Origin of the sequence: Salinivibrio sp. IB574 (assembly GCF_001996205.1) — a bacterium.
GTDB classification, from domain to species: Bacteria; Pseudomonadota; Gammaproteobacteria; order Enterobacterales; family Vibrionaceae; genus Salinivibrio; species Salinivibrio proteolyticus.
In genome coordinates this window covers 1-57671 of record NZ_MUFN01000023.1, presented here as the reverse complement: position 1 = coordinate 57671, position 57671 = coordinate 1, and the positions used below count along the sequence as shown (strand labels likewise).

Genomic DNA, 57671 nt, shown 5'->3' with positions numbered 1-57671 from the left:
TAGTTCACATCGCGATTAATGATCTCATCTCTCGCAATGTCAGTTTCAACCTGTGCTGTGTAACCGTTGATAACTATAATAATCTATTGCCTTATCTTGATGAAGATACACGCGAAACTTACATTAATACCATTGTCGAACGTGTTCTAGAGGCCTTGGATGTTGAGCTGATTTATCAGATTGATACGGAATCAGATAGACCTTATCAACGACTAGGGTGCCTCAAAGAAGGGGTATTTGCGTTCTTAATTGAGGATGCAGATTTAGAGACATGTAACCATATTTTAGAGTCCGTCATTGAGGGACTTAACGGTGAACTTGCCATCGGGTCTTTTATTACCCACATCAATGCGCGAATCGGCGTGTGTCATTATCCGTCTGATGGATCGCACCCTAGCCTGTTGATAAACCGCGCCATGCAAGCACTGCAACAACATCGTTCCGTGCTCGGGGGATATACCCACTTTAACAACCACGAACACAAGTATCACGAGCTTCATGTTTCGTTAGTGGCAGATCTGCGTGAGGCAATTGAAAACGATGGGCTGGAACTCTATCACCAACCTCAAATTGACTTACGAACAGGATCCATTCATGGTTCTGAAGTGCTCGCACGCTGGATGCATCCACGCTTTGGACAGATTTCCCCCGATGTTTTTGTGCGTATGGCTGAGGATGTGGGTATTATCAACAACTTGACCCTATGGGTGATTCGACGTGCTTTCCAACAGCAGCAACAGTTAATTGCTAGCGGTCACTGTCGACGCCTGTCCATTAATATCAGTGCGTCCGATATATACATCCCGAACTTAGCGGCGCGAGTGGTTGATCTGGCAAGCCAATACGATGTACCGACGAATCTGGTTTCTCTTGAACTGACCGAATCGGTGATGGTTGAAGACTACGATTGGCTGAAGCGTTTGATCAGTGAGCTGTCAGCAAGTGGTATTGAGGTGTCGATTGATGACTACGGTACCGGCTATTCATCGCTGTATTTTCTCTCACAGCTGCCATTTACTGAGTTGAAAATTGACCGTAGCTTTGTACGCAATTTACCCCAAAGTGGTCGCCATCAAAGCATTGTACGTGCGACGACGGATATGGCACGCTCACTTGGGGTCATGGTGGTTGCTGAAGGGGTGGAGTGTGAAGAAGCGGAAGCGCTATTGCGACGCTATGGCGTTGACGTTGGCCAAGGCTTTTACTACTCGCGCCCCTTACCGTTCAATCAGTATCAGGCGTATGTTCAGCGTATGGACAATGTCCAACCTGTTACGATTTTACGGCAAGGTCGCTTAAGCTCATCCGGCTAACCCCATATAACGGGAAAAGTTGTACTCTTCTATTTTCTTGATGCCCTTCCTAGAAGGGCAGATAAATGGCACCCAGACAGCAGGCCTGACTAGCACCGGTGACAGCGGGCACATTGCCCGGCTGGTTATAGAGGGTTTGGCGGGCTAACCATGCAAACGCGATGGCTTCCATGTCGTCGCAACTGATCCCCACATCATCTGAACGCGCAATATGCCACTGAGGCAGCGCCGCCTGCAGTGCTGCCATCAACGCTTGGTTGTGTGCGCCGCCACCACAGATAAACACGCGACCTTGCTCATGAGGCTGTATCGCCATGGCAATGCTTTGTGCCGTCAGTTCAAGTAGTGTGGCTTGCACCTGTGACGGGGAGAGAGAAAACGCCAGTAAGTGGCGATCCAGCCAGTCAAGGTTGAAGTATTCTCGCCCAGTGCTTTTTGGCGCAGGGCGTGAAAAGTAAGGATCAGAGAGCAAACGCTGCAGCAATGGCTGGTAGGCGGAGCAGCTGGCTGCCCATGCGCCATCTTTATCATACGCCTGATGCTTGTGACGCTGTATCCACGCATCCATCAGCATATTCCCCGGCCCCGTGTCGTAACCGTATAAGGGTTGGTCGGGACATATCATGGAGACATTGGCAATACCGCCAATATTGACCACTGCGGTCGGTTGCTTGGCATCGGAAAATAAATCGTTATGGAATGCGGGCACGAGTGGCGCGCCTTGGCCGCCAAACGCCATATCTTTGCGGCGAAAGTCGGCAACCGTGGTAATGCCTGTTCGCGCTGCGATCACATTGGCATCACCCAGTTGCATGGTAAACGGATAATCACCACTGGGTTGGTGATACACGGTCTGTCCGTGACAACCGATTGCAGCAACATGCTTGGGGCGCAAGCTTGCGATTTCCAGCAAGGTGTTGATGGCATGGGCATAGCACTCGCCGAGACGGCGATCTAACTGCCCAATCGCAGTGATCGCTATAGGGTGGCCGCGACTTAAACTAATCACGGTTGCTTTAATATCTTGCGGCATGGGCTCACTGTGGCGCGCAATGGGCTCAACGTGCCCAGCTTGTGTAAAGCGTACTGCCACGACATCAATGTTATCTAAACTGGTGCCAGACATCACACCGATGTATATATCTGCTGCGGGTTGAGGCATGTGTGTTCCTTATCAATGCACAAATTGCGCAACCACTGGGCGTTATTAACACCCTGCGCGGACAGATGAGGGGACCCCTAATAGGGAGCTGTTTAGTTGAATACCCCTTCCATGGCACGAGTATAAACAGATTGCGAATCTAGGCAAAGTGCTTGATTATTCTGTTGTGATAATGGCTGCCAGCGTGGCATACGCACAGCATTAATACGTCATAAGGTTTTCAGTTGCCAAGCAAGTCACGTACTCATAAGGCCTTGGCACCAGTATAACGTGCCGGCGTGGCAGTCGGCTGACAACGGGATGAAGGAGATATGATGGGGCCAGTATGGTTGGATGTTCACGCAGAGCGTATCGACAATGAAGAAAAAGAGATCTTAGCTCATCCCAGTGTGGGCGGTGTCATCCTGTTTGCACGCAATTATCATGACAGTGAGCAACTGCAGGCGCTCACTGCAGAGATCCGTGCAGCAGCGGGGCGGGATATTCTAATTGGTGTCGATCAAGAAGGGGGGCGTGTACAGCGTTTTAAAGCGCCGTTCACACGTATTCCAGCGGCACAGTCTTATGGGGCTCTCAAGGCGGATGCTAGTGTTGCCGAGCAAGCCGGCTGGTTGATGGCCGCCGAGCTTATCGCGCATGGGATTGATTTAAGCTTTGCACCAGTGTTGGACTTAGGATTTGCTTGCGCAGCGATTAAAGATCGAGCTTTTGGTGACAATCCCGCGGAGGCTATTCGTTATGCACGCGCCTTCACCCAAGGCATGCGCGCGGTGGGTATGGCAAGTACGGGCAAGCATTTTCCGGGTCACGGAGGGGTACAGGAAGACTCTCATCTGGTGACGCCGCATGATCCGCGTGAGATGTTGCACTCGTCGGATTTCGCCATCTTCAAAGCGTTCATCGAGGAAGGCTTACTGGATGCCATGATGCCGGCTCATGTGGTGTATCCGCATCATGATGCGCAGCCTGCCAGTGCGTCCGCGTTCTGGTTGACCCAGATCTTGCGCCAGCAGCTGGGCTTTAAAGGACTGGTTTTCTCTGATGATCTCAGTATGGGTGGGGCACATGTATTAGGCGATGCACCGGCTCGTGCACGCGCAGCCTTGGAAGCAGGCTGTGATATGGTGTTGGTCTGTAATGACCGAGATAGCGCGGTTGCCGTTCTCGATACCTTGCCCATCACAGATGTCCCCGCGGCCAGTCAATTGCGTGTAGAAAAAACGATTGATTGGACAGATTTGCAGCTTGATACGCGTTGGAAGTCTGCCAGAACTCAGGTCACTGCTCATCAGGCCAAATGGGAGGCGGCAACAGCGTAATACATATTACTCAGTACGCCATTGATAGCCTTTGTGGCTTGCTGTACACAAAAGGGCAACGCCGGAAGACGTTGCCCTTTTACTTATATTCTATTTAGCTGTGCGTGTGCTATCTCGCTATGTGCCTGAACCCGTTTTGTTGCCGTTGGGCGGTGTGGCCACCGTGTCATGCAATCTGATTGGGGGCTAGCGACTGTTTGTCAACGGTCATCTCCGAAAAAGCCATCATCGTGTTGTTGACGGCGCGACTTGTTCTGTTGACGTTTCTTACCTTTTTTACCGCGTGGTGCCTCGTCATCAAAATAGTCGTGGTGTCGGGACTTGAACTTCTCTTTGTGTTGAGAGCCATGTTTTAACCATTGATCCCACTGTGCCATGGTGGTGCTTTCCTAACGCTAATGTATTTACGTGGCTGTGTTTGCAGCCGGATATTCAGGCAACGCGCGCGTCACCCTTAAAGGTTAAGATAGCCCAAAAATTCACCGCCGACTAGTGAAATTATCATTGCAAACGTGTTTTTTTTACTCAGGGACAAGCTGGCCAGTAGAGCTTTGTAACTCGTTGATTAAATGTGACTTATCGCTGCTGTCTAACCAGACAAGATAAAGCTGATGAACCAATGCTGGGCTGGTGCCTACCAGATGCAGTTGTCCACGGTCGATGTATGGCTGAATAGCCAGAGACGGTAGAAATGCAACGCCGCCGTGAGTGAGTAAATAATTAAGCGCAAGGTGACACGATTGGGTATGGAGGACGGGTGGACGTTGCAATGCCTCAATACGACTTTGCTCGACAGCAAAGCGGGTTCCCCAATCCAAATAGACGATCGCTAAGTCTTGGATATCTGCCATGGTCACATCGGGCAGGTGGCTGACCAATTGTAATTGATAATCGCCGAGGTGATGGGAGTGCAATCCTTCGAGTTTGGGTAATTCAGATGTCAGACCGGCATCAATGCGCTTTTCAATCAATTGACGCGCCAGCATTTGTCGAGGCGTGGCTTCAGCGCGGATCACCCAATCAGGTTGATTGGCACATATACGATTAATCCAGTCACTGACCCCTTCTAGTTCCCAAAGCGTTGGGGAGGCTCCAATAGTGAGCTGCTCGTTGGCGGCTTGCGTCAAGGTGACATCTTGCTGAGCACGTTGCCATGTTTGTAGTAAGGTTTCCGCATAAGGCAGCATGCGTTCTCCGGCACTTGTGAGCCGAACATTCCCGCGTTGACGAATGAATAAAGGGGCACCGAGTTGGGTTTCGAGCTGACGAATCCGAAAACTGACTGCCGATTGCGTCAAATAGAGGTTATCGGCCGCGTGGCCAAAATGACGTGTTTTACTGACCTCGATAAAGGTACGAAGAAGTTGAATATCCAAATAAAACACCCTGTAAAGAAACCACAGTCTTATTTAGGCAACAAAAAGTGATACGCGTCAAGTCACACCGCGTGATTTATCAAGGGAATGGAAAGGAAGCCGCGGTTAAAGGAGCAGATCAGCCAATGTTAGCGGCCGGTCGGTCAAACCAAGGTGCTGAGCCGGTGTTTGGTGCTGCTTGTCTTGCCAACACAAGTTGTGCCACGCGCGGTAAATATCAAGCAGGGGAAGCAGGCCGCCGGGACGTAAGCGTCGACGAGGCTCATTGACTAACAGCGCAAATTGCTGATGAAAATGTTGCTGATATTTCTTCAATGCATCGCAGCTAGCATGGGTTAACCAGTACGCTTCTTTGCCTTTTGCTTGGCCATGATCGCAAATGGCTTTTGTGCCTTCACCACTGCGCGTAAACGCCCAGCGATCGCGCCACCAACTGAGTAATACGATATCGATTTTCTCAGGCTCTGCGCCGGGTTGCCAGTATGCGTCCTGTTCAACGTATACGTGACTGACGCGTTTATCCCGAATGTCAGCTTCAAAGACTGATAAGCAGGCAGAGCGAAGCAAAGGCTCTTGCGGTGAAAACACCACAATGTTTTGCCAATGCGCCAATAAGGGCTTGAGATTTAGGTAGTGTGCATAGGTTGTGTACTGTGGACGTATCAAGGTGCCACGGTTGGGATAGATAAAATGCAGTGGTTGGGTATACGGGTCTTCTACATTCGAGCGAGCGAAAACCGCGCGATATTTTGCATCCACGCGACCGAGTAATCCCTCGGGCGTCGCGAGTGTTTCGCTTCGGTCGACATCAGGCGCACTGGCGATAAATCGACAATGATCTTGATAGGGATCGTGCTGAGCATTGACCTCTGGGTGATCGTACGAATGATAATTCACGTCTTGTAGCAACACATAACCGCTATGTGCTTCCCCCGTGGCGAGCCATTGCACGCCATTTTGACTGTGTGGCTGCAAAGGTGCGTGTACGCTAGCAAGGTGGCCTTGGGTGGTTTCGCCTAAAAAGCGCGTATCATAAGCCGCAAGTTTTTGCCGACAGCGAGCGGCAATATGGTTGAGATGATCGTAAAAGGTCTTGGGGTTCAGCGTTAGACGGCGGCAAATCTCTCGCACCGTGTGGCCTGTGAACAGGTAGGCCAACAACTTTTGCTGTAACTCACTTTTTTTATTCACCCCCGACCAGCGATCGACGAAGGTGCTTTGACACCCTTTACAGCGATAGCGCTGTTTATCACCGCTGTAGCCAAATGCATGGTAGCAGGCTCGGTGGGTGAGTACGGGTTTGCCCAGATGTTCGCAATCTGGGTTGGTGCAGGCGCATAAACCATCGGCATGCAGTTGTCGCTGAGTGATCAGCTCTGCATGCACTTGGTGGTTGTTGAGCAATGGAGGAAACGCACCACACTCACGGCATACCAAGGTTGGGCGTGCCGGATTGGTGTGCTGAACCAAGTAATGCTGCTCATCAGTGGACCCAAAATTTGGGCAAGTGAGCGTTTTACAAAAGTTCAGCTGCAAGTCACCGGCAGCTGGGGGCAGTTTGCCGCTAGACACGTTTCCTCCGATCAACACTTACAGGTTGATCGCTGTTTCAAGCGATACAGTCATCATTTCGTTAAATGATTTCTGACGCTCGTCTGAGCTCAAGGCTTCACCACGGATGATGTGGTCAGACACAGTCAAAATGGTCAGTGCGCGCGCGCCCAGCTCAGCGGCCACACCGTAGATACCTGCCGCTTCCATATCAACTGCAAGGATGCCAAGCTTGTCCATGGTGTTGAACAGATCCGCTTCAGGGCTGTAGAACAAGTCTGCAGAGAATACGTTACCCACACGAACAGAAACGTTTTGTTTGCGCGCTTCACCTACTGCCGTTTCCAGCAGATGGAAGTCAGAGATCGCAGCAAAATCGTGGTTCGCGAAACGCGTGCGGTTCACTTTAGAGTCGGTTGATGCACCTTGTGCAACAATTACATCCATCAGTTTTACATCGTCTTTCACAGCGCCACAGCTACCAACGCGAATGATATTCTTCACGCCGTAGTCTTTGATCAGCTCATGCACGTAGATTGAGCAAGATGGAATACCCATACCGTGGCCCATCACTGACACTTTTTTCCCTTTATAGGTGCCGGTGTAGCCAAACATGTTACGTACGTCAGTGACACGCTCTGCGTTTTCCAAGAAGTTCTCGGCAATGTATTGCGCACGAAGTGGATCACCTGGCATCAGGACGGTTTCAGCAAAGGCGCCATCTGCGGCATTGATATGTGGGGTAGCCATAATGTGCTCCAATTATCTTAAGTTAAGAGAAAAAGCGTTCGATCACGGCCTGATAGGCCATGCCGCCAAGGTAGATACCAACAATGCCCATGATCCCCGATAGTACTGGGGGAGCAGGCAGTGGTAACTTGATCGCGCTGAAGAAAAAGCCAACGATGGCACCAGCGACGACCGCAAGTAAAATCTCGTTCATTGTAACCCTCAAACAACTTATTAGATGCAGTCAAACTCATGTCGGTGCCGATTTTGCGACAGTTCTAACTGTCTTTATTGTCTTTGCTCTGGCGCCGGATGAGATGGACTCAGTGTATGTAACAACGCCCTAGTAACGCGCGATCCCGATCACAACTATCTGCATATTACCGCGAATACCCCCTAATGGTTACCAAATATGTTGATAGTGTCGATGCAATCGCTTGCTTTTTGGTCATTCAGAGCATGACGTGTGATCACGTGGGCCTTTTTGATGGTGTGTGAGGGNGATCAAGGTAGGCATCAGCCGTCACTGAGTCACTTTTGCTGTTGATCGCTGCTCGGATAGCAAACACAGATTTATGTCTCTTATCTTGCGCAATATCAATACAATTATAAATATGAACGATTCTCACTTCTATTCGTGACTTCGTTTTTTAATTGCGCTAGCATGCTGCCATCAACCTTGATGAGGAACTAGCGATGCGAGCTTTTCGTTCAATTTTTCAACTTGTTATCTTAACGACATCTTTACTATTTGGTAGCCAAGTCGCGGCAAAAACCATTGAGCATGCGATGGGTACAATCGAGATAGATGGTGTGCCACAACGTGTGGTCGTGTTGGGCCAAGGTAGCTTAGACGTGTTAGATCGTATTGGTGTTGAGCCTGTGGGTGTGGTCAAGTCACTGATGCCCGACTATCTTGCGGACAAGTACCAAGATGAAAAGTACGTCGCCGTGGGTACGGTAAAAGAGCCGGACTATGAGGCTATTTTCATGGCCAAGCCGGACCTGATTATTGCTGAAGCACGTATGGCCTCCCTGATGAAAGAGTTGGAAGAAATCGCCCCGACGATTATGTTCCAAGCAGACTACAACCAATACTGGCAGAGCGTGCAGAAAAACTGGCGTATGCTAGGTCAAGTCTTCGACAAACAAGACAAAGTGGAAGCAATCATCGCAAAGATGGATGCCAAAATTGCTAGCACACGTAACAAAGCCGCTGCGGATAACTTTAATGCGTTGATGGTGATGAGCAACGGTAGCAAAGTGGCAATGTTCGGCGAGAAAAGCCGCTTTGGTATGGTGTTTGATGAGCTCGGCCTAAAACCTGCGAAAAGCGACGATGTCGAGGTCGCCGGCTCTCATGGCAACTTGATTTCTTTCGAGTATATTGCCGATGCCAACCCAGATGTACTTCTTGTGCTAGATCGTGAGCAAGCCATCGGGGAAGGTGTGGGTAAAGCGAAAGCGCGCTTTGATAATCCACTGGTTAACAAAACGCCAGCCCATCAGAACAACCGTATTAGCTATCTAGACCCAACGGCGTGGTACATCACCATGGCGGGTATGACAGCGATGGATAAGATGATCGACGATGTAAATCGCGTTCTTTAACCGCCAAATAACTGGCTAATATTGACCCGGGCATTCCCCGGGTCTTTGTGATTGTAAGCGTCTCAACGGTAGTTGTGTTGTGAAATACCTTTCTATACCCGTACTCGTGATTCTCGCGCTGTTATCGATTTCGATAGGGGTGGCGCACGTATCGATTGAAAATCTACTCGCAGGCGATGCGCAAGCGTGGACCATTTTTACCACCAGTCGAATTCCGCGATTATTGGCCATCTGTTTGGCGGGTGCCGGCCTCAGTGTTGCCGGCTTAATCATGCAGCAGATTTGTCAAAACCGATTTGCCTCACCTGATACTACTGGCACCATTGATTGTGCGCTACTGGGTTATGTGTTGACGCTGGTGGTCTTTGCCGGCGCGAGCCAGTGGTTGGACTTGGCCATGATTGTCGGGACCGCCATGGCGGGCACATGGTTATTCGTTCGTTTTCTTCAGCGCCTCAAATTCAAAAACACGGTGCTGGTACCGCTGATAGGCATCATGTACGGCAACGTGGTGTCTTCGCTCACTCAGTTTCTTGCTTACAAATACGACCTGATTCAGACCTTGCAGGCATGGACGGTCGCCAACTTTTCGTCCGTGCTGTCGGGTAACTACGAAATCTTGTTTGTCGCTGTGCCTGTTTGTGCCATTGCTTACGCCTATGCCAGTCAATTCAGCGCCGCCAGTATTGGCGAAAGCTTTGCTAAAAATATTGGCTTGGACTACCAAAAAGTGGTGCTGTTCGGCGTGATGGTCGTGGCGCTTTTGTCTTCGGCCGTGGTGATGATCGTAGGGGTGATTCCTTTCTTGGGCCTGATTGTTCCCAACGTGGTGTCCTTATTTATGGGCGATAACATTAAACGCAATCTGCCATGGACTGCATTCTGGGGCGTTGTGCTGGTGTTGAGCTGTGACATTTTAGGTCGAGTGTTGATTTTCCCTTACGAAGTGCCGATCGCAATGATCATTTCCATTCTTGGGGGCGCGGTCTTTATTTATTTAGTCATGAGGGATAAAGCCAATGCGTGATGTGGTTAAACTCTCTCTTGTCTTCCTCGGTACGTTGGCCGTCGCTGGATACTTTCTGGGTCATGGCCTTACTGCGGATAACTATGCCTATTTTCTCTCGCGTCGAACCCCGAAAGTATTGGCGATCGCCCTCGCAGCAGTGGCTATTTCGGCGTCATCGTTAGTGTTCCAAACCATTACCAATAATCGCATTCTTACACCGTCGATTCTTGGCTTCGATAGCTTGTACATGTTGTTGCAAACAACCTTGCTGGTGGTATTTGGCGCATCCAGCGTATTGCTGATTAATCCGTATTTAAATTTTGTGGTATGCGTGATCTTAATGACGATTAGCGCCACGGTTTTATTTACGCTGTATTTTCGACGCCGACGCGCGAACATTTACACCTTACTCTTGATTGGTATCGTGCTGGGGAGTGTGTTTGGCAGCATCAGTCAGTTTTTTACCTTGCTGGTCGACCCGAGTGAGTTTGCGGTGCTGCAAGATGCGATGTTCGCAAGCTTTAACAATGCGAACCGTGATTTGGTGTACATGAGTGTTCCGGTGCTCGCATTGTGCTTGCTCGCACTTTATCGCTATGCCAATCAATTGGATGTGTGCTGGCTAGGAGAAGACAACGCGATTAGTCTTGGCGTCGATATTCGCCGTCTGACCCTTAAAGTGATGATGATTATCGCGGTGATGATTGCAGTATCAACGGCGCTTGTCGGCCCAGTGCTGTTCTTTGGCTTGATTGTGGTTAGCCTCGCGCGACAAATGTTCATCAGCTATCAGCACCGTTTCTTGATTATCGCTACCAGTATTTTGGCCGTGTTCTTGTTGCTAACCGGTCAGTTTGTTGTTGAGCAGTGGTTTGGCTTTGAAACCACTGTCAGTGTCATTATCAACTTTGTTGGCGGGAGTTACTTCCTGTACCTGCTGACTAAAAATAAGTTTTAACCATTATGATTGAACTGATCGAACTCTCTAAATCCTATGGGCAAACCAAGGTAGTTGACCAAGCCAGCGTGCTGTTTCCACCGGGAAAAGTGACTGCAATCATAGGGCCCAATGGCGCAGGAAAAAGTACCTTGTTATCGATGGCCAGTCGACTGACTGACAGTGATGCGGGGCAGGTTTTAATTGGTGAGAAGCCGTTGGCCGAGTGGAGCAGTGAAGCATTGGCGAAACGTCTTGCGGTGTTGCGCCAGTCCAATAATATCAATATGCGCTTTCGCATTCGTGAATTGGTCGCGTTTGGTCGTTTTCCTCACTCAAAAGGCCGTTTAAGTGACGACGATAATCGGATCATTGATGATGCCATCGCGCAGCTTGGTTTGGAGGAGCTCCAAGACCGCTTTATCGATGAGCTGAGTGGGGGCCAGCGCCAGATGGCCTTCATTGCGATGGTCGTAGCGCAAAATACCGACTACATCTTTTTGGATGAGCCGTTAAATAACCTCGATATTCGCCACTCTGTGGCCATTATGCAGACGGTGCGTGACTTGGCGCACCGCCATAATAAAGCCGTGGTGGTGGTGATGCATGACATTAACTTTAGCGCATGTTACGCCGACAATATGGTTGCGATGAAAAACGGTGAAGTGGTTGCCAGTGGCTCGGTGAACGAGGTGGTAACGAAGCCGGTGATGGAAAGCATTTATGAGATTGAATTTGATGTGAAAGACATCAATGGTCAACGTATTTGCCTTTATTACGGCGCTCCGACACCGGCGTTGGCGCTGGCTCAGTAAACGGTCTCCAGTCACGAACGCGACTGGAGACTACCGTGTGACTAGTGCGATTTTGCGGTACTCGGTGTGTTGTGGCGGGTTGGTGCACGAGTCAGCCACCAACTGGCCAGTGAGCCGAGTGTCACCATCGCCACGCCTTGCCAGAAGGTGAGCGTTAGTTCCGTCGACAAAAGAATGGCGGACAAAAATGTCGATAAAACCGGGATGAAATAAGACAAGGTCGCCAAAAACACCAAGTTGCCCTTAAGGATGCCAAGGTTCCATAACCCGTAACCGCCCCCCATTGCCGCACCGGCCAATAGGACATAACCGATGTCTGACCAAGAAGCGGAAAGTACTGGCGCGTCGGAGAGCGCGAAACCGATCCAGAGTGTGATGGCGGTGGCGATAAAGAACCAAGTGATACCATTTTTTCCCTGCGCACTCATGCGAGTCAGATTACAGTATATGGCCCAAATGATGGCACCACTGAACGCCAGTGTGTAACTCAATGGATTAGAGTGAATATTGGCGACTAAATGTTGCCAAGAAACCCCCTGTTTGCCACCGACGGTCCAAACGACGCCTAAAAAGGCGACCATCAAGGCTGGGTAAAGCCAAAGACTGACTTTTTGACGCGTGATGAGCACGGAAAAAAACACGGTTAGACATGGCCACAAATAGTTAATCACGCCCATTTCGATCGCTTGTGTCCGCGTATTGGCCCACGCCAACGACAACGAAAGGCATAACTCGTAGACCACGAATAACACGCCGCCAACAATCAAGTAGCGACGCGGAAAGTCACTGAGTTTAGGTGTCCCGACAAAAAGTACTAAGCAGAGCGCTGCGATAGAGTAAATGGCAGCAGCGCCACCCAAAGGGCCAAGCAGTTCGGTCACGTGGCGAATCAGGGCGACATTGCTGCTCCACAGCAGGATCGCTCCACACCCCGCAAGCGTGTATTGATTCATAACAGGCAGTCCAAGCAAAAAAGCTTAAATTGCCTATCTTTTCGGCATCACGCAACCCCATCAAACATCTTTTTGTTTCTTCAATGCTTTTTTGGCAAGTAATGTATCGAGTGGCGTGGGGTGATCGATTAAGAATCCCTGAACATAATCGATGCCAATATCTTTGACCAAAGCGAGTTTCTCTTCGTCAGAGACCCATTCAGCCACGGTTTTATACTGCATGGTATTACAGATATTGACGATGGATTCGATAATCACGCGATCTATTTTATTTTCCTTATCAGCCAAGTTTGCCACAAATTGACCATCAACTTTGACCACATCGACATTAAACAGTTTGAGATAGTGGAAGGAGCATAGTCCTGAGCCGAAATCGTCAAGCGCCACATGGGCGCCATAGGCACGTAGCTCGTCAACGAAAGAAATGGCGGAGTTAAGGTGGCTGATCAGTGCTGATTCCGTGATCTCAAAACATAGCCTATCGGTGGGGAAGACAGACTCGGCGACCAATTGTTTGAGTCGGGCCTGGAAGTTGGGGTCACTGATCGAATGGGCGGACAGGTTAATATTGAATCTTAGCCCAGAGTACGCCAACTCTTGTGCGCGAGTAGTCAGGACATAGTTCGCCACCCACTCATCAATATCGCGGATATGACCAAAAGCTTCTGCGGCGGGAATAAACTCCCCGGGGCTCACAATGCTGCCATCGGTGTCCACCATACGGACCAATAACTCGTACCAGTGTTCGACTGTCGGTCCTTCAACCGGAGCAACTTGCTGACCATAAAGTGTGAATCGGTCTTCGGCCAACGCTCGGGTGATTTTACCGACCATTTGCATATCATTATGCCGTCCTTGTGCCGAGCCTGAAATATCATCGTATTCCACGATCTGACCGCGGCCTGTGGATTTGGCTGAATACATCGCCACATCCGCGCGACTCATCAAATCGGAAAGGGAAAGTGCATTATCGGTGACATTAACAAGTCCAACACTGGCACTGATAGAGAAAATACGCTCCCCATACGGGAAGGATAATTGTTCTAAGCGATGGATAAGCGTTTTGATCGTGCGTTTAGCATCATGCAGATTGCAATTGGTCAGCAGTACCGCAAACTCATCCCCGCCAAGGCGTGCGACCGCATCGTCACTGCGAATGTTATCGGCTAAGGCTTGGGAGACTTGGCACAATACTTCATCCCCGGCGTGGTGACCCACCGAGTCGTTAATGATCTTAAATAAATCGAGATCGATAAACGCTAATACGGAGGGTATATCCAGCTCTCGCGCTTGCACGAGGTGCTGTTCCATGAAGGCTTCAAATGCCCGTCTATTGGGCAGTTGTGTCAAAGGATCGTGGTTGGCATTGTAATCGAGCTGTGCCATTAAGGCGTGCTGCTCTGATACATCTCTCAATACCACCACATAACCACGATGCGATTGTTTCTCGTTATCGCCTAACAAAGGAGAGATGGCGACAGAAACATACACTTGTTTGGTGTCATTGAGCACGAGCCGGTAGGCATCTTGAATATGGGTTTCGAAATGCGTGTTGAGCTGTTGTTCACTGAGGTACGACAAGCGAACTGGCTCTCCATGATGGAAAAGATAAAAAACATCATCGACCGATTGGCCTATCGGGGCCTGCTCACGATAATTGGCAAGTTTTAGGGCGGTATTATTGAGATAGACCAAATGGCCTTTCTCATCCAAGGTGATCACGCCATCATTAATAGAATTCATCACCACATTGAGTTGTTCACGCTCGGTGGCAAGCGTCGCGTTCAGTTCATTAATTTCGGTATTATCCCAATTGGCACCAATCATGCGGATGGGTTGGCCGTTATCATCAAATTGCGTCGTCGCTAAGGCACGCAAATACCTCGTGTGCCCTTGCCGATCGATGATACGAAATTGCGTATCAAGCTGTGCCATATTGGCTAAGGCTTGCGTGAGTTCGTCCTGAACGCGTGGAAAGTCGTCACCATGAATATGTTGTTGCCAGGTGGCAAGTGTTTCGTAACCGGCGCCTGTCGCTATGTCATAGAGCTGATACATCTGTGAATCCCACTCGAGGCGGTCTTCTTGCACGTGATATTCCCAAATCCCGATGTTAGCCGCTTGTGTGGCGGCTTCTAGCCGGCGTCGTAGCGTATCGTTTTGCACATTTGCTAAGTACTGCTCGGTAATATCAATCGCAGTACTGAGCACAGTTTGGGCGTCATCGTCTTGGCGAGCGGAAGATTGGCGAAGGTAGCGATACTCACCTGATGCGTTTTGAAAACGGAATACTTCAATGACACGTTCAGTATGGCCATCAACAAGCAGTTTCATGGCTTGTTCAAGCGCAGGGCGGTCTTCAGGATGAATCCGTGCGAGCCAAGCTTGATAGGTGCGAATCTTCTTGGCTTGAATGCCGAGTAAGGGCGCAGACCAATCAGAAAAGATCAGTAAACCTGTTTGGGTGTTTAATTCGAATACCGCGAGCTTGTTGATATCAAGTGCAAACCGCCAGCGTGCGAGCCAGCGCTTTTGTTCACGCTGTGCCGCTTTCAGTTGGTTGATATCTTCGACTTGGCTGATCAGATGGGTAACATGTCCGGCGTGTTTATCACGTACTGCAGTAACAGAGAGCCGTCCCCAAACAACATAACCATCGCTGCGGACAAAGCGTTTTTCCATCCGCTTATTGTCAATTTTTCCAATGATCAAGTCGTCTAAATAGGCTTTCAACTCATCCTGATCTTCCTCTCGAGTAAAGCGAGAAACATGGACGCCGCGCAGCTTAGGCTGTCGGTAGCCCCAAAAGGTCGCAAGGCTTTGGTTGATATCTTGGATATAGCCGCGAGAGTCGAGTATCGCCATCCCAATCAATGAATTGTGCATAGCCTGAGTCAATAAGGAGTGTTGCTGGGTGTGTTGGCGTTGATGCTGGCGATAGCTATAAGCCAGTTGGGTCATACATACGCCAATGACTAGCGTGGTCGCTGCTGTGGCTAACATAGGCACTGAGGCTGTTTCAGTGCTTTCTAAATGAAAGGTCAAGACATCCATTGCGCTAAGCACATCAAAGCTCAATACCGCCAAAGCAATCGTACTCAGGCCAATCAAGCGGCTCTGTAAGGTGGCGGCGAGGCAAAAGAGCCCAGTCAATGCGATAAATGGATAAGGGATAGCGTAGAGCACCGCAGTAATCAGCGCGAATAAGGCCACACAGCTGGCTAATAAATAGCTGGGAGATGTGTGAACAATCAGCGCGTTTTGTCGTTTAGAGTGGCGCTCGGCATTGATCACTAATAAGAGTGGAAAGAGGGCAACAAAGCCGATAAATTCACTCAAGTACCAGCGCCCCAATGCGTAGTCGACATGCATCGCGTCGTGAAAGGAGAGTACGCTGGCACCTAAACCCGCACCGAGCAATGGTGACAGCACGATAGTGGGGCCGATACCGCGAATAAACGGCCACATCCCTTCCAAGGCATTACCAAAGCGCACCCGCATGGTGCGGTAAAGAAAACACCCCAGTAAGGCAGTCGAGCCGTTAACCAAGGCCAGACTGACACTGAGTGACGAGGGGATATCCATTAAGGTATCGGCATAATAGATGCCAACGATAAAGCCAAGCAGGCCAATCGGCCATGCATAGCGAGGAAAGCAAGTGAGCGCAAAAGCACCAGCTGCGGAGGCGTACCAGATGATGGCGAATTGCTCGCTGTCGGGGAGGACGGCAAGTGAAAACCACACGAGGGTAAAGCCAGTGACTGCAAGCGCCAAAAATGCATGAGTGGAATGGCGTACTCGCCGACTAAAAATCATGAGTCTCTCGTTAATAACAACAACCTATGGTCAGCTTAGCCCACTTTTACGTGATTAAGATGGGAACACAAGGTTTTTCGAACTGTAGTGAGGACTCTGCGATTTTGGCCTATACGGCTTTGGTCTAAATTTGATCTCATTCACCGACTTTGCCAAAAAAGCATGTAATTAGTATGAAATTGTGTACAAAAATAAAGCAAGGCAGAGTGGCGATGTGTTAGTCATTTCAATACAAGCATAGCCACAGATGGCAAGTGACTTAACAGGGATAGGTGACGAATGACAAACAAGGAAACAGTTCCGCTGATAAAGATGATCGTCCCGATGGCAATGATAACGGTGATCATTGCGTTTGGACTCTGGCTCACAGCGCCAATCTCCACCGCAATGATGCTCGTTGCCTTGGGGTTACAAACATTGCTCAGCATGCTGGTGGTTTGGTTAGAAAGACGGCATGGCCAAAAGGCAACGGATGAGGAGAATGAGCCTGAAACGCATGCCTTACCGGTGGAAACCGTCGGACGTTTAGCCAATCGTGCCACGACCAATGCGATGGCAGCGGCGGAAGTGTCGCACTCGGTTGATATTCTCAATACCCGCCTTGCAGAGCAGTACGCGGCTGTGGTGGAAATTACTGATACAGCACAGCATATCGAGCAAACCTTAGCACAAAATTGCCAAGCGCAAACCGATGCGGTGGAACAAGTTAGCGCAATGCGTGAGCAAAGCTTGCAGGGATACCATCAGTTGAGCGCGTCGATTGATGAAATGCGCCAAATCAACCAAAAAACAGCGACCACACTCACTCGCATTCAAGCGTTAGATGCCAACGTGAATAAGGTCAGTGATGTCGCCAACGTTATTGATGCAATTGCAGAGCAGACCAATCTGTTGGCGCTCAACGCAGCCATCGAAGCCGCACGTGCCGGCGAGCAGGGGCGAGGCTTTGCTGTGGTCGCCGATGAGGTCCGCCAACTTGCGCAACGAACCTCTGAAAGTACTACAGAAGTGGCGAGTATCATTCGTCAGATCATGACAGAATCTGGTGAAGTGATGGAGTATATTCAAGCGCTCTCGACAGATGTGGATACCGGAACCAGTAATGTCGAAAAGGTGGGTCAGCTATTACAGCAGCTTTCTAGCAGCGCCGATGCTGTAGAAGGGGCGGTGAAACAAATTGCTGAGGGGTCGAACACTAACAGTGCTAGCTTAGAGCAAATCTCTGCATCACTCACGCAAGTGCGAAGCGGATTGGAGAGTAGTGATCAGCAAGTGAGTGCATTGACCAAAGAAGCGGAGAGCTTGATGGATACTGCCGAAATGACCAATGCAGTATTTGCAGAATTATCGGATGCCAGCCCTCACCAGCGTTTCTTTGCTGCCGCCTGTGCATGTCGTGATCGTATTCAAGAAGCCTTTGAGGAGGCGGTTAGCAGTGGCACGATTAGCCAATCCGATCTGTTCGACCGTCAGTATCAACCCATTGCCAATACGGATCCGCAAAAATATACCACGCGTTTTGATGCCTTTTGTGATCGCCTCTTACCCCCCATTCAAGAGCCGATTTTAGAGCAAGATGACCACATTGTTTATGTGATTGCGAATGATACCAATGGCTATGTACCCACACATAATCAGCGATTTTGTCAGCCTCTTACCGGTGATTATGCGCAAGATATCGCCGGTAACCGTACAAAACGCTTATTTGACGACCGAACAGGTAGGCGTTGTGGGCAACATACTGATACCATGCTGTTGCAGACCTATAAACGTGACACAGGTGAAGTGATGCATGACTTGTCGGTTCCTCTTTTTGTCGGTGGTCGACACTGGGGAGCGGTAAGAATGGGGTATCATCCGCCTGTGTCTGCGGATTAAGCGAAAAGGAGTAGCAATGAATCCAGTTGCGATTGTAACCGGGGCAAGTGGCGGCATCGGCCGAGAGACCGCAAAGTTGTTAGCACAGCGTGGCTATGCCATCTGTATTAACTATCTAAGCAACAGTGAATCCGCATTTGAGTTGGTTGATGAACTCCAAGCCATTGGTGTAAACGCAATTGCGGTTCAAGCCGATGTCTCGACCGAGGAAGGCGTAACACGTTTGTTCAGCGAAGCGGATAACCGCTTAGGTAATGTCACAGCGCTGGTCAATAACGCGGGTATTATGCAGCCTCAGTCTTCGGTCAGTGGGATGGATGCGGCGCGTATCAACGCGATGTTTCAGGCCAACGTGACCAGTGCGTTTTTGTGTTGCCGTGAAGCCGTCTTGCGTATGTCGCAATCGCGTGGCGGACGTGGCGGGGCGATTGTTAATGTATCGTCTGCTGCGGTAAAAACTGGCTCGCCAAACGAGTATGTTGATTACGCGGCGACGAAAGCTGCACTCGATACGTTAACCATTGGCTTGGCGAAAGAGGTTGGACGCGAAGGTATTCGTGTTAATGCTGTGCGCCCGGGCCCGATTGATACCAACATGCATGCCGCCGGCGGTGAGCCTGATCGCGTCGCCCGCGTCGCTGATAATATTCCTTTGGGACGAGGTGGCTCAACATTGGAAGTCGCCGAGATGATCGCTTGGCTGTTGTCGGACAGCGCTTCGTACTCGACCGGCAGCCTCTTTGATGTTGCAGGCGGGATGTAGTCACGTTTTTCTAATCATTTGTCGGCGAGCGTGGCTGTCTGCTGTCTATGTTTAATAGAGAGGAGTTCGCCGATGATCGAGAGTTTGATACCCAGTTTGGCGACATGGTCGCCGCTGGGTTTATTTTTTCTTATTATTGCCACGTCATACTTACTAGAAGACGCTGCTATCGCGTTGGCGGCATATATTGCGGTACAGAGCTTGCTGCCTTGGCCGTCTGCGTTATTGGCAATCTTTATTGGCATTGCCAGCGGTGATATGGCTTTGTACTTATTGGGCCTTTATGCGCGGCGGTATCGAGGTTTACGGGCTCGCTTACTGACGCAAAAAGGGGTAAGAAGAGCGCGCCATGCACTCCGCCGTCAACTGTTCCTCAACTTATTCCTAATCCGCTTTATCCCAGGTTTACGGACCGTCGCTTATAGCCTTAGTGGTTTCCTCTCCATTTCGGTAGTGATATTTGCCCTCGCGGTTGGTGTGGCGACAGCGTGCTGGACCGGATTGATCTTCTGGGGAGCGTTTGAGATTGAGCATAATCCTTGGTTGGCAGAGCGGCAGCTGACTGGCTGGGCGTTTTTAGGCGCAGTCGTTGGACTGGTGCTGGTGAACCGATTTTTACGCCGCAGAGCATTGCCAAAATTAACAAAGAGGCAGTATGACCAAGCCTAAATCGGTACTGACCGGACAAACGGGTATGCCAGATTATCCTGTTGTACGTACCTCGGGGTGGTTTGAATTCTTACCCGCTTGGGCGTTTTATACCCCTGTCGTCGCGCAATCTATCGTACTTGCTGCCTACTACCGCAGTGTGACTGTCCCTCTATTGGCCAACCCTGGCATTTTTTTATCTGGCATGGTGGGGGAGGCGAAATCAGATATTTTTGCACTCGCAGGGGACGTGGCGCACCAATATATCGCCCCTTATGTGTGTTGGCAGAAACCTGAAGGTGTGGATTCAACAAGTCTGTCGTTACTGCAGCAGAAGCTAGCGCAACAAGCGATTAGTTTTCCATTGGTTGCTAAACCGGATAAAGGATGTCGAGGAGCCGGTGTGCAATACATCGATAGTGAGCGCAAACTGCATCGTTACATTGAAGCGTTCCCGACCCACCGTAAGATTATTTTTCAAGCGCTTGCCCCTTACCCTGCCGAGGCGGGGATCTTTTATCTGCGATATCCCGGTGAAGCGACCGGTGAGATTATCTCTCTGGGGCTAAAGTATTTGCCATCAGTAATAGGCGATGGGGTGTCTACGCTAAAAACGCTGATTGAACAGCATGCTGATATTGGTACACGTGCCCACTTATACCATGCTCGTCATCAACACCGACTCGATACGGTGATCGCAAAGGGAGAGCGGGTGACCTTGGCATTTTCTGGTAGCCACTGTCGAGGTGCGCTATTTAAACAGGGAGCACACTATGTGACACCTGAACTGCGGGCAAAGATGGATGAGATTGCCAACGACATTGATGGTTTTTACTTTGGCCGTTTTGATATCAAGTTTCGCGACATTTCGTCGCTAATGAAAGGAGAGACGTTGTGCATCGTGGAAATCAATGGTGCCAGTAGCGAGCCCGCACATATCTGGGACAGTGACAGCAGTTATTGCGAAGCAGTACGTGCCTTGATGAGCCAGTATCGCCACCTTTACCGGATTGGCGCGGTGTGGCGGCGGCAAGGTTACACACCGCCCTCGTTACGGGTACTACTGAACGCTTGGCGTGAAGAACGACAATGGATGACGCGCTATCCACAAACTGATTAAACGGCATGACTTCTGCTAGATATGGATGGGATCAGGACAGCGCAGGATGACAGATCCCACTGACTGTCAAACTGTACTAAGGTAATGAGTATGCATTGTTCTCTTAACGAAGAAGATCGCGCCGTGATTCGCGGCAATTTAGACGTGATTGGCCAAGCGCTGAAGCTCCTCGAAAGCCTCTCTGATACCACGTACAGCCAAAAGAAGGCCGATGGCTTTACTAGCACCATCGGTCAGCATATGCGTCATGCGCTTGATGTGTATGTGGCACTGAAGCAAGGGGAAGCCAGTGGTGATATCGATGCCGATAGGCGTCGGCGTGGGCATCTGGTTGARCACGACCGGCAGATGGCACGCAAAGAGTGGCAATGGCTTGCCGAGTGGTTACAGTCTCTCTCTCATCAACAACTGCATCGCCCCGTGCATATTTCTACCCAAGTGACCTTATATGCCACCAATACGGTGTGCCTTTCTACCACAGTGATGCGCGAGCTTATTGTGGTAGCCAGTCATGCCACGCATCATTTTGCTATGATCCGCAGTGCTGCCTATGAACTTGGTGAAGTTTTGGATGAACATATAGGTGTCGCGGCCGCGACCGCAAGTTACGAGCGAGATCAGCTTCGATGTGCACGTTAACTTGGCAGGCTTCACAGGATGGGATAGACCTGTTCTTCAATCGTGATGAAGCGCGAGGCCGCAGTCGTGCGCTACCGCCCAAGACCTATCAATTGGATCAGACTCAGGTATTGATGCCTATCGACCCGGACGGTATGGGGACATGGATTGCAGCCAACGAGTTTGGCGTGATTGTCTGTCTACTGAATGATTACCAGCATGCCCAAACGGTTGCGCCACGATTAAGCCGAGGGCAGTTGGTCAAAGCGTTAGCGGTTTGCACCGATCTGGATGACATGGCGAACGCGTTGCCAATCGATGCGTTGCGCGATTTTGCTCCCTTTTTGCTACTCGGTTTTGCAGTCGATGGCCTATCAGATAAGACACACGGCTCGGAGGTTGTTCCTCGGGCTTGGCGATGGAACGGTCAGACGTTGCGGTGTGTTGACTGTCAGCCGCCAGTGGTTTCCTCTGCGATTGATATTGATACCACCACAAACATGCGAACCCACTATTTGAGGCAAATGGGCGGCACAGTGCCGACCCAACAGCAACTGTTGGCGTATCACCGCAGCCATTTGCCCGAGCGTGGTAGTGCGTCAGTGTGCATGCACAGGGAGGGTGCCAGCACAGTGAGTTTGACGCATGTACACATCGGCGCCGATGGTATCACCATGTATTACTATGACGGAGCGCCATGTCTAGTTGAGACACCGCAAGCGGCGTACCTACCGCTTGCGAGAAACTGTGATTTAAAATCCAATACTGGTACCGACGGTCACTGAACTGGTTTCAGCATCACCGCGGTCGGCATAGGTCAGTTCAAAGGCTAGCCCTGGCCCAGTAGTGGTATTGAGTTTGACCCCAACCGTTCCTGTCGCTCCCCAGCCAATGTCTTTTTCACTGCCAAACTCCGTGCGGTAGTAGTTGGCACCACCACGCAAATAGAAGCTACCCATTTCACCTGGTACGGTGAACTGGAGGCTAAGAGGAATGTATGATGTCTTTAGTGTTTTCTCTATTCCATTACTGTCTTCAAAATCTGCGGTGGTTTGACCGTATCCGGTATACAAGCTGCTGTACTCCGTTAGTCTGAGCGTGCCGTTCGCTTCCCACGTATGGCCGGTCTCAGTCTGTCCTGCATATTTTACACTCGTCGTACTGGCACTCGCACCGATGCTCAGCGGAGAGGTTTGAGCGGTTGCGCTGGTTGCGATCAGCGCGCTTGTGCATAGCACGGCAAGCGGCATCAGTTTTTTCATCGTCAGATCCTTTTAACAGGTTGCAAGCCTAAGCCTGATTGTCACCATTATAAGAAGCTAACGGCAATCGTATCGAAACCTTGAATGAATTTTGTGCGCTAGGTGAGGACGAACGTAAAGTTTCCCATCAAGCGATTTTATCCATCCGCAAGCAGTGCTATTGTATGGCCCCTTGTGTACGGGCATGGCTATCATGCGTATTTGTTTATCAAAGGGTCCGAGAAATGAAATTTGCTGTTCTTGATCAAGCGCTATACGACCACCTTTATCGTGATATCGAAGCGTTTCGTAACACGTTTGATCTTCCTTGTAACGATGCTGCGTCATTGGACGAGAAAGCGGACGATCTGCACACGGCGTTAGCGGTGGAAGAAATGACAGAGCTCGCGGAAGCGGACTCATTGGTTGAACAGGTAGATGCCATTGTTGATAGCGTGTATGTACTGATGGGCCGTGCAGTACAGATGGGCTCACGCGGATACCGTGACCAGTTAGAGGTGAGCTACCTCATTGATATATTATTGCAAATCGCTAATCGTCTCGGTATTGACTTTGTGACCTGTTGGGATGAAGTGCACAGCAGCAACATGAGTAAAGTCTGCCGTAACGAAGGTGAATTTGCAGATACCCAAGCATTTTATGCCAACAAAGGCATTGATGTGGTCGCCAGCCCTAAGGCCGATGGCATTATTGCCAAGTGTGCCAAAGATGTCACGGTCGAAGGTAAATTAATCCGTGAAGGTAAGGTCATGAAGTCGGTTTACTACCGTCCTGCCGATCTCGCAAAATGTGTGATGGCAGAACTGGCCTAAACTCTATTAAGCTCATCGTTATTACGCCACCGCTTTGTCGGTGGCGTTTTTGTATTTAGCCTGTTGTGTATCCTTGATATGAATAGAGCATTGACTCTGCTCTGATACGTGGCCGTTTTGGTTTGTCATCAAAAATTAGCAAAGATGTCTGCTTTTCTAGCGTAAAATGCGTCTTATTCCCTTCGTGACTTTTGCTACATCCGCTGATTTGGGTCTAAATTGAAAACTTGCGACTGACATAAAATCTTTCAGTCCGTTTAGTGCAATCACTCAATGCAGGGTGAGCACTAAACCAATCTTGCAACACAAAGGTAGGGAGAACACTGTGACCAATCTATTCTCACTTGAAGGTAAAGTCGGCATTGTTGCTGGGCTTGCCAATGAGAACAGTATCGCGTTTGGCTGTGCAAAAGCATTGCAGCAAGCCGGCGCAGAAGTGCTGGTGAGCTATGGTACATCGAAAGCGGAGCGTTTCGTTGAGCCTTTGCGCGGCGAGATGGGGGATCCGGAGTTGATGCTTTGTGACGTTCAAGACGATGCCCAACTCGATGCCTTATTTGAGCGCGCTAAACAAAAATGGGGGCGGATAGATTTTGTGGTTCACTCTATCGCCTTCGCACCGCTCGAGGACTTACATGGTCGTGTGGTGGATTGCTCGCGCGATGGCTTTTCACTGGCGATGGATATTTCTTGTCACTCATTTATTCGGATGGCAAAGCGTGCGGAGCCTTTGATGCCAGAAGGCGGCGCACTCTTTAATATGTCCTACTATGGGGCCGATAAGGCGGTGGATAACTACAACATGATGGGGCCGGTAAAAGCTGCCTTAGAGTCTGCTACCCGCTATTTGGCGGCTGAGTTGGGGCCGCAGGGTATACGTGTCCACGCCATTTCACCGGGGCCGATTCGTACCCGTGCAGCATCTGGACTTAAAGAATTCGAGGCCTTAGCCGTCGACGGTGAAACGCGATCACCATTGCGTCGTTTAGCCACGGTGCAAGATGTAGGGAGTGCGGTGGTTTACCTTGCCTCAGATGCGGGACGTGCTTTGACCGGGCTCACCCATTACGTAGACGCGGGACACCACTTACGTTTTTAATTAGCGTTTACGATTTGACTGATTCGATTCATTGAAGGAGTCCACTATGACAGGGACACATAACGAGGAGGTCATCGAGAATAAGACGTACGATGAGATTTCAGTAGGCGATGAAGCCTTTTTAGAAAAGCGCCTGACCATGGAAGACATTAAGCTGTTTGCCATTATGTCAGGGGATGTCAACCCGGCCCATGTGGATGATGATTTTGCCAAAAGTAGCCGTTTCCAAGAGATCATCGCTCATGGGATGTGGGGCGGTGCACTGATCTCAACGGTGCTCGGCACACAATTGCCGGGACCGGGGACTGTCTATCTTGGCCAAACACTGGCGTTTAAAGCACCAGTGATGCTGGGAGACGTGCTGCGCGTTGCCGTTCGTGTTGATCAAATGGACGATAAGCGTCACCATATTGTGTTTGCTTGCCGATGTGAAAACCAACGTGGTGATGTGGTGATTGATGGCGAGGCACGCGTGCTTGCGCCAACAAAGAAGGTCCGGCGCCAGCGAGCTGTGCTCCCCGAAATTCGTTTAACGGAACGCGGACAACTGCATGCTATCTTAACCGCGGCAGATCATCCGGATCCTATGCGCACGGCCGTGGTCCACCCAGTGGACGATAGTGCTATCCGCGGCGCAGTGGCTTCAGCAAAACAGCAATTAATCATTCCTACCTTGGTGGGCCCTCGCGATAAGATCATGGCCGCGGCGGACAAAGCCGAGCTGGATATCAGTGAGTTTGACATTGTCGACGCACCGCACAGCCATGCAGCAGCCGAAAAAGCCGTGGCGATGGCGCGCTCTGGTGAAATTGAAGCCCTAATGAAAGGCGCGTTGCATACTGACGAGTTGCTTCATGAAGTGGTCAAGCGTGAAGGTGGACTGAGAACGGAACGCTGCCTGAGCCATGTGATGGCATTTGATGTGCCGACCTACCCGCGACCTCTATTTATTACCGATGCGGCGATTAATATTTATCCAGGCCTTGCCCAAAAGCGCGATATTATTCAAAACGCGATTGAGCTAGCCCATGCAATTGGCAACACCAACCCTAAAGTGGCCATTCTCTCCGCGGTTGAAACCATTAACCCGAAAATTAACTCCACCCTGGATGCTGCGGCGTTGTGCAAGATGGCAGAGCGCGGCCAGATTATTGGGGGCGAATTAGACGGGCCGCTGGCGTTTGACAGTGCGGTGTCTGAAGTGTCCCGTGCGACCAAGAATATTCACTCCACCGTGGCGGGCTGTGCCGACATTCTCGTGGCCCCCGACCTCGAAGCGGCTAATATGTTGATGAAACAGCTGAGCTATCTTGCCGATGCTACCGGCGCGGGTGTCGTCGTGGGCGCACGTGTGCCCATTATGCTCACCAGCCGTGCGGATGATGCACTCACCCGAATAGCATCAAGTGCGTTAGCTTTATTACTGGCTGAGTATCAAAGAAAGACATTACAGACCCGAGTCTAGGCGGTGCAATGGGTAAGATATTAGTGATTAATAGTGGCTCATCGAGCTTAAAGTTTGCATTGTTTGATACAGCGGGCCCCGTGGATTCGGGGCCCAGTTCATCGGTTCACGCGTTAGTGAAGGGGCAGTTTTCAGGGTTTGGGACCGATCGCTATGATGTATCCATGACCCGTCATAAGTCAGGAGTCAGTGCGGTCTCCCCGGGCTCTGCGCCGGACCATCATGCTGCCGTTGCGTCGTTACTCATCTGGTTAGAGCGCCAAGGGCTGTTGGACGATATTGTCGCGGTTGGGCATCGTGTCGTGCATGGCGGTCAGCACTTTCATCAAGCGACTCAGCTGGATGAGCATAAAGTGGCGTTGTTGGAAGCGTTAACGCCGCTTGCCCCTTTGCATCAACCTTACAGTCTTGCCCCGATTAAGATACTCGGCGAGCGATTGCCTGAACTGGTACAGATTGCGTGTTTTGATACAGCGTTTCATGCTCATCAGCCGCTCGAAGCAAAACAATTCGCTTTACCTTACGCGATGTTCGATAGAGGCTTTCAGCGTTACGGCTTTCATGGTCTTTCCTACGACTATATAACGCGGCGCCTGCCAACCACTATCCCTGATTTTAACCATGACGCGCGTGTGGTTGTGGCGCATTTAGGTAATGGTGCGAGCTTATGTGCTATCCAAGCCGGAACTAGCCTTGCTTCTACCATGGGGTTCACAGCGCTGGAAGGCTTACCGATGGGGACACGCTGTGGGTCAATCGATGCGGGCTTGGTGCTGCATTTGATTGCGCAAGAGGGAATGACGACTGACGAGGTAACGACGTTGCTCTACAAGGAGTCAGGGCTTCTGGGCTTGTCTGGCATTAGCAGTGACATGCGTGCTTTGCTGAATAGTGACCGACCGAGAGCGCAGCAAGCGGTCACACATTATTGCTATCGCATTGCGCGTGAGATTGGCAGTTTATCAGCAGCGTTAGGTGGGTTGGATCATATTGTCTTTACCGCTGGGATCGGCGAGCACGCCGCGCCAGTACGAGAGCAGGTAGCGTCCTATTGCCAGTGGCTGGGGGTGGATTTAGATGGCGAGGCGAATCAAGCCAACCAATCTTGTATTTCGAGCACCACGAGTCGAGTCGGGGTCTGGGTGATCCCGACCGATGAAGAGCAAGTGATCGCGGAAGACTGCCTCACCATGTATCAAAAGATGCTCACTCATTAGGACGTAAATAATCACGCATCATCGATTCAATCTGCCCAGAATCCATCATCTGTGCAATTGTGTCACTGAGCTGAGCGACTGCCTCCGCATGGTGAGATTTTTTTGATAGCACGATGTAGGCGTTAATCGGCTCAGAAAAAAGGAGTGGCTGCTTTTCGAGCACGCGATTGGTATCGAGGCGACTAACCAAATAATCAAGTTGGTATTCCTCACCGACGACCGCATTGGCGCGTTGATTGATGAGTTGTTTAATCGCAAACAAGGTTTGACTGACAGGACGTGTCTGAATGTTTTTATCTTGACTGAACTCGTCTGGGAAATGCGCGCCGCGCTCAATCGTAATTTGAAGGGGATAGAGCTGCTGTTTTGTCGTTATTGCACGCATATCCCCCTTGTGTGTGTAAATGACATAATTGAGGTTGGTGCGGTAGGCAGGGGTTAAATAATGCAGATAGACTTCACGGTCTGCCTTTTTGAGCACATTTGTCGCAATGTCCGCTTCGCCTTGCTCGAGCAATCTCAGGCACCGTTTCCACGCGCACTTTAGCGTGTTGATCTTAAATCCTACCTTGTCGGCGAGTGCGGTGATGATCTCGACATCAATGCCTTGATAGGGATAGGTTTGGGTATCTGTCCAGGGTGGCCAGTGTGGGACCGCATAGGTTAGAGTTTTTTCTGTGTCAGCCGCCGCTACCTCATGCATCAAATGCATAGCGATGAGGGCGGTGAAAAGTAAGCGCTTCATCAGCATAACCATGGATTAACATTTCTATCAGTATAGCCAATAGATGCCAGGGTAATTCCTACGATAATTGATTGTTTTTAGGTGTTTTAATCATAATTAGTCCAGCAAGGCGCACGAAAATGTGACATTGCATACAAGATTTTTTGTTGATGCGCACCGTGTAAGATTAAATCGGTATTCTATCGCCGGACACAGAACGCAAGGATGTTTTTTTATGATGCGCTGGGTATGGATGGGCTTAGTGGTGCTCAGCCTCACTGGGTGTGCGCAAAAACTGGGCAGACCCTTCGATATTAAAAATCTCGCTAAGTCGGACATGGATCTGATCACGGATATCCACATAGCGGAAATTCGCGATCTGACTGAGCAATTGATCGTAAAACTCTACAAGCGTAATCCGCGAGAGCTTAGAAAAGTACCGGGAATGACGATCGAAAAGCGTGTTGCTCAGCTTATGTCTGAGAAACGTCCCGAAAACGGCTTTCGTGAGCTGGGTGGCATGGATGGGATTGCGCTGTTACCACTGGCGTTTTCTAGCGAGTTTAGAGGCGATCGGGTATTTGCGTTGATGGCAGGTGTCACTGGCATGATCAGTGCGAGTTACAATCACCAACTAGAATTTTTCTTGCTTGACGATATTGATCAGCAAAAGCTTTATAACTGTGCGCGCAATCTCGAAAAAGTAGCTTGGTTATTGAACAACGAGAAAGATGATAACGGCGAGCTGCTTTTACTGAGTAACGGTGTGGGTAAAAATGGTGTGCCTAATTACAGCTATGAGCGCTTGTTTAGTCAGATGATCCTCATTCAGGACATGATGGCGGTCATGGTCGCCGACAGTACCAATCGCCATATCAATCAAGTCGTGCATAGCATGGCATCCATGACTTTCTTCCCGATTTAATGGGATTGTCTAAGGCGGCTTTTTCACCGCCTTAAGCCTTACCAGCCAATCTCTTTGCCTTGATAATCGATGAAACTGCCGTTTTGGCTATCTGTCAGGGTATCCAGCACCTGCTTCAATCCCTGAGCGGACTCTTGAGTGTTAATCAGCGCATTGGGTCCACCCATCTGTGTTTGTACCCAGCCAGGGTGCAACGCAACCGCTCGGATACCTTGATCGCGAAGATCGATGGAAAGACTTTTGATCACTGCATTCAGCGCTGCTTTCGAACTTCGATAGATGTAACCGCCCCCTGATTGGTTGTCGCTCATACTGCCAACTTTGGAGGAAAGAAAAGCAAAAATGGGTGTGTGACCACTGTGACGTGCCTTTGTGAGATGTGGCGTAAAGTACTCGGCGGTAACCAATGGTGCAATGGTATTCACTTCTAAAACATCGCGCCATGCGGCCGTGTCGACCTCACCGAATGCGTAGCCTTTGGGACCATAGAGCCCTGCATTGTTGATCAACAAATGGATGGGGATGTCGCTCAGCTCTGATGCGAGCTGCTGCACGGCGGCGTGGTCTGTCACGTCGAGTGCATGGGTTGAGAGCGTGGTATAGCGGTTTTTAAGTGTCATTAAATGAGGGGCAGAGCCGGGAAAACGGCAGCAAGCAATTACTTGCCAGCCGTGTTCTAGGTACAACTCTGTTAACGCGAGTCCGATGCCCCGGTTTGCGCCCGTAATGAAAAGTGTTGGCGTCATGCATACCTCTAAATGGTTGGCGTTGCCACCATTATATGACCAATCCGCCATCGACTTTAAGTGTTTGACCGGTAATAAAGCTCGCCTTATCACTGGCTAAAAAGCAGATAGCGTCAGCAATATCCTGAGCCGTTCCCATTCGGCCCAATGGTGTCTTGGCTTTCATCATATCAATCACCTTCTCGGGCAGGTTGGCTGTCATCGGTGTCTCGATAAAACCAGGCGCGACACAGTTGGCGCGTATTTTTGCACCGTGGCGAGCGAGCTCTTTGGACCATGTTTTAGTCATGGCGATCACACCCCCTTTTGAGGCCGCATAATTGGTTTGACCGATATTGCCGTCCGTCCCCACCACAGATGACAGTGTCACAATCGCGCCTTTTTCTTGCTCTAGCATCAGCGGAGCAATGGCTTGGGTCATGGAGAATACCCCTTTAAGATTGACATCAATGACGGCATCCCAATCACCTTCTGTCATTTTGGTGAGTAGGTTATCGCGGGTAATCCCAGCGTTGTTCACCAGCACATCGACAGGCGCATTTTGTTGGTGCAATGTTTGCACCCAGCTGGCGACAGCGTCACGATCACACACATTGAGCGCGATGGGCTGAATAATCGCGTGGTCTTGCCAAGCGGTCATTGCATCCATGTTGAGATCGATGGCGTAGATTTTCTCCGCACCTTGTGCAATGAAAGTTTCAACAATCGCGCGCCCAATTCCTTGGGCAGCGCCGGTAATGACACAATGTTTTCCTGCTAGCATCTGTGTGCTCCTTTTTTGGTGACCCCCACTTCTTCTATAACTACAACGCAAAGCGGTGAGGAATCGATCAGTAATTTCTTGGGCGTCTGTATTGCCTAAGGCCCTGCTTACATTCGATAAGCTTGCAACAACTAGGCCATGCACTACTCTGTCTATGATAAATTGGCATATCAATTTGTGGGCGGATAGGCTAAAATTTAATCAAGATGTCACCTTGTTTGAGAGAGGACCTATGCCGACGTCAATCAATTCGCAACCTTTGACGCAGCAATATATGCAGCGTCAGCGCGATCGTCAGGACGATCAGGTCAATGGCGGTCTCAATAATTCAATGAGTGTGCAAGAGCGTGCTGAACTGATCCGCAAAGAGCGTGAAGAACAAAAAGAAGCCGCTGCATCCGGCGAGCAACGCGAAGAAAAACGTGATTATCAGTCGCTGATCGATCGCGTTGCTGAGCAAGAAGCACAAAAGTCAAAAATGGACGCTTACAACCAGCGTCAGCAAGCGCTAATGGAGCAAGTTGAAAAGACGATCACGCCGAATGCGCAACAAACAAGTTACAGTTTGAAAGTGTGACACTCTTCATCAGTTTTCTATTTTCAAAGGCCGCTATATGAGCGGCCTTTTTGCTTTTTAGGACAGCGGTGTTTGCGTTTTAGTTTGCATAAATGTAAATGAAATGTTTGTGTGGGTGGGTTTCTTTACACTTTAAAGAGAGTGTATCACCCAGATAAACCGCTAGTTATCGCATTGGCGTATGACTGTTCATAAAAGATGACAACTTTGGTTAACATTTAAGTAACCTTTTGTCGGTAGTGTCATGCTAGTGCTTCCTCTTTGACGGTGCTATTTCTATTGGCATGAACAAGGAGGAAGCATTTATGACGACCACTATGCAAGCGCCCGTCAAAACCATTAACCCACTGGGCACGGACGGATTTGAGTTTGTTGAGTACACGGCGCCGGATCAAGCGGGCATTGATGCACTGAAAAATCTATTTTCATTGATGGGTTTTGCGGAAATCGCCAAACATAAGCACAAGCAGGTTTGGCTGTATCGTCAAGGCGACACCAACTTTATTGTCAATGGGGAGCCCGAGTCACAAGCACAAGGCTTTGCCAAAAAGCACGGTGCGAGTGTCAATGCGATGGCATTTCGCGTCCAAGATGCCGTGCATGCGATTGCCTATGCTGCAAAGCAAGGTGCCAAGGTGGTAGAACCAAGCATTGGTCCGATGGAGTTAAGCATTCCAGCGGTCTATGGCATTGGTGACTCGCTGCTTTACTTTGTTGATCGCTATGGCGATCAAAGCATCTATGAAGTCGATTTTGATTTTTACAACGACTGGCAATCACGTCTCAAAGAGGCTGACGCTGGCTTAAAAGTGATTGATCACCTAACTCATAATGTTGACATCGGCAATATGGATGTCTGGGCCGACTTTTATGACCGTATCGCGAACTTTAAAGAAATCCGCTTCTTTGACATTGAAGGGAAAAAGACGGGATTGAAATCTCGTGCCCTCACCGCGCCATGTGGAAAAATCCGTATTCCCATCAATGAATCAAGCGATGATAAATCGCAAATTGCGGAATACTTAAAAGAGTACAACGGTGAAGGCATTCAACATATCGCGCTGACGACAGATAATATTTACGAGACAGTTCGTACGTTGCGTCAACGTGGTATGGCATTTATGGACACGCCAGATACCTACTATGAAAAGATCAATGAACGCGTTAAAGGCCATGAAGAAAGCATCGACGAGCTTCGTGATACGCGAGTATTAATTGATGGTGATGTTGATAGCGGTATCTTGCTGCAGATTTTCACCAATACAGTTATCGGTCCTGTGTTCTTTGAAATCATCCAGCGTAAGGGCAACCAAGGTTTTGGTGAGGGTAACTTTAAAGCTTTGTTCGAATCTATCGAGTTGGATCAAATGCGTCGTGGCGTGTTGGACTAACCAGACAGGTTAACTTAAGTTATCTTATTGTAGGCGCTCTTTAAGGGCGCCTTTTTTGTCTACTTATCATGACATTTTTCGCTGGATGAGAAAAATGCCTCTATGCTTAGTCTTAGTGGATACATTAACGGACTAGGTGACTATGAAGGCTGATACCGCCGTTGCTCGTAGCTCTCTTTCAGTTGCATTGATCACTAAGCTGACACTATGTTGGGCTATTTTAACAGCGATCATTGCTGCCTTTCTCTTGTACGCCGATTACCAAGAACACCGAACAGATGTGCAACGTGCCCTGTTAATGGTGGCAGATAAAGATTTGAGTGTGATGGCCTCGCATCTATGGTGGGAAGAGAGTACAGCTTTCGAGCTACAAGTTGAGCGCTTGATTGCGCAACCTCACATAGACTATTTACGAGTGTTTGATACTGATGGTACTCAGGTTGAGCGTGGTGTCGCTCCTTCTGACCAAGCACTCGAGTATTCGTGGCCGTTGGTTTATCGCGATGCGGGCAACGAGTATATGCTGGGAAGTTTGAACATAGCATCTAATTATACAGCGGCAAAAGCGAGCATGAGTGAGCATCTGATATGGACGCTGCTCGCTTGGTTATGTCTGTGTGCGTCCGGTATAGCCATGTCAATTTGGGTGATTAATCGTGAATTGACTCGGCCACTGACTCAGATGCGCCATCAAATTAATATCTGGGACAGTGATGACAAGCCAGCTTTTATCTCGACTCCCAAGAATCGGCATGCTTGGAGTGATTTAGAAACGCGTTACAACACCATGATTGCGCGTTGTCGAGAGCGGTTAAGTTGCATGGATGATGACCGCCGGTACGCGGAGCAGGCGAGTCAGAAAAAAAGTGAATTTCTGGCCAACATGAGCCATGAGATCCGTACACCCATGAATGGCATCATCGGCATGGCATCTTTATTAAAAGGCACCGACCTTAATGAAGAACAGCAAGAATTTATCGAGATGCTTGAGACTTCCTCAATCTCATTGCTTGATATTATCAATGACATTCTCGATTTCTCTAAAATTGAAGCTGGAAAGTTAGAGCTAGAACCTTTAGAGCTCAATATTTTTGAGTTGGGAAAAGACTTAGAAAATTTGTTCACGTTACGTGTTAAAGAGAAAGGTCTGCAATTTCACTGTGATATCGACAAAGATATATCTCCTTTGCTGATCGGCGATGCGCCTCGGTTGCGACAAGTGATGATTAACCTTGTGGGTAACGCGGTGAAATTCACCGAGAGCGGTGAGATAGAGGTGGTGGTGTCGAGTGTCAGCGAAAGCGATGATGGATGTGTTTTGCGCTTCGAAGTCAAAGATACCGGGCCAGGCGTACCGTTCGACCAGCAAAGTCGCATCTTTAATAAATTTGAGCAAGGCGATGACCCAACGGCACAGAGCCAAGGAACGGGACTCGGTCTCGCGATATCTCAGCAAATTGTGCATCTGATGGGTGGGACACTGCGATTGGAGAGTGAGCCCGGCAAAGGTAGCCGTTTCTTTTTCACCGTTCAATTCAACAAAAGTAGTGTCCCACTCGCCACGCCGGTAGAAGCCTATTTATTTGCCGGAGCGCCTATGCTGCTGGTGGACGATAGCCGTTTAAATATGCGCATAACCACGGCACAACTCAGTAACTTGGGTTGCCAAGTCACCTGCTGTATGCACCCAGACGATGCTATGTCGCTGATTGAAGAGCGCATCAGTAGTCAGTATCCATTTAAAGTGGTGATTCTAGATAAGTTGATGCCCAAAACGGATGGTTTTTCACTGGCGGCCAAAATTAAATCGCAGTTTGGAAAGGAAAGCCCAGCAATCATGATGTTAACCGCTGCACCTGATGGCCTCGACAAACCGCGCATTGAACGTGCTGGTATTGAAGGCTATTTGGGGCGCCCTTATCAGTTCAATGATTTGAAGAGTCACCTCGTACGTATCCTTCAGCAGCGTCAACCAACATTGGGCGTCGTACGACAAACGGGACGTGGATCATCACTGGCTGGTCTGCATGTCTTAGTCGTCGAAGATACCAAGGTCAATCAGCGAGTGACCGAGGCAATGCTCACCAAACTGGGTGTGCGGGTCACGGTGGTAGAAAATGGCCAGCAGGCTTTGGAATATTGGCAAAAGCAGCCTTTTGACCTGATCTTTATGGATTGCCAAATGCCCATTATGGATGGCTATCAAGCCTCTAGGCGTATTAGAGAACAGGAAACACGCTTTAACCGTATTCCAATTATTGCGTTGACAGCCAATGCAACGGCTGAGGATAAAGACGCGTGCCTTAATGCTGGCATGGATGATTATATTGCTAAGCCGGTTCGTAAAGACGACCTCGAAACAATGCTTAAAAAACATACCTTTACTAGTGAAACTCAACTTCTTACTAAGTGAGAGCTCTAAAAAAAACTGAGAAGTGAGTCGCAATTGTGATCCTAGTTACAAAACTATCAAAAAATAAGAAGGATTTTTGGAGTGGTCGAACCTCTATTCGTTAGGCTTCTAATGTTTTATCGGGATGTTGTTCCGTAATGATTAGAAAGCGAAACGAAAAAGAGGAAACATGAAAACTAAAAAAATGTTCTCGGCGGCAGCCGCTTTGCTGTTAAGCCTCAGTGCTCACGCTGGCCAGCTAAATGTCATGGCGTATAATATTATGCAGCTGAGTAACCTTCAGGATTGGGATCAGGCAGAGCGTGYGGCCCGTTTGCCACAAGCCATCGTTGATATGGACACTCAACCAGACGTGATTCTGATCAGTGAAGCCTTCAATGCTGAGGCCGAGCAAGCGATGAATCAGCTTGCAAGTTTGTACCCTTATCAAACTCCCAATGTTGGGCAAGACTGTAGCGGGAAAGGTTGGGACGCTCTCACCGGGGACTGCTCCAATTCGTTGTTTGTGGTGCGAGGCGGCGTGACTATCCTATCTAAGTATCCCATCTTGACTCAAAAGGCTCATATTTATCATCACAGCTTAAAGGGTAGCTGGGACTATCAGGCTAACAAAGGCTTTGCATATGCCAAGATAGATAAAAACGGTGAGATCTTTCACCTGATTGGCACCCATTTACAAGCCACGCATGATGGGATGTCCGATGAAGAGCATCAAGTGCGGCTAGGTCAGCTAGGTGAAATCAAACATTTTATCGACCAAGCAGCGATTTCCGCTGACGAGCCTGTGATCATTGGTGGTGATATGAATGTGGAGTGGAGCCGTCAGGATGAAATTAAAGACATGAAAGCAGCCTTAAGTGGTGCGCTGCGCTTCACAGAGCCGGAAGTAACGTCTTTTTCTGCTAAACATAATTGGTTCACAAAAGCGAACGCTTATCACTTTGACTATGATCTTAACTATAACACCACGTTAGATTATATCTTGTGGAGCCGTGATCATGCTGTGCCAGCTAACCAACCTGAGATGAAGGTAGTGCAATTAACCGCAAAGGATCAGTGGTACTGGGATTACCTTGAAGGTGAGTGGCCAGAAGAAGCCGGACAAACCTACCATGATGGTTATTACAATGAGCTCTCCGACCACTATCCGGTGATGGTACAGTTTGAATTTGAGTAAAATGGACTCACGGTAGTTCATCGCCTTATGGGGCTCAATCATATTGAGCCCACCCCACCTTGCCACTTATCCCCCTTTACATAAATAGACGGTTTATTTCTCTTTGTGTGCCAAGAAAACTTGGCATTATGCGCTACGCTTAGTGAAGGAATCGATAGCGCTCCCGGCCTTGGATAGCTCTCCGAGGAGCAGAACTGCGGCGTTGGTGACGCTCCCATTTGCCGCCTGACTGTCACGATAAGCTGTTTGAGGATAAATGCGAGGGAAGAATGGATAAGCCGCGTTTCCACATCATTTATGTTGATGATGACGAACTCACATTGAAAGCAATTGGTCGGGTTATTCGTCGTTTGAAACCTGACTGGACAATTAGTCTGGTCAAGAATCCCACCCAGTGGGAGAAAGGCGTATTAAATAATCAATCGCCATCTTTAGTCATCAGTGACTTACTGATGCCTAGACTTAAGGGTGACGCACTATTAGAGCAGGTCCGCGAGTGCTTTCCGGGCACAGTACGTGCACTGATCACCGGAGATACACGGCAAAAGATCACCGAACTGGCAACCCCCAGCGTGCACTTTGTTTTGCCCAAGCCCTTCTCTGAAGACGATTTTGCCAATGTACTCAACAGTGTTGAGCGCCTCTACAAATTGCCGATTGATAGTGAAACACGCAATCGCCTCATCGGTATCGAGGATTTTCCCGTTCTGCCTGATTGTGTCCGCCGGCTACGTGCCACGATTAACAATCCAAACTCTGACATGGAACAAATTGCACGGGTAGTGAGTGAAGAGCCGCCTCTGGTTGCTCGACTTTTGCAGCTGGCTAACTCGGCCTATCTGGGCTTTCGCAACCGAACTTGGTCCATAGAAACGGCGATCAATCGATTGGGTATTCAGTCAGTGGAATCCATCGCTGCCACTATGGTTGGGCACAATGCGTTTCAGCACTTGTCGACCAAAGAACACTATGCGGTGGTCGATGAACATATCGAACTGGCTAACCTAAGCAAATCACTGGGTGTCTTTTTAGGGCACGACAAAGCGCATGCTGAGCGCTTATATCTGGCATCTGTCTTGTCATCGTTGGGAGAGTTAATGGCACGAGAGCTAGGTTGTCGTGAAAGTGGCAATAATCCCATCTGTGATTTACCCACTCGCTTTGATACCGCGCTCATTGTGTCCAGCTATATCGTTATCTTATGGGGCTACGATTTTGAATTGGCAGAAATCGTTTTAGCCAGTGGTGAAGCGTCTTTGTTGTCTGACGGTGAACAGGCCAGTGATGGTGCACTCCTACATTACTGTCGCCAGTGGATTCACGCGAGCGATATCGAGAAAGCGAAACTTTTACAGTCATGGTCGGCGAATATTGGCGCTTTTTTTACTCAATCGTATAAGGAGACGATCTGAGTGTGTTGGTGGGTAATATACGACGTCGCTGTCTGTTTTTCCTGTCCGGTGAGTAGGGAGGGAAACCGTGAATAGCGACATGTCACTAGCACTGTTTAATCAATTGGCAATAGCGATATGCATCGTCGATCATGAGTACACCATTGAGAGTGCAAACGCGAGCTTCCTTGATCGCTTACCAGCAAACCAAGGTACAGTGGTTGGACGCTCACTATTGGCATGCTTTCCAGCCCACCGTCAATTTTTACAGCAAAACATCGATTCGGTCTTTTCGACGCAAACGCCCTTACTTTCCTCCGGCTCTGTCATCGTTGATACATCTTTGGAAGTGGGGAGCGACGCCGCACATAAGTGGCAAGACATTGAGTTTCTTCCCATCCCGTCAGCGTGTGGTGTGGTAACACAGGTTGCGATTTGTTTTTACCGACCCACAATGTTGGTGGCCCCGAAGCAAGACTCAGTCACCACCATGTCGGATAGTCAGCGACTCAAACGAAGCTCGGATGCCTATCAAGAAGTGGTTTCAGAGCTTAAGCAGCTTCAAAGCCAATTGCTTCAGTCTGAGAAAATGGCGTCGATTGGGCAAATATCGGCGGGGATTGCCCATGAAATCAATAACCCTATCGCTTTTATCTCGTCTAACATCCGCACCTTGTATGACTACTTAGAGAAATATTCCGCGTATGTCCATCAGTTGGATGAAAAGATTGATGCTACGGCGAACAAGGTGTTGAGCGCTGATAGGCAGGCGCTAAAAGATAAGATTCAGTTAGATTATCTACTCGAAGATGCCAGCGATCTCATTGAAGAGTCGTTAGAGGGTATCTCGAGAGTGATGACGATTGTCAAAGATCTCAAAGAGTTTTCCCGTGCTGATAATGGCGAATGGGTGTCAACCGATGTTCGTCGCGGTATCGACTCGACACTGAAGATTATCCACAACGAAATTAAGTATGCCATTGAGATCGAGAGAAACTATTCGCCACAGACGCCTGACATTATTTGTCAGCCCATGCAACTCAATCAGGTTTTTCTCAATCTGTTGATTAATGCAGCCCAAGCGATCGAAGGCGAGGGAAAAATTAAAATCCTTGTTGCGCCTCTTGATGATGAGCACTTAATGATAAAAATTAAAGATAACGGGCAGGGGATCCCTGATGAGGCGCTGACGACGATTTTCGAACCGTTTTATACCACCAAGCCTGTGGGGCAGGGAACGGGGCTTGGGTTGTCTGTCTCACGCGATATTATCGCTGCTCATGGTGGCCAGATTACGGTTAAAAGTGAGCTGGGAAAAGGGACAACGTTTACCATTGTGTTGCCGTGTTCAGATAACTGCGCCGACGAGATTGCCTCGTCTGATGAACAAGCGATAAGAGGAGGTCATAGCGCATGATGGCATACACGGAGATTCTATTGGTTGATGATGAGCCACATATTTTGCGAGCGTTAAAGCGAGAGTTGCGTCGTTTTGTAGCCTATATTCATACCGCAGAGTCGGGCCAGCAGGCGCTAGATATTTTATCCGAACATCACATTGGCCTTGTGATTTCCGATTACCGTATGCCGAATATGGATGGCGCAGAGTTACTGATTAACATCCATCAGCGTTATCCCGATATCGCCACCATTATGTTGTCCGGCCAAGCCGATCTAACGGGTGTGTCTCGAGCGATTAATGCTGGTGCGTTGAGCCAGTATGTGAGCAAACCATGGGACCGCGATGTGTTGTGCGACACGGTGAAAACCATTTTGACCCATAAACACGCGTCTTTGCCCAACGACACCCTGACTACCTGCTTATCAAAAGAGGCGCTCAACCAGAAAATTCAAGGTATGGCGGTAGACGCAAAAACACCGTGGCTTTTGGCGATCATTGATAACCAAGGCACGAGCAATCTTAATGACACCGAGTCGGTGATGCTGGGGAATCAACGTCTGCAAAGGGTGAGTGAACACTTGCATGAGTTGGAGGTATTCGAATGGTATCGGATCGCCGACAAATTTATTGCTCTGTTTGAGTATTCATCAGAAGGCCACCGGTTATTAAGCGAACTGATTGAACATTTGCATGCTGCAAAAGAGGAAAAAGACCTTTCAATGCAATTAATGCTCAGTGCGCTTCGCTCTTGGCAGGAATTGTCTTTCGAGGCCATTCAGGCGCGTAAAGCCGACAAAGCACCGCTCTACGATGCGCTCTATTGGCTACCTTGCCCTAAGGATCATCAAGACGATGCCAGTTTGGTTAGCTTGATTCGCGATATTGAGGCCAAGCACTTCGAGGCGTTTTTTCAACCTCAGTTAAATATTGTAACCAATGAAATTGATGGTTTTGAAGCGCTAGTGAGGCGTCGACTCGCATCGGGACACTACCAAAGCCCTGCGGAGTTTTTGCCATTATTGAGTCAATATCGACTTGAAGATGTGCTAACCACCTCGATGTTTGAGCAAGCACTGGAAGCGATTGGGCGACTACGTCAGGCGGGCTACGCGAAAACGGTGAGTGTTAATGTCACTGCAAAACAATTAGAGACTGGGTTTGTGGTTGATGTTATCCAGCACCTTTCGCCGCACTACCCCGATGAGATTGCACACCTTGAAGTCGAGTTGGTAGAAACTGACCGGATTGATGACTTTTCATTAACGCGCCAGCAAATGGAACGTTTGAAATCCCTCGGGATCTCCTGTGCGCTAGATGACTTTGGGACTGGTTTTGCGGGGTTTGAGTCCATGTGCGACCTCCCCTTTGATGTGATAAAAATAGATGGCCGCTTTGTTCGTAATATTGGTCAGAGTGAGATGGATGAAGTGATCCTGACTTCAGTGGGTCAGAGTGCGCGGCTGATGAACGTCGAGGTGGTGGCTGAGTGGGTCGAGAATCAAAACCAAATCGACTTTTTGAGAGAAAAAGGGTGTACGCGAGTTCAAGGTTATGGCATTGGCGCACCGTTGAGTCTAGATAATATTTTCGAATTTTTAGCGGATTTTAAAACACCCGAAACACCTCCATAAATCGGATGGCAGTTATGAGGCATGATTCTCAGCGGCGTCATCTGTCTGACAGAGTAAGGTGATAGCGGCTGTAGTGCCGTGGGTTGAGGAGGTAAGTTGTATTTCTCCTTGGTGATGACGAACAATATCATACACATAAGTCAACCCAAGCCCCATGCCTTGTCCAACCGGCAAGGTGGTAAAGAAGGGGTCGTAGACACGATGAGCCTGATCACGCGGTAATCCTGGTCCAGAGTCTTTCACGGTGATGGTGCACGAGTCACCCTTGTTTTCCCCCTCCACATCAATACGGTGTGCAACGTCTGGATTTCCCCGCTCACAGGCTTGCAACGCATTTTTGAGCACTTCTTTAAACAGCATCACCAGCTCCTCATAGCGTCCCATGACTGGAGGCAATTGATATACGTTAGCGGCGATCGATATCTTGAGACTCGTCGGTGGTGAGAGAGTATTCAGCGCCTCATCAATCACCGTAAAGATCTCAATGCTTTGAAAGTGTTGTCGTGTTTGTTGGCTGTAGCTGGAGTACTGCTGTAAGGCGGAAACAATATTGATCACGCGTTGCACACAGTCGTTGGCATCGGCAAGGCTATCACTAAAATCATCATAAAGGTCATCGGCATAGTGACGCTTTTTCCAGTGCGTGAGGGTTTCGAGCGGCTCTGATTGGTGAATGACGCGCTCGGCAATATCTGTCCACTTTTGGTAGGTGCCGAGATATTCTTGACACATTTTTAGGTTACTTTTCACTGCGCCGATGGGGTTATTGATTTCATGGGCAACCCCTGCCGCCATGGTCCCAATCGAGGCCATTTTCTCGCTTTCGACCAGCTTTTCTTGTGTTTGCTTGAGTTGATGGTTTATCTCACGGAGTTGATCATTGGACCGCACCAAATCGGCCGTGCGTCGCGCCACCTTGCTTTCTAGTGTCTGGTTGGCCTCTTCTAGGCGTTTTTGGTAGGTCGCAGTTTTGTTCTCGGAGTCACGTAATGCTTGAATCATATTGCTAAACGCGGCGGCCACACTGGCCAGTTCATCCTTCCCGTGGGTTGAAATGTGTACGTCTCGCTCGCCACTGGCGATGGTATCGGCAGCATTTTTAAGTTCTGATAAGCGCTGGGTCAGATAGCTTCCCAAAAGATAAGAAAACAATGCCACTAATAACATTTCGCCCAGCACAATCAGCATGCTCCAATTTTTCGCGTCTTTGATTTGGCTAAGCAGGCCGGTCAGGTCAAAGCCAATCCAGACCGAGCCAAACTCAATGCCAGATTCAGAAATGGTCGCGCGTACATCATACAACCCATCCGTGACGGACTGGGCATTCATCTCAAGAATGGCTGTATTGAAAGATTCAGGAAGGTTACCGGCCGATGATAAGACTCTCCCGTTATCGCCTAAAACCGCGACATACATAATATCGCTGTTATGGAGTAGCTCTTGAGTAAAAGAATCGACGGTGGCGAGATCGAACGATAACACCGCATTTTTTACCGTGGAGGCGAACAACTGCGTGGTGGAACTCGCGCGTTGATTGAGCCCTTGATAGTTGGTGGTTTCCAAATAATTGAGAGTTAATGTCAGCAGAATCGCCAACAGGATCGCCTCAATCAGGGCGACACCTAAGATGGTCTTTAATCGCAAGGACATGGGTTATTCACTCAGCAAGTGTTGCAACAGCGTAATGTTTAACGCTCTCACATCGTCCCAATCCTCATCTTGCGCGGATTCTATCCCTTTGAAGCTGATATTACCCAGCAGCGTTCGGCCTTTTTCACTTTCATTCATGGAGAGAAAGGCGGCTTTAATCGCGTCGGCTACTTGAGGGTCAAGGTCGGGATGAAACGCGAATGCATGAGGCGTATAGCCGGGCGTTTTCCATAACACGCGTAACTGCTCGCTCACTTTAGCATTGGTATTGTTAAAGGTGCGCTCAATGCCGCCGCCGGCAATAAAGAAATCTCGTGCAACGTTCAAATACACCGAGTCATGGGACGAGACATATTGTGGCGTAATGCTGATACCTTGATTCTTCAGCGCGGCACGTGGCACCACACTGGCCGCAAACGCGGCGGGGGAGGGAAAGGCTAAGCGTGCTCCGTCGAGCTCCTCAAGGGAGGAAATGGACGCTTCTTTTTTGACGACTAGAATACCGTGAATCCGCTTATCTTTTTGTTTCGCAAATGCTTGGTAGCCAGGCTTTTGGTGGAAAACGGTGTAGTGATAAGGATTCATATAAGCGACATCGTATGCACCGGTGAGCACACGTCCTTCGAATTCGGGAATGTCTTTGGCAGTGCGAAAGACAAGGTTGTAACCTGATTGTTGAGAGACGTATTCTAAAATCGGGCCCCAGTTATTAGCCAATGTAATCGCAGATTGCTGTGGCACGATACCAAAGGTAATGTCTTTCGCGTGTGCATGGCTGGTAAAGGCAATGCCCAGTATCAGTGACAACAAGATTCCTTTCATTTGCGCATCTCTCACCCAGTAGCTGACGATCTATTAGACAGTGTAGTTAGCTGCATCTATCCTTGCCACGCCATTCCGTGTGATTAACTCAATGAAATCAGGTTGTAACCTGAGAACCTTTGTCTTCTTTCTAATCTCAGAGCATTGTTCGCCCTCGGTGATAAGCTGATGTTCACGTCCGAGGGCGAGAAAAGTGGCAGGAGGTGTGCGCAGTGGCAGTGTCTCTGCTCTATGAGTGAGTTAACGAGGCGAAGCCGCAGGTTTGATTACCAGTACCCCAATGACAACGGTGCAAGAAAGCAGCAGGCAGGTTAACGTAGGCAGGGGCGGATAATTTAACGTGAGCGTTGCTAACAGGGAGGCGAACCCATAACCCAGCGTATGGGCCATCGCGATATAACCACTGACTTTCCCCGGTTCATGATCGAACCGTTGCATCGCTTGGCTGGTATAGGCGGGGATAAGAAGTGCACAGGCAGCTGATATCACCAGCATTGCCATCACTAACACAGCAAAATGTGGCACTAATAGCAGGGCGTAGCCGGTCACCATACTGATTGCGCCGAGGCTTAGCATACGCTCGGTGCTCAGACGCTGTCTTTTTACCACTAACACTTGTACGGCTAAGGTGGCGATACCGCTTAACGTCAGCAAATAGCCGATGGCTTGGCTAACTTTATCGGCGGACCATTCGGTGAGGTGATTGAGCATGGGGGTGAGATTGTATTGCAATAGAGCAATCGCTGCACACACGGCAAGGCCGTAACCCATGTAGGGCCAAATGGCTTTTGGCGCGAGCCATAGACGGGCGGATGAATGAGGTTCGTCCTTTTTACCCGCGCAGTGAGGCATCATGCTGATAGCGATTGCGCCTAATAGTGGCAGTAATAGCATCAGCGTCAGTGACGCGTAGGGGCTGATCACTAGCACTGCCGAGGCAATCAGCGGGCCAGCTAATCGGCCGAGGCTTAAGCCAATACTGATGGAGGTAATCGCTTGCATACGACGCGCCTCACCGGCGAGTAACACGGCCCAATGCTGATTGGCCGGCACCATCCCTGCGACCGTTAAGCCGTAGATCACCCGTGCCAGTACCGCAAGCGATAACCAAGGCCATTGGATAGCGCTGCTTTGCGCACCCAATGTTGCAGTAAGCAATAACGCGAAGCTAATCGCCATGCCGGTTAGCGCTTGCAGGACCACAAACTTGGGACCATGTTGGTCGCTGATCCGTCCCCAAAATGGCGCGGCGGGGAGAAACAACACGCTCCCCACGGCAATAATCACGGCCCATGTCGACAGTGAAAAGCCACCTTGTGCTACCAGCAGGGGGAGCGAGACCAAGAGTCCATTCTGACCGATGCCCATCAAGGCAGCAATCAAGGTCAAGGTGATCGGTTGCCACCTTTCGGTTTGTCTCGCCGCTTGTGTGTGTGCGTGGGCCATTACCAACCTGCTACTTTTTGCATTTTCGGTGTGGAAGAGGTGGACGCCGCCAGTGTCCAATCAAGCAGACCGTGGTGATGGGCAATATCGTACAGTGGTGTATCGTTAATCGCATTGATAATGGTGGCGGCCCTCCATGCCGCAAGGCTTAGTTGCGGCTCAATAATGCCGTGACAATGCGTGCCGACATTCATCATATACAACGCCTGAGCGTAGCCTTCTCGCATCTTTACTCGGTAGTGCGCATTCACACTTGGCCGACCTTTGTCATCGAGGTCAAGACAATCGCGCAGGGTACCGAGACACTGAGGCAGGGCACGAGAAAATCCGGTACACAAGATAACCACGTCTGCATCGACTGTCGCTGAGTCACCGGTCAACGTTGCTGTTGTGGTTAACTGGTAACCGGATGGGTGCGATTGCATACCCGTGAGTGTTTGTCCCGGAAGCAGTCGCCACCACGGCGGTGACCGGCGTACATATTTATCATGATAGAGGCGTTGGTATAGCCCTTGTAAGCAATTCTCGGTGATCCCATCACTGGCCAGCTTTTGTTGTGCAAGTTGAGTGTGTTTGACTTTGGGGTCGAGACCGTGAAACTGCTCTGCATAGTCAGGCATAAAATACTGATCAGTAAACGGGTTCTCATCCAGCCCTTGTAGGTTAGGGCGGCGAGATATCCAATCAATATGCGTGACTTTGCCAAATTCACCATCAAAGAGGTGCTGGAAGACATCGGCACCGGTTTGGCCACCACCAACAATGGCGACTTTTTTACCCCTTAGGTCCGGTTGTCGAAGTGCCAATTCGCTGGCGTGAAAGACCTGCTCACCCACAAATGGTTCAGCACAGTCAGGCATAAACGGCTGAGTACCGGTACCAATGATCAGATGATCACAGGTCAATTGCCCGTGTGGCGTATTCACGGCGAAGCCTGAGCCGTGTGGCGTAATGTTAACGACGGGTGTGTCGAATTGGGTATTGGGAAGCTGGTGAGCCACCCAAGCCATATAATCTGAAAACTCTAACCGCGAGACCGTCTGTTCGCCCCGCGCCGTAAAAGGATAGAACTTCTTGGTTTTAACCAGATAATTAATAAACGTATAGGGACTGGTTGGATCAACCGCCGTCACCATGTCTTTCAGGTACGAGGTTTGCATTTTTGCATCATCCAGCAATAAACCGGGATGCCATGCAAAGCGTGGCTTTTGCTCAACAAACAAACTTGAAATCGTTTGAGTGTGGGGAGCCAGCAGTGCCGCCGCACTGAGATTAAAGGGGCCAAGCCCGACACCTAAAACAGAGTAATGCCTTGTCATCACTACATCCTTATTGTGCATACTGCGCGAAAAAGTCGTTACGTTCACATTGCAACAGTGCGGCGCGCTTATGCGGGAAATCGAATTCTTTTTGTTTTTTCATGCCTACGCCACGGCTAATGCGTACCACACGCCAATTTGCCGCGTTCGGCTCTCCCATCACATTTATGGTTCGACATTCGGCTAAAAAGCAGTAGTGAATGAGCGATTGCGCCCACGCTTTAAAGTATTGGCGGCCCATAAAGTTAGGGTTACCCACTAGCATGTGAACCCCACGATCAAAGGCATCGACATCGTAATAAGGCCCAAGCCGGTCTTCGGCGACCCAATAAATTTCAAAGTAGCCGAAAGGCTGGCCATCAAACTCGCCAATTACGGGGATAAGATGTGCGTCATGGTGCACCTTTTGCAGATATTGGCGATGAAAGTCGAGCGAGCCCTCTAATTCCCAAATCGGAGCAATATCCGGATGGTTATGCCATGCGTGAAAGCATGCAAGATCACGTTCTGTTTCTACCGGACGCAGCGTCAGGGTGCGTTTGAGGTGATAAAAGTAGCGACGATAGAACACACCTTGTGGTTTTTCAGGCCGCGTTGGGTGGGTTAAGCCGTTGTCTGCGGTTTGGTATCCCTCATTGGAGGGGGCCTGAGCTTGGTGCCAAATCGGGCAGTGCTGTTTAAACTGCGACAGCGTCAGTGGTGTGCCGGGGGAGACGACGGATTGCAGAGCGTGAGGGTAATCACTGGCATGCAGTGCTTGGCACTGATGCTGATAAAAGGCGTGTTCAACGGCCGACCACCAGAGTGATTCATCATTGCAATAGCGCGTGGTTAGTGTCGCGGTGTCATTGTCCGGTTGGTGCAGCACGAAGGTCGCTTTGGCTTGACCATGCTCCATCACGTCGATGAGGTGATAAGACGCGTCGAGCAAGTGGCTGCGAAGTCCCACGGTGCGATCAAGATTGACCGGTTTAAATACCCATGAGCCCAGTGCGTTATCACCATAAAATGGGTTATCGATATCCGTGTAAATTTGACTGGGATCGGCCAGTGTCGCTTCATTGTGATCGGCGAGGAAAGTTTGGAAGTTCCGTTTCCAGTGTAGGGTCGGCGAGTCGAGAAGATAGTCATACAGGCGGCTATCCACAGGGTGGCTCGCTCGCCACGTTGCGAAAGCTTGACGGCAGACCTGCCACAAACGCTGCTCGGTGACACCGGTAGCTTCGCTGATCGTGGAAAGTGTATTGATTAGCGTATTACCAATCAGATAGTAACTCAGATATGGGTCAACCTTGTTGGCTGTGACGTAACAGCTTGGTAACCCTTCACTGAATGCATCGGGGAACAGCGTAGGGGCAGGGTCGGTGACCCAAATACCTTGGCAGTCTCTGTACATCATGGCACTAGGCAAACCGTGCGCGGTACGCAGCAAGATATTTTGCTGGTGGGCCAGTAACAAAATGCCATAATCGCTGCGCGCCAAACACAGGGGATACAGAATATGGTCCAAGAAGGCGGCTAACCAATGATGTGCGGCGTCGTGCTGTGTCCATTGATGATGTTGTGCGGCTTGCGCGATCAGCGCGCCAATTTGGCTGCCTTGCCCATGTGGCTGGTTGATACTGGCGAGCAGGTGGACATCTTGATCGGCTTGGTGGGCGAAAATATTGTCGCGCAAGCTCACCAAAGGCAGTGATAAAGGCTCACCTTGCTCGGACAAAATGGTGCACCAGACCGGCTCCTCGATAAAGGTCGTCGTGGGGGTTCGCTGCTGCAGCGTTTGTCCGGGGGCTGCGTTGAGCATTTTACTTAGTAAGGTACCACGCTTGGCTTCGGTGGCGGTTAATAGCCGTACCGAGTTAGTGAGCTTGACAGGCAGAGAGACTTTTAACATCCACGGATGGTCGGGATGATAGATGGCGCGTGACGATGAAGTGGCCAGCCAGCCGCTACTGGTTAAGGCTAAATCAATCACGCTGTTTTTGAGTGCACGTGCGTCATCACTGTCACGCCATGCTTGCGCTTGTAAAGGATGCATGGGCAAGGGAAGCCAGCCTTGCGGCAAATTGGCCGCATGGGTTAAGCCTACGCTATCGACAAACAAGGATTGCAAGGTGTCGAGTACATCATGGTTAACCCCTTCACCTGTCCATTGCCCCGGCGCAACCGCAAACCATTCAATCGCAAATGACTGCGCAAATTCGGGTAGATACGCCTCTTGCTGTTCGGGCGTCAGTGGTTCATTGCTCTTGGGGGCAGGGTGCATGCTATGACCGCCGGTCAGAGACTGCTCCGATTCGATAAAACGCTGTGGCCAGCGGTCAGCGAACCTGTGTTGCCAATGTGCTTCTGCTCGCTGTACATAGGCGTCAGACTGGCTAACACGTGATGCAAAGCGGTCGAGACGCTCGCCACTAACCTCAGGCACTGATTGCGCGATACGGTAAACCGCATCGGCAAAGGTAGTAGGGACAGTTTCACCGTCGCTACCGCGCCACAGTATGTCACCTTGATAACGATGACGGCCGGCTGCTGAGGTGTAGGTGAGCGGTAATAATAATTCGCCCTGTTCACACGGGAAACTGACGTGGTCAGGCTGACCTTTTATCACACGCGTGTGTGGGTGCTCGACAAACAACGCATTGAAAAACGCATTTAAACTCAGGGGATGTGTCATGACAACTCCTTACAGACACGGGCTTACTAAGGCAATGTTGTGGTGCAACTATGGGTGAAACAAATTAGGAGAAAAGGCGCCCAGCGAGGACTGGGCGCGAAAAGGAACATAGTTAAAACGTGGCGCTGTAGCTTAAACTAAAGGTGCGCCCTACGCCGGCGTAGTCAAACATGTCGGCGCTAGCGAGGCCGCTATAGACTTTCTGTGCTTTTTGGCTCCAAATCGTTTGATAGTCTTTATCAAACAGGTTTTGGATGCCGAAATTAATTTGGCCGACCGGCAACGTGTAGTAACCATTAAGGCCGACAAGCTCATAGCCCTCAAGGCGGTCGCCATCTTCATCAGATAGATCGCCAACGTGTTGGAGGTTTAGCTCGGTGCCCCAATCGAAGTTATCGTAGCCTACTGCCGCCATCGCAGTGGATGGGCTCGCATTGTAGATACTCAGCTCATCCCAATGGCCATTATCTTTAATTTCGCTTTGCACGAGGTGACCTTGCGCGCGGCTATACCAAGTGTCAGTGAGGTAGTATTTGATTTGCCCTTCGAGGCCATAGATACGCTGTTTGTCACTATCTAAGGTGACATCGAGATCGTTGTTGTACTTGTACGACTTGTCTGAAATCGAGTAGTACGCGGCGACTTGCGCATTGTAGTCTTGTTGCTGAGTGCGCCAGCCTAGCTCAAAGGAGTTGGTTTTTACGCCGTCCAATTCCGTGTTTTGAACACTCACGCTATTGGTGAGGGTACCGCCTGAATATTTGCCTTTGCCGTAGAATTTACCTGGGTCGGGCATGTTGAAGCCTTGACTAAAGTTAGCCCAAACTTGTTGGTTGTCGGTTAGGTCGTACTTGAGTCCCGCATTCGCAAGCCAAATATCCTTGTCTGTGGTGCCGCCTGGGATGGCATCCGCATCTGGCAATAAGCCGAGTAGAATATAGGCTTGCTGGGTGAAGCCGATAAAATCACTGCCTTTGTACTTGGTGTACTGGTAGCGCAATCCGGCAAAGGCATTTAACTTATCGTTAACGGCCCAGTCTGCTTGAGCAAACACACCGGCATTTTGGGTATCAAAGTCAGGATAACGACCGATCGTGCCCTTTTTCTCAAACTCTAAACCATGACTTGTTGCACTGGTTGTTGAATCATAGACGTATTGCTTGGCGCGGAACTCTTCCTTGCTGTAATCCAACCCATAGTTCAGCGTGAGGTTATCCCAGTTTTTCTCCAGTAAGACTTTTAGGCCGTAAACATCGTTGCTTTGCTCTGAGCCGCTAAATAGACCTTTACGCGGAAACGGGAAATAGCCGAAGGTTTCTTCTCGATAATAGGCTTGTGCGAGTAAGGCATGATTCAGCACATTGGTATGGCTATATTGGGTGTTGAGCATCAAACGTTCAGTGAATGGTTGCTCATCAAGTTTGAGCCCTTTACGACGCTCAACGTCACTTTTTAGATCGGTCGTATCTTCAAACCAGATCCCGTAATCACTGTCTTGCTGACTGTCATAGTATTGAGCAGTTAGGGAAAGGTGCTGTTCGTCATCAGGGCGGTAATCTAGGCTACCCATCACATCAATGCTGTCATTGAATTGGGTATCGGTTTGGGTTACATCGGGCAAAATAGGATCGCCATTACCGTCGTAGGCCGCACCTTTGCCTTCATACGCCACGGATAAGCGCCCTTGCAAGCTATCACTGCCGCCGGATACTGCGACCGCGGCTTTTTTGGTCAGGTCGTCGCTGTTGTTAAACCCAGTGGTGACGCCGGTGTGAACCTCAAGTTGCGCATCGCCCGCTTCACCGCGTTTGGTGATAATATTGATAATACCGCCGGTTGCCCCCGCGCCATAAATGGAAGTCGCGCCTGATAGTACCTCAACACGTGCGACATTAAAGGGATCGATACTATCCAGTTGGCGGCTGATGGTGCGAGCGGCATTTAGTGCGACGCCATCAATCATGATTTGTGCGCTGCGGCCACGCAAATTCTGTGAGGCATTGGTACGCGCGTTAGTGCTGCCAAAGTCAAAGCTTGGGATCAGCTTTCCGAGCGCGCCTTTTAATGACTCACCGCCTTGAATTTCACGRGTTAGTTCTTCATTGGTAATCACCCAGTTGGTGCTGGCGGAATCGGCGATCGTGGTCTGAATTTTACTGCCAGTTACGATGATGGTTTCAGTATTGGCCGCAGAAGGGGCGGCATGGGCAAGGTGTGCGCCAATCACTAAGGCCAGTGGGGTCAGTGAGAGGTCAACTACTTTTTTAGACTTCATATTTATCCTTATACAACATAAAGCTGCAGGGCTCAGTGAGCCTGCGTCCCTGCAGTACGTCTACGTCACTACCTAATTATTTATCATCAAATGATAATAGATATCATTATGATTATTGATATTTGTCCTTGTTGTCAATACATTGATAACCGAATTGCCACATTTCATCTAATTCGGTGAAAAATAACGCATAAAGGACGTAACAAATGCAGGGGAATTATTGGCAAGCAGCCAATCAGAAACTGCTCGCAAAAGCGATCAGTGAGCTTCATTTCGAAAATGTGATTACGATTGACCATCTTGAAGGGCGCCAGTTTAGGTTGACGCTGCCTGATATAGAGTGGCGGTTTACGGGCACCATGAGCATTTGGGGAATGGTGATGGTAGATAGTGGCAGCGTGTCACGGGGCGACAACCACCATCCAGAATTGATTGCATTAGTGATGGACTTGCAGCCTGTTATCGATATGGCGCCTTTGCACCTTGGTGGTTTTATCGAGGAGTATCAAGAAACACTCATTGCGGAACAACAGCATCTCGCGATGCTTAGCACCCTGCCAGCCGATAAACTCGTGACGTTATCAGAAACCGATCGCCAGCCCTATTTGGATGCTCACCCCAAGGCGCTCGCCAATAAAGGGCGATTAGGCTGGGGCCAGCAAGATAGCCAACAGTATGCGCCTGAGTATGGCAACACATTTGCGTTGCATTATCTCGCTGTACATCGAGCATGCGCACGTTATGGCTTTGGGGATGGATTCGAGCAGGCCTCTTTACTCTCGGAGACCCTATCACCAGCCGCTTATGAGGCACTCATAACGCGCTTAGCGGTCGATAAACGGGATGATTATCTGATTATGGCGGTGCATCCGTGGCAGATGCAGCGTTATATTTACAGCCAATATGCGTCATTACTTGCCTCTGGTGACATCATTGATCTGGGCACGAGTGAGGAACAGTGGCGTCCACAGCAGTCGATTCGTACCTTGAGTCGGGCGGATGAAGGCGGCAAGTACGACGTAAAAACAGCATTAACCATTCTCAATACCTCTTGCTATCGCGGCGTACCGGGGAGCTTTATTGCCCATGGCCCAGTGCTGTCAAAATGGCTGTCAACCTGTGTACGCGAGGATGCGTTATTGTCGCGTCTTGGCATGCATGTGCAGCAGGAAGTCGCCGGTGTGTACTGCCCGCAGCCTTATCAGGCACAAATAGACAGCTGTTACAAATATCATGAAATGTTGGGATGCGTTTGGCGTGAGCGTGCCGAAAGCCTGTTACCGTCTCATCAGCGACCCATGAGTATGGCGACTCTGATGCAAGCGGGTGGCGATGGGGTCAGCTGTGTCGAAGCGCTGATTGCGCGTACCGTGCTAACACCTAGCGAATGGTTGCAGCGTTTGTTTGATTACGTTGTTGTCCCCCTTTATCACTTGCTGTGCCAATACGGGATTGGGTTAGTTGCGCATGGGCAAAACATTACCGTGGTGCTGGAAGACGATATCCCTGTAGGTTGCATGATCAAAGATTTTCATGGTGATTTACGCTTTGTCGATCAACCGTTTCCAGAGTTGGACAGCTTAGATAAACGCGTGCGAGCGGCGATCAAGCACTTGCCGCCACACTATCTGGTGCATGATTTATATACGGGACACTTTGTGACTACGCTGCGTTTTATTTCGCCGTGGTTTGTATCGCTTGGAATAAGCGAGGCTGAATTTTATCGTCAGTTAGGTGACACCCTTCGTCGCTATCAACAGGCGCATCCGCAGCTGAATGAACGCTTTAGGTTGTTTGATGTGTTGAGTGAGACGAAAGAGAAGGTTTGTATCAATCGGGTCAGATTTAACATCGGCTATGATGATAGCAACGAACGGCCCATTCCCATGTTTGGTGAGGCGATTCGCAATCCACTGGCTGAGGCGTAATGCGCATACTTAACGAAAAATACCCGCAATAGGCGGGTATTAACACTCAAGTTAGCGTGAGAGGTTTAGCTTACTTACCGCTTTTACTTTGCTTGGTGAGCTCTTTGATGTTACGGCTAATTTCACGACGCTGTTTGGAGATTTCTGCGTTCTTAATGATGTAGTCATCGACGCGGTCTTCGTAATCACCTTTCATATTCTTGATGATTTCGACGATGTCTTCATAGGACATCTCAGGTTGGATGTAGTCGAGCAAATTTTCTAGCAGCACAACGCGTTTTTGGTTGTCGCGGATTTTCTTGTCGTTGTCTTGGATTTCGCGTTTGAGTTTGTTCTTTTGTCGTGAGTGCTTAACGATCTCGTATACGCTGGTCATAGTAGTCGCCTTCTATTTTTTGAAGTATGAAAAAATTAAACCACAAGCGCACGGCCAAACCCAGCCTTTTCGCGCTTGAAGTGAGGAGTTTTTCATCAATTGAACCGATAAAGGATCTGATTTGGGATACAAAGGATGTGCCATTGGGGAGAGACTGGCGAAAGACATGCCTAAACCACCTTATATCCGATTAGAACGTGATGTTGGCAAAGATAGCAGACTCGCATTGACAGTGGTATGACACATATCAAAGCCAGCCTGCTCGGGATAGCGATCAGTAGTTGGTTGGCGTACCTTCAAGTTTTACTGAAGAGCCAGAGGTTTTTAGCATCGCGCCACGTAACATGGCTTGAACGAGCTCGGTGGCGTCGAACTTTGTCAGTGCTTCGTGCGCACCGACTTGTTTGGCGCGATCCACACTAATATCACTCGACAGCGACGTATGGAGGATCAGGTACGCTTCGGCCAGCTTGTCATCGCTACGAATTTCAAAGGCAAGCTCATAACCGTCAATGCCAGGCATCTCGATATCGCTAACAATAATGTCAAACGGTTTTCCAGCCGCGGCCGCGTTTTTCATCATATCCAGCGCTTCTGAACCATTGTTTGTGACGTAGTAAGGAATATTTATACTATCTAAGGCTTCTGATAGCTGTCGTCGCGCTGTGATCGAGTCATCGACGAGCAAAATATTCATTGGTTTCAATTTTTCACGATCGACGTCCGATAAGACAGGGTGCAGTTTATCCGGATCGGATGGGAAAATATGCTCCATGATATATTCGACATCCAACAGCTGAACCAGCTTTTCGTCGATTTTCATTACGCCAGTTAGAAACGCACGAGTGCCCAGTGTTTGAGGTGGTTCGGCGATCGAACGCCAGTCGCATTCACTGATCTTTTCGATGCCACGCACCAAAAAGCCCATCACGCGTCGTTGGCAATCAGTGACGATGATGTAACACGACTCCCATTCTGACTTATCGACTGGCTTGTAACCAATCGCTTTTGCCATATCAATGACAGGAGTGGCGATGCCACGGAAACTGGTAGTTCCTATTACTGTGGGGTGAGAGCCGGGCAAATCCGTTAGCGGCTGAAAAGGGATAATCTCCCGCACCTTTAGCGTCCCGATCGCAAAAGATTGCGTCGGGGTCAGGCGGAACATCAACATGCCTTGTGATTGATTGGCTTTGCTCTTCATAGCATCACTCTACGTGTAATCGTAATAACGGTGTGTATTTTATCAGCATTATGCGTAAGACACATCTCCCCATTATGATAGGGGGGATTAGACAGAACATAAAATTTTTCCGTACTATTGTCTCATATTTGAAACTTATTGATAGTGTGAATTAAATGCGCGATTTCGCACGCTTTCCGGTCAGCAGTCATGCTAGGCTAATGACGCAGAAAAACACGAAGACAGAGCCAGACACAGTGCAATAGGTTGCCTGTCGTCATTTCTTACCTAAAATAAGGGTAATAGCTTTTTTGTCACCGTGTTACGTAAATGACAAAAGTGCATGATTAGGTGCTCGTCCTCGAGCTATCACGCGCATCGGATATACGCCTTTTAAGAAGTAAACCAACGGTTGAGCAAACTATGACCAATATTTTAGATTCGGTAGATTCGCGTACGCGGCTGGTGGGGGAGAACCGCCTAGAGCTTTTGATGTTTTATCTTGGCACCACGCAACCTTTTGCCATCAACGTTTTTAAAGTGCGTGAAGTCATTAAAGTGCCTCGACTCAACCAAATGCCCGGCTCGCATCCGAATGTGCGTGGTGTGGCGATGATCCGAGGAAAGTCGATTCCTGTGATTGACCTGCGCCAGTCGATTGGCATGGGCTCGATCGGGGTGTCGGATGATTGCAACGTGATCGTGACCGAGTACAACCGGACGATACAGGCGTTCTTAGTTGGCCAAGTCATCAATATCAAAAACATGGGCTGGGATGAGATTATGGAGCCGCCCAAAGGCACCGGCCGAAATAACTACCTGACTGCGATCACTCGCCAAGACTTTGATGGCCAAACGCGCCTTGTGGAAATTGTTGACGTTGAGAAAATCCTGGCTGAGATTGTCGCGTATGAAATTGGCATATCAGAAGACGTGCTCGATCCTCAACTCACACCATATATGGCAGGGCAGCGTGTCTTGGTGGTGGATGATTCGTCAACAGCACGCGCACAAGTCAGTGATACCCTGTCTCAGTTTGGTGTCGAATGTATTATGAAAAAAAACGGTGCCGAGGCGCTGCAATTACTTAAAAGTTGGTGTGATGAAGGCAAAAATGTCAGCGATGAGATCCTATTGATGATCACCGACGCTGAGATGCCTGAGATGGATGGCTACAAACTAACGCATGAGGTGCGCTCTGATAGCCGAATGAGTGACCTTTACATCGCACTTAACACCTCATTGAGTGGTAGTTTCAACGAGGCCATGGTTGAAAAAGTCGGCTGCAACCAGTTTATCTCTAAGTTTCAACCTGACTTGCTCGTGAACGTTGTCCAAGAGCGGCTACGTGAAGTGGTGGCAAGCTAAGGCAACGCGTGACAGCAATGTGCCTTTTGAAGCGAGCCTTGGCTCGCTTTTTTGTTGATTAACGGGGTGGGCGGACGGATAAAAAGCCATGTTGATGTGAAAAGTGCACTCGGTTTAAGGAGGTAGAATGAAATACCTGTTTTTGATGCGACATGCGAAATCCAGTTGGGATGATCCTAGCTTAGATGATCACGATCGGCCATTAAACCCAAGAGGATTTCGTCAAGCCCCTTTGATGGCTGATCGCCTTAATGCTTGGTTATTGCAGCCTCAAACCATTGTAACCAGCTCAGCGCAGCGAGCGAAAGATACCGCGGTTTTGGTGGCGCAGACCCTTAATGACAAGCCACCTATCCTCGTCGACACCGCCTTATATACCGAGCACAGTGGTGCGATTACTGCCGTAGCGAAACAGTTGGATGATCGTCATCAAACCGCGATGATCATTGGTCATAATCCTGCGTTGAACCTTTATCTCCAACAGGTGGGCATGTACAAAGAGAATTTACCCACGTCTGGAATAGCGGTGGTGACGTTTGAGACGACATCGTGGCAAGCGATCAACGAGGTGGATGCGCAGCTGATTTACCTTGATTGGCCAAAGCGTCAAGTGAGTTAAGTCATAATCGACACTATATCTAGTTGAAGACAAACTACATTTAGATGAGAGAGGAAAAAGTTATCTACTAAAGCTGTGGATAACCCCGTTAATTTCTTTGTTAGCTTTCTTCTGAGCCCTGTATACATGGGGTACGAGCGGGATAATTAAAAAGGTGGTGATAAATTAACCGCCAATGACGTGTCATATAATTGTCATTATGATGACGCAATAGACTGAGGTTGTGGAATAATAGTATCGTTTTCAGGCAGTTTTTCTGCTGCCGCGTTAGTATTCCATTAAGTAGTAGGAGAGTAGGATTGATCACGGTAGATAAACATGAAGGCTTATCGGTTCGCGTTGCCATTCTTAACGAGGAGATTAGTGCACAAGAAGTCGATTTCTACTTGTTTGTCCCGGGAGAACTGAAGTTTGGTAAGCATGTCCTGAACGAGGATGAATTCTACCACCGCGTGCTGTCAAATAGCCGCACCTATTTTACCTCCCGCTACCACTTACCTTTGGTGCACTCTCGTTTAGCTAGCCGAGAGAAATTACCCACTGAGCAATATCGGGTCAGCCTGAGTTTGTATGCCTATCAATACGCCCTCTCATTAGAAAAAGCTACGCACGACTTTTTTGAGTCGGTCTCAGGGTTGGAAGACGAAGATGCACTTGAGCAACTGGAAGATACCATCGAGATGGCGGTGGAAATTTTACGCCGTTTGCGTCGTTATAAACCGCAAGATACTAAGCTGGTTAAGTATTACAACAACATTGATAATTACCTCTCATGGCTGACTGAGCAGCGGTTCCTATCGCTTCTAGCGCATATGCCTCGTGGTTCGGTGTATAAAACCATCCGCCAACAACTGGTGGAGCTTTGCGAAGCGGAAGAAGCCCATCGTTTGGTCAATCGCTATAATTCTGACAAAGCTATCAGCGACCCGACCCGTATGGTGAACAAAATGCGCCTGTTACGTCGCTTGATTGAGTTTCCCGTCACCATTCGCCAAAAACCGGAAGCTTTGGGTAAGAACCTCAACAAACTCGCGAAAGCCTCGGCGACAGCGTTTGTGATGCTGTTTGTCACGACTGTGATTGTGCAGGCGCGGCAGTATTTGGGCGAAATAACCTTATCGTTTGTTTTGGCGATGGCCGGGATCTATGCATTGCGTGAGATTTTCAAAGATGATTTGCGTGACGCGCTATGGCGATGGATTCGTAAAGGGCGGCCCAAATGGCGCAAACGCTTTATTGACCCCACCTCGAATAGACAGATTGGTCGGCAGTTGGAGTGGCTCGATTATATCGATTTTACTGCGCTGCCGGATGAAGTTAAAAAGCTGCGTCGTGGCAAGCTGCGTCAACAAGAAGAGGCTGTGGTGCGCCTAAAGGTTAAAACCCAGCTAGAGA

48 protein-coding genes (1 of these 48 running past the window's edge) are annotated in these 57671 nt (G+C 49.4%); 28 read left to right on the top strand and 20 right to left on the bottom strand.

The genetic code is table 11. The features are described from left to right. On the top strand, nucleotides 1–1313 hold the 3' portion of the coding sequence (locus tag BZJ17_RS12180) for an EAL domain-containing protein (RefSeq protein WP_077640902.1). Its footprint begins 1264 nt before the window's first position; only the last 1313 of its 2577 coding nucleotides appear in the window; its start codon lies off the left edge, out of view; it ends in the stop codon at nucleotides 1311–1313. A gap of 49 nt (nucleotides 1314–1362) precedes the next feature. Here the strand turns inward: BZJ17_RS12180 and BZJ17_RS12175 are convergent, their stop codons facing one another. Next, the gene (locus BZJ17_RS12175) at nucleotides 1363–2475 is read right to left on the bottom strand and encodes an anhydro-N-acetylmuramic acid kinase (protein ID WP_077640901.1); all 1113 of its coding nucleotides are present in this window, start codon (nucleotides 2473–2475) and stop codon (nucleotides 1363–1365) included. Nucleotides 2476–2789: 314 nt separating this feature from the next. Between BZJ17_RS12175 and nagZ the strand changes: the two genes are divergently transcribed. After that, on the top strand, nucleotides 2790–3794 hold the full coding sequence (gene nagZ / locus BZJ17_RS12170; protein WP_077640900.1) for a beta-N-acetylhexosaminidase: 1005 nt from the start codon (nucleotides 2790–2792) through the stop codon (nucleotides 3792–3794). Between the two features lie 200 nt (nucleotides 3795–3994). Here nagZ and BZJ17_RS17220 read toward each other — a convergent pair whose 3' ends face one another. From BZJ17_RS17220 to BZJ17_RS12150, 5 genes are all read right to left on the bottom strand, one after another. Further along, on the bottom strand, nucleotides 3995–4171 hold the full coding sequence (locus BZJ17_RS17220; RefSeq protein ID WP_157893189.1) for a hypothetical protein: 177 nt from the start codon (nucleotides 4169–4171) through the stop codon (nucleotides 3995–3997). A gap of 144 nt (nucleotides 4172–4315) precedes the next feature. After that, nucleotides 4316–5170 carry an HTH-type transcriptional regulator HdfR gene (gene hdfR / locus BZJ17_RS12165; protein WP_077640899.1) on the bottom strand — a complete coding sequence of 285 codons (855 nt, stop codon included), beginning with the start codon at nucleotides 5168–5170 and terminating at the stop codon, nucleotides 4316–4318. Nucleotides 5171–5275: 105 nt separating this feature from the next. Then, entirely contained in the window at nucleotides 5276–6742 is a 1467-nt protein-coding gene (locus BZJ17_RS12160; protein ID WP_077640922.1) for a lactate dehydrogenase, read from the bottom strand. Nucleotides 6743–6760: 18 nt separating this feature from the next. Then, nucleotides 6761–7471 carry a purine-nucleoside phosphorylase gene (gene deoD, locus BZJ17_RS12155; RefSeq protein ID WP_069586729.1) on the bottom strand — a complete coding sequence of 237 codons (711 nt, stop codon included), beginning with the start codon at nucleotides 7469–7471 and terminating at the stop codon, nucleotides 6761–6763. Nucleotides 7472–7493: 22 nt separating this feature from the next. Then, a complete protein-coding gene (locus BZJ17_RS12150; protein ID WP_069586728.1) occupies nucleotides 7494–7664 on the bottom strand; it encodes a XapX domain-containing protein in 171 nt (56 codons plus the stop codon). Nucleotides 7665–8146: 482 nt separating this feature from the next. Between BZJ17_RS12150 and BZJ17_RS12145 the strand changes: the two genes are divergently transcribed. The 4 genes from BZJ17_RS12145 to BZJ17_RS12130 all read left to right on the top strand — a co-directional run bounded on the left by BZJ17_RS12145 (nucleotide 8147) and on the right by BZJ17_RS12130 (nucleotide 11822). Beyond that, nucleotides 8147–9061, top strand: coding sequence for an ABC transporter substrate-binding protein (locus BZJ17_RS12145; protein ID WP_205907452.1), 915 nt, complete (start codon nucleotides 8147–8149; stop codon nucleotides 9059–9061). A gap of 79 nt (nucleotides 9062–9140) precedes the next feature. Next, complete coding sequence (locus tag BZJ17_RS12140) at nucleotides 9141–10088, top strand: iron chelate uptake ABC transporter family permease subunit (protein ID WP_069586726.1); 948 nt, start codon at nucleotides 9141–9143, stop codon at nucleotides 10086–10088. After that, nucleotides 10081–11028 (top strand): iron chelate uptake ABC transporter family permease subunit, encoded by a 948-nt coding sequence (locus BZJ17_RS12135; protein ID WP_077454880.1) that lies wholly within the window; start codon nucleotides 10081–10083, stop codon nucleotides 11026–11028. Before BZJ17_RS12140 ends, BZJ17_RS12135 begins: the two co-directional genes overlap by 8 nt. Before the next feature lie 5 nt (nucleotides 11029–11033). Next, nucleotides 11034–11822: an ATP-binding cassette domain-containing protein gene (locus tag BZJ17_RS12130; protein WP_077640898.1), complete on the top strand. Its 789-nt coding sequence runs from the start codon at nucleotides 11034–11036 to the stop codon at nucleotides 11820–11822. 41 nt (nucleotides 11823–11863) lie between these two features. Here BZJ17_RS12130 and yddG read toward each other — a convergent pair whose 3' ends face one another. After that, nucleotides 11864–12775: an aromatic amino acid DMT transporter YddG gene (gene yddG / locus BZJ17_RS12125; protein ID WP_077640897.1), complete on the bottom strand. Its 912-nt coding sequence runs from the start codon at nucleotides 12773–12775 to the stop codon at nucleotides 11864–11866. Between the two features lie 60 nt (nucleotides 12776–12835). Next, a complete protein-coding gene (locus BZJ17_RS12120; protein WP_077640896.1) occupies nucleotides 12836–16591 on the bottom strand; it encodes an EAL domain-containing protein in 3756 nt (1251 codons plus the stop codon). Between the two features lie 324 nt (nucleotides 16592–16915). On the opposite strand from BZJ17_RS12120, the gene BZJ17_RS12115 reads away from it, so the two are divergent. From BZJ17_RS12115 to BZJ17_RS12090, 6 genes are all read left to right on the top strand, one after another. After that, nucleotides 16916–18469: a methyl-accepting chemotaxis protein gene (locus BZJ17_RS12115; RefSeq protein WP_198534160.1), complete on the top strand. Its 1554-nt coding sequence runs from the start codon at nucleotides 16916–16918 to the stop codon at nucleotides 18467–18469. 16 nt (nucleotides 18470–18485) lie between these two features. Beyond that, nucleotides 18486–19232, top strand: a complete 747-nt coding sequence (locus BZJ17_RS12110; protein ID WP_069586721.1) for an SDR family oxidoreductase — start codon at nucleotides 18486–18488, stop codon at nucleotides 19230–19232. A gap of 72 nt (nucleotides 19233–19304) precedes the next feature. Then, nucleotides 19305–19901: a VTT domain-containing protein gene (locus BZJ17_RS12105; RefSeq protein WP_077640894.1), complete on the top strand. Its 597-nt coding sequence runs from the start codon at nucleotides 19305–19307 to the stop codon at nucleotides 19899–19901. Continuing rightward, nucleotides 19888–21000, top strand: coding sequence for a hypothetical protein (locus BZJ17_RS12100; protein WP_077640893.1), 1113 nt, complete (start codon nucleotides 19888–19890; stop codon nucleotides 20998–21000). Before BZJ17_RS12105 ends, BZJ17_RS12100 begins: the two co-directional genes overlap by 14 nt. A 90-nt stretch (nucleotides 21001–21090) precedes the next feature. Next, complete coding sequence (locus BZJ17_RS12095) at nucleotides 21091–21639, top strand: hypothetical protein (RefSeq protein ID WP_077640892.1); 549 nt, start codon at nucleotides 21091–21093, stop codon at nucleotides 21637–21639. Continuing rightward, entirely contained in the window at nucleotides 21627–22403 is a 777-nt protein-coding gene (locus BZJ17_RS12090) for an NRDE family protein (RefSeq protein WP_077640891.1), read from the top strand. Before BZJ17_RS12095 ends, BZJ17_RS12090 begins: the two co-directional genes overlap by 13 nt. Here the strand turns inward: BZJ17_RS12090 and BZJ17_RS12085 are convergent. Next, nucleotides 22371–22880, bottom strand: a complete 510-nt coding sequence (locus tag BZJ17_RS12085; RefSeq protein ID WP_077640890.1) for an outer membrane beta-barrel protein — start codon at nucleotides 22878–22880, stop codon at nucleotides 22371–22373. The genes BZJ17_RS12090 and BZJ17_RS12085 overlap by 33 nt on opposite strands. A gap of 224 nt (nucleotides 22881–23104) precedes the next feature. Here BZJ17_RS12085 and BZJ17_RS12080 point away from each other — a divergent pair, with 224 nt between their 5' ends. The 4 genes from BZJ17_RS12080 (at nucleotide 23105) to BZJ17_RS12065 (ending at nucleotide 27473) form a co-directional block, all read left to right on the top strand. Continuing rightward, complete coding sequence (locus BZJ17_RS12080; protein WP_069586715.1) at nucleotides 23105–23692, top strand: nucleoside triphosphate pyrophosphohydrolase family protein; 588 nt, start codon at nucleotides 23105–23107, stop codon at nucleotides 23690–23692. 325 nt (nucleotides 23693–24017) lie between these two features. Then, entirely contained in the window at nucleotides 24018–24791 is a 774-nt protein-coding gene (fabI, locus tag BZJ17_RS12075) for an enoyl-ACP reductase FabI (protein ID WP_077640889.1), read from the top strand. 46 nt (nucleotides 24792–24837) lie between these two features. Beyond that, a complete protein-coding gene (locus BZJ17_RS12070; protein WP_077640888.1) occupies nucleotides 24838–26256 on the top strand; it encodes a bifunctional enoyl-CoA hydratase/phosphate acetyltransferase in 1419 nt (472 codons plus the stop codon). Nucleotides 26257–26264: 8 nt separating this feature from the next. Next, nucleotides 26265–27473 (top strand): acetate/propionate family kinase, encoded by a 1209-nt coding sequence (locus BZJ17_RS12065; protein ID WP_077640887.1) that lies wholly within the window; start codon nucleotides 26265–26267, stop codon nucleotides 27471–27473. Here the strand turns inward: BZJ17_RS12065 and BZJ17_RS12060 are convergent. After that, nucleotides 27463–28218, bottom strand: coding sequence for a transporter substrate-binding domain-containing protein (locus tag BZJ17_RS12060; protein ID WP_157893188.1), 756 nt, complete (start codon nucleotides 28216–28218; stop codon nucleotides 27463–27465). The two genes, BZJ17_RS12065 and BZJ17_RS12060, sit on opposite strands and share 11 nt — an antisense overlap. 214 nt (nucleotides 28219–28432) lie before the next feature. Between BZJ17_RS12060 and BZJ17_RS12055 the strand changes: the two genes are divergently transcribed. After that, nucleotides 28433–29122, top strand: a complete 690-nt coding sequence (locus BZJ17_RS12055) for a hypothetical protein (protein WP_077640885.1) — start codon at nucleotides 28433–28435, stop codon at nucleotides 29120–29122. Between the two features lie 38 nt (nucleotides 29123–29160). Here the strand turns inward: BZJ17_RS12055 and BZJ17_RS12050 are convergent, their stop codons facing one another. Both BZJ17_RS12050 and fabG read right to left on the bottom strand, forming a co-directional pair. Continuing rightward, nucleotides 29161–29868, bottom strand: coding sequence for an SDR family oxidoreductase (locus BZJ17_RS12050; protein ID WP_077640921.1), 708 nt, complete (start codon nucleotides 29866–29868; stop codon nucleotides 29161–29163). A gap of 31 nt (nucleotides 29869–29899) precedes the next feature. Next, complete coding sequence (gene fabG, locus BZJ17_RS12045) at nucleotides 29900–30631, bottom strand: 3-oxoacyl-ACP reductase FabG (RefSeq protein WP_077640884.1); 732 nt, start codon at nucleotides 30629–30631, stop codon at nucleotides 29900–29902. Between the two features lie 232 nt (nucleotides 30632–30863). Between fabG and BZJ17_RS12040 the strand changes: the two genes are divergently transcribed. From BZJ17_RS12040 to BZJ17_RS12010, 7 genes are all read left to right on the top strand, one after another. Next, entirely contained in the window at nucleotides 30864–31208 is a 345-nt protein-coding gene (locus BZJ17_RS12040; RefSeq protein WP_077640883.1) for a hypothetical protein, read from the top strand. A 305-nt stretch (nucleotides 31209–31513) separates the two neighbouring features. Further along, nucleotides 31514–32599, top strand: a complete 1086-nt coding sequence (gene hppD / locus BZJ17_RS12035) for a 4-hydroxyphenylpyruvate dioxygenase (RefSeq protein ID WP_069586708.1) — start codon at nucleotides 31514–31516, stop codon at nucleotides 32597–32599. A 142-nt stretch (nucleotides 32600–32741) separates the two neighbouring features. Further along, nucleotides 32742–35012 (top strand): response regulator, encoded by a 2271-nt coding sequence (locus BZJ17_RS12030; protein WP_077640882.1) that lies wholly within the window; start codon nucleotides 32742–32744, stop codon nucleotides 35010–35012. 169 nt (nucleotides 35013–35181) lie between these two features. Then, nucleotides 35182–36189 (top strand): sphingomyelin phosphodiesterase, encoded by a 1008-nt coding sequence (locus BZJ17_RS12025; RefSeq protein ID WP_077640881.1) that lies wholly within the window; start codon nucleotides 35182–35184, stop codon nucleotides 36187–36189. A gap of 269 nt (nucleotides 36190–36458) precedes the next feature. Beyond that, nucleotides 36459–37601: an HDOD domain-containing protein gene (locus BZJ17_RS12020; protein ID WP_077640880.1), complete on the top strand. Its 1143-nt coding sequence runs from the start codon at nucleotides 36459–36461 to the stop codon at nucleotides 37599–37601. 67 nt (nucleotides 37602–37668) lie between these two features. Further along, complete coding sequence (locus BZJ17_RS12015) at nucleotides 37669–38997, top strand: ATP-binding protein (RefSeq protein WP_077640879.1); 1329 nt, start codon at nucleotides 37669–37671, stop codon at nucleotides 38995–38997. Next, nucleotides 38994–40613 carry an EAL domain-containing protein gene (locus BZJ17_RS12010; protein WP_077640878.1) on the top strand — a complete coding sequence of 540 codons (1620 nt, stop codon included), beginning with the start codon at nucleotides 38994–38996 and terminating at the stop codon, nucleotides 40611–40613. The genes BZJ17_RS12015 and BZJ17_RS12010 overlap by 4 nt, the downstream gene beginning before the upstream one ends. 12 nt (nucleotides 40614–40625) lie before the next feature. On the opposite strand, the gene BZJ17_RS12005 is transcribed toward BZJ17_RS12010, so the two are convergent. The 6 genes from BZJ17_RS12005 to BZJ17_RS11980 all read right to left on the bottom strand — a co-directional run bounded on the left by BZJ17_RS12005 (nucleotide 40626) and on the right by BZJ17_RS11980 (nucleotide 50802). Continuing rightward, nucleotides 40626–42263 (bottom strand): ATP-binding protein, encoded by a 1638-nt coding sequence (locus BZJ17_RS12005; RefSeq protein ID WP_077640877.1) that lies wholly within the window; start codon nucleotides 42261–42263, stop codon nucleotides 40626–40628. A 3-nt stretch (nucleotides 42264–42266) separates the two neighbouring features. Then, nucleotides 42267–43085, bottom strand: a complete 819-nt coding sequence (locus BZJ17_RS12000; RefSeq protein WP_077640876.1) for a phosphate/phosphite/phosphonate ABC transporter substrate-binding protein — start codon at nucleotides 43083–43085, stop codon at nucleotides 42267–42269. Between the two features lie 240 nt (nucleotides 43086–43325). Beyond that, a complete protein-coding gene (locus BZJ17_RS11995) occupies nucleotides 43326–44531 on the bottom strand; it encodes an MFS transporter (RefSeq protein WP_077640875.1) in 1206 nt (401 codons plus the stop codon). After that, nucleotides 44531–45850: a SidA/IucD/PvdA family monooxygenase gene (locus BZJ17_RS11990; RefSeq protein WP_241836800.1), complete on the bottom strand. Its 1320-nt coding sequence runs from the start codon at nucleotides 45848–45850 to the stop codon at nucleotides 44531–44533. Before BZJ17_RS11990 ends, BZJ17_RS11995 begins: the two co-directional genes overlap by 1 nt. A 10-nt stretch (nucleotides 45851–45860) precedes the next feature. Continuing rightward, a complete protein-coding gene (locus BZJ17_RS11985) occupies nucleotides 45861–48527 on the bottom strand; it encodes a GNAT family N-acetyltransferase (RefSeq protein WP_077640873.1) in 2667 nt (888 codons plus the stop codon). A gap of 112 nt (nucleotides 48528–48639) precedes the next feature. Further along, a complete protein-coding gene (locus tag BZJ17_RS11980; RefSeq protein ID WP_077640872.1) occupies nucleotides 48640–50802 on the bottom strand; it encodes a TonB-dependent receptor in 2163 nt (720 codons plus the stop codon). A gap of 206 nt (nucleotides 50803–51008) precedes the next feature. On the opposite strand from BZJ17_RS11980, the gene BZJ17_RS11975 reads away from it, so the two are divergent. Further along, complete coding sequence (locus BZJ17_RS11975) at nucleotides 51009–52730, top strand: IucA/IucC family protein (protein ID WP_077640871.1); 1722 nt, start codon at nucleotides 51009–51011, stop codon at nucleotides 52728–52730. Between the two features lie 70 nt (nucleotides 52731–52800). Here BZJ17_RS11975 and BZJ17_RS11970 read toward each other — a convergent pair whose 3' ends face one another. Next, the gene (locus tag BZJ17_RS11970) at nucleotides 52801–53106 is read right to left on the bottom strand and encodes a DUF496 family protein (RefSeq protein ID WP_077640870.1); all 306 of its coding nucleotides are present in this window, start codon (nucleotides 53104–53106) and stop codon (nucleotides 52801–52803) included. A 274-nt stretch (nucleotides 53107–53380) separates the two neighbouring features. Continuing rightward, the gene (locus tag BZJ17_RS11965; RefSeq protein WP_077640869.1) at nucleotides 53381–54310 is read right to left on the bottom strand and encodes a chemotaxis protein; all 930 of its coding nucleotides are present in this window, start codon (nucleotides 54308–54310) and stop codon (nucleotides 53381–53383) included. Between the two features lie 402 nt (nucleotides 54311–54712). Here BZJ17_RS11965 and BZJ17_RS11960 point away from each other — a divergent pair, with 402 nt between their 5' ends. From BZJ17_RS11960 to BZJ17_RS11950, 3 genes are all read left to right on the top strand, one after another. Continuing rightward, entirely contained in the window at nucleotides 54713–55657 is a 945-nt protein-coding gene (locus BZJ17_RS11960; RefSeq protein ID WP_069586693.1) for a chemotaxis protein CheV, read from the top strand. Between the two features lie 127 nt (nucleotides 55658–55784). Next, a complete protein-coding gene (locus BZJ17_RS11955; RefSeq protein ID WP_077640868.1) occupies nucleotides 55785–56276 on the top strand; it encodes a histidine phosphatase family protein in 492 nt (163 codons plus the stop codon). 299 nt (nucleotides 56277–56575) lie between these two features. Then, the coding region (locus BZJ17_RS11950) for a hypothetical protein (protein WP_108743814.1) at nucleotides 56576–57671 on the top strand (1096 nt) is incomplete at its 3' end.

What these genes read in the sequence shown, in the direction of transcription:
- BZJ17_RS12175 (WP_077640901.1), bottom strand. Translation starts at nt 2,475, where the DNA reads ATGCCTCAACCCGCAGCAGATATATACATCGGTGTGATGTCTGGCACC.
- nagZ (WP_077640900.1), top strand. Translation starts at nt 2,790, where the DNA reads ATGGGGCCAGTATGGTTGGATGTTCACGCAGAGCGTATCGACAATGAA.
- BZJ17_RS17220 (WP_157893189.1), bottom strand. Translation starts at nt 4,171, where the DNA reads ATGGCACAGTGGGATCAATGGTTAAAACATGGCTCTCAACACAAAGAG.
- deoD (WP_069586729.1), bottom strand. Translation starts at nt 7,471, where the DNA reads ATGGCTACCCCACATATCAATGCCGCAGATGGCGCCTTTGCTGAAACC.
- BZJ17_RS12150 (WP_069586728.1), bottom strand. Translation starts at nt 7,664, where the DNA reads ATGAACGAGATTTTACTTGCGGTCGTCGCTGGTGCCATCGTTGGCTTT.
- BZJ17_RS12145 (WP_205907452.1), top strand. Translation starts at nt 8,147, where the DNA reads ATGCGAGCTTTTCGTTCAATTTTTCAACTTGTTATCTTAACGACATCT.
- BZJ17_RS12135 (WP_077454880.1), top strand. Translation starts at nt 10,081, where the DNA reads ATGCGTGATGTGGTTAAACTCTCTCTTGTCTTCCTCGGTACGTTGGCC.
- BZJ17_RS12130 (WP_077640898.1), top strand. Translation starts at nt 11,034, where the DNA reads ATGATTGAACTGATCGAACTCTCTAAATCCTATGGGCAAACCAAGGTA.
- yddG (WP_077640897.1), bottom strand. Translation starts at nt 12,775, where the DNA reads ATGAATCAATACACGCTTGCGGGGTGTGGAGCGATCCTGCTGTGGAGC.
- BZJ17_RS12120 (WP_077640896.1), bottom strand. Translation starts at nt 16,591, where the DNA reads ATGATTTTTAGTCGGCGAGTACGCCATTCCACTCATGCATTTTTGGCG.
- BZJ17_RS12115 (WP_198534160.1), top strand. Translation starts at nt 16,916, where the DNA reads ATGGCAATGATAACGGTGATCATTGCGTTTGGACTCTGGCTCACAGCG.
- BZJ17_RS12110 (WP_069586721.1), top strand. Translation starts at nt 18,486, where the DNA reads ATGAATCCAGTTGCGATTGTAACCGGGGCAAGTGGCGGCATCGGCCGA.
- BZJ17_RS12105 (WP_077640894.1), top strand. Translation starts at nt 19,305, where the DNA reads ATGATCGAGAGTTTGATACCCAGTTTGGCGACATGGTCGCCGCTGGGT.
- BZJ17_RS12100 (WP_077640893.1), top strand. Translation starts at nt 19,888, where the DNA reads ATGACCAAGCCTAAATCGGTACTGACCGGACAAACGGGTATGCCAGAT.
- BZJ17_RS12090 (WP_077640891.1), top strand. Translation starts at nt 21,627, where the DNA reads ATGTGCACGTTAACTTGGCAGGCTTCACAGGATGGGATAGACCTGTTC.
- BZJ17_RS12085 (WP_077640890.1), bottom strand. Translation starts at nt 22,880, where the DNA reads ATGAAAAAACTGATGCCGCTTGCCGTGCTATGCACAAGCGCGCTGATC.
- BZJ17_RS12080 (WP_069586715.1), top strand. Translation starts at nt 23,105, where the DNA reads ATGAAATTTGCTGTTCTTGATCAAGCGCTATACGACCACCTTTATCGT.
- BZJ17_RS12070 (WP_077640888.1), top strand. Translation starts at nt 24,838, where the DNA reads ATGACAGGGACACATAACGAGGAGGTCATCGAGAATAAGACGTACGAT.
- BZJ17_RS12065 (WP_077640887.1), top strand. Translation starts at nt 26,265, where the DNA reads ATGGGTAAGATATTAGTGATTAATAGTGGCTCATCGAGCTTAAAGTTT.
- BZJ17_RS12060 (WP_157893188.1), bottom strand. Translation starts at nt 28,218, where the DNA reads ATGAAGCGCTTACTTTTCACCGCCCTCATCGCTATGCATTTGATGCAT.
- BZJ17_RS12055 (WP_077640885.1), top strand. Translation starts at nt 28,433, where the DNA reads ATGATGCGCTGGGTATGGATGGGCTTAGTGGTGCTCAGCCTCACTGGG.
- BZJ17_RS12050 (WP_077640921.1), bottom strand. Translation starts at nt 29,868, where the DNA reads ATGACGCCAACACTTTTCATTACGGGCGCAAACCGGGGCATCGGACTC.
- fabG (WP_077640884.1), bottom strand. Translation starts at nt 30,631, where the DNA reads ATGCTAGCAGGAAAACATTGTGTCATTACCGGCGCTGCCCAAGGAATT.
- BZJ17_RS12040 (WP_077640883.1), top strand. Translation starts at nt 30,864, where the DNA reads ATGCCGACGTCAATCAATTCGCAACCTTTGACGCAGCAATATATGCAG.
- hppD (WP_069586708.1), top strand. Translation starts at nt 31,514, where the DNA reads ATGACGACCACTATGCAAGCGCCCGTCAAAACCATTAACCCACTGGGC.
- BZJ17_RS12030 (WP_077640882.1), top strand. Translation starts at nt 32,742, where the DNA reads ATGAAGGCTGATACCGCCGTTGCTCGTAGCTCTCTTTCAGTTGCATTG.
- BZJ17_RS12020 (WP_077640880.1), top strand. Translation starts at nt 36,459, where the DNA reads ATGGATAAGCCGCGTTTCCACATCATTTATGTTGATGATGACGAACTC.
- BZJ17_RS12010 (WP_077640878.1), top strand. Translation starts at nt 38,994, where the DNA reads ATGATGGCATACACGGAGATTCTATTGGTTGATGATGAGCCACATATT.
- BZJ17_RS12005 (WP_077640877.1), bottom strand. Translation starts at nt 42,263, where the DNA reads ATGTCCTTGCGATTAAAGACCATCTTAGGTGTCGCCCTGATTGAGGCG.
- BZJ17_RS12000 (WP_077640876.1), bottom strand. Translation starts at nt 43,085, where the DNA reads ATGAAAGGAATCTTGTTGTCACTGATACTGGGCATTGCCTTTACCAGC.
- BZJ17_RS11995 (WP_077640875.1), bottom strand. Translation starts at nt 44,531, where the DNA reads ATGGCCCACGCACACACACAAGCGGCGAGACAAACCGAAAGGTGGCAA.
- BZJ17_RS11990 (WP_241836800.1), bottom strand. Translation starts at nt 45,850, where the DNA reads ATGACAAGGCATTACTCTGTTTTAGGTGTCGGGCTTGGCCCCTTTAAT.
- BZJ17_RS11985 (WP_077640873.1), bottom strand. Translation starts at nt 48,527, where the DNA reads ATGACACATCCCCTGAGTTTAAATGCGTTTTTCAATGCGTTGTTTGTC.
- BZJ17_RS11975 (WP_077640871.1), top strand. Translation starts at nt 51,009, where the DNA reads ATGCAGGGGAATTATTGGCAAGCAGCCAATCAGAAACTGCTCGCAAAA.
- BZJ17_RS11970 (WP_077640870.1), bottom strand. Translation starts at nt 53,106, where the DNA reads ATGACCAGCGTATACGAGATCGTTAAGCACTCACGACAAAAGAACAAA.
- BZJ17_RS11965 (WP_077640869.1), bottom strand. Translation starts at nt 54,310, where the DNA reads ATGAAGAGCAAAGCCAATCAATCACAAGGCATGTTGATGTTCCGCCTG.
- BZJ17_RS11960 (WP_069586693.1), top strand. Translation starts at nt 54,713, where the DNA reads ATGACCAATATTTTAGATTCGGTAGATTCGCGTACGCGGCTGGTGGGG.
- BZJ17_RS11955 (WP_077640868.1), top strand. Translation starts at nt 55,785, where the DNA reads ATGAAATACCTGTTTTTGATGCGACATGCGAAATCCAGTTGGGATGAT.